This window comes from Psychrobacter sp. Marseille-P5312 (assembly GCF_900291405.1).
GTDB classification, from domain to species: Bacteria; Pseudomonadota; Gammaproteobacteria; order Pseudomonadales; family Moraxellaceae; genus Psychrobacter; species Psychrobacter celer.
In genome coordinates, this window is the sequence record NZ_OLML01000001.1 from 1,730,145 (window position 1) to 1,787,815 (window position 57,671).

The 57,671-nt window shown below is 47.1% G+C and carries 42 protein-coding genes and 1 tRNA gene (2 of these 43 cut by a window edge); 26 read left to right on the plus strand and 17 right to left on the minus strand.

Translation table 11 applies throughout. The features are described from left to right. Positions 1 to 2, minus strand: a 2-nt sliver of a protein-coding gene (gene rlmH / locus C6W44_RS07460) for a 23S rRNA (pseudouridine(1915)-N(3))-methyltransferase RlmH (RefSeq protein ID WP_105244862.1). Its footprint begins 487 nt before the window's first position; only 2 of the gene's 489 nt are visible here; only part of the start codon is in view: it crosses the left edge, with 2 bases visible at positions 1 to 2; its stop codon lies beyond the left edge, outside the window. Positions 3 to 216: 214 nt separating this feature from the next. Here rlmH and C6W44_RS07465 point away from each other — a divergent pair, with 214 nt between their 5' ends. Further along, positions 217 to 663, plus strand: coding sequence for a DUF2147 domain-containing protein (locus C6W44_RS07465; RefSeq protein WP_105244863.1), 447 nt, complete (start codon positions 217 to 219; stop codon positions 661 to 663). Positions 664 to 710: 47 nt separating this feature from the next. Here the strand turns inward: C6W44_RS07465 and C6W44_RS07470 are convergent, their stop codons facing one another. The 6 genes from C6W44_RS07470 to dapC all read right to left on the minus strand — a co-directional run bounded on the left by C6W44_RS07470 (position 711) and on the right by dapC (position 8,525). Beyond that, positions 711 to 1,244, minus strand: coding sequence for a DUF421 domain-containing protein (locus tag C6W44_RS07470; RefSeq protein WP_105244864.1), 534 nt, complete (start codon positions 1,242 to 1,244; stop codon positions 711 to 713). 297 nt (positions 1,245 to 1,541) lie between these two features. After that, on the minus strand, positions 1,542 to 2,057 hold the full coding sequence (locus C6W44_RS07475; protein ID WP_105244865.1) for an ABZJ_00895 family protein: 516 nt from the start codon (positions 2,055 to 2,057) through the stop codon (positions 1,542 to 1,544). Between the two features lie 358 nt (positions 2,058 to 2,415). Further along, entirely contained in the window at positions 2,416 to 4,437 is a 2,022-nt protein-coding gene (locus C6W44_RS07480) for a D-alanyl-D-alanine carboxypeptidase/D-alanyl-D-alanine-endopeptidase (RefSeq protein ID WP_105244866.1), read from the minus strand. A 97-nt stretch (positions 4,438 to 4,534) separates the two neighbouring features. Next, positions 4,535 to 5,140, minus strand: a complete 606-nt coding sequence (locus C6W44_RS07485) for a 3'-5' exonuclease (RefSeq protein ID WP_105244867.1) — start codon at positions 5,138 to 5,140, stop codon at positions 4,535 to 4,537. Positions 5,141 to 5,167: 27 nt separating this feature from the next. Next, positions 5,168 to 7,132, minus strand: coding sequence for a DUF294 nucleotidyltransferase-like domain-containing protein (locus C6W44_RS07490; protein WP_105244868.1), 1,965 nt, complete (start codon positions 7,130 to 7,132; stop codon positions 5,168 to 5,170). A gap of 172 nt (positions 7,133 to 7,304) precedes the next feature. After that, positions 7,305 to 8,525: a succinyldiaminopimelate transaminase gene (gene dapC, locus C6W44_RS07495; protein WP_105244869.1), complete on the minus strand. Its 1,221-nt coding sequence runs from the start codon at positions 8,523 to 8,525 to the stop codon at positions 7,305 to 7,307. Positions 8,526 to 8,714: 189 nt separating this feature from the next. Here dapC and C6W44_RS07500 point away from each other — a divergent pair, with 189 nt between their 5' ends. Beyond that, entirely contained in the window at positions 8,715 to 9,383 is a 669-nt protein-coding gene (locus C6W44_RS07500; RefSeq protein WP_105244870.1) for a hypothetical protein, read from the plus strand. A gap of 99 nt (positions 9,384 to 9,482) precedes the next feature. On the opposite strand, the gene glnD is transcribed toward C6W44_RS07500, so the two are convergent. Beyond that, on the minus strand, positions 9,483 to 12,239 hold the full coding sequence (gene glnD / locus C6W44_RS07505; protein ID WP_105244871.1) for a [protein-PII] uridylyltransferase: 2,757 nt from the start codon (positions 12,237 to 12,239) through the stop codon (positions 9,483 to 9,485). Positions 12,240 to 12,335: 96 nt separating this feature from the next. After that, positions 12,336 to 13,127 carry a type I methionyl aminopeptidase gene (gene map / locus C6W44_RS07510; RefSeq protein WP_410524051.1) on the minus strand — a complete coding sequence of 264 codons (792 nt, stop codon included), beginning with the start codon at positions 13,125 to 13,127 and terminating at the stop codon, positions 12,336 to 12,338. A gap of 299 nt (positions 13,128 to 13,426) precedes the next feature. Between map and C6W44_RS07515 the strand changes: the two genes are divergently transcribed. The 9 genes from C6W44_RS07515 (at position 13,427) to C6W44_RS07550 (ending at position 27,633) form a co-directional block, all read left to right on the plus strand. After that, positions 13,427 to 14,503, plus strand: a complete 1,077-nt coding sequence (locus C6W44_RS07515) for an esterase/lipase family protein (protein WP_105244873.1) — start codon at positions 13,427 to 13,429, stop codon at positions 14,501 to 14,503. A 59-nt stretch (positions 14,504 to 14,562) separates the two neighbouring features. Next, the gene (locus C6W44_RS07520; protein ID WP_105244874.1) at positions 14,563 to 15,663 is read left to right on the plus strand and encodes a lipase secretion chaperone; all 1,101 of its coding nucleotides are present in this window, start codon (positions 14,563 to 14,565) and stop codon (positions 15,661 to 15,663) included. Between the two features lie 170 nt (positions 15,664 to 15,833). Next, positions 15,834 to 15,965 carry a hypothetical protein gene (locus C6W44_RS13650; RefSeq protein ID WP_264755612.1) on the plus strand — a complete coding sequence of 44 codons (132 nt, stop codon included), beginning with the start codon at positions 15,834 to 15,836 and terminating at the stop codon, positions 15,963 to 15,965. 420 nt (positions 15,966 to 16,385) lie between these two features. After that, a complete protein-coding gene (locus tag C6W44_RS07525) occupies positions 16,386 to 16,874 on the plus strand; it encodes an META domain-containing protein (protein ID WP_105244875.1) in 489 nt (162 codons plus the stop codon). 155 nt (positions 16,875 to 17,029) lie between these two features. Then, entirely contained in the window at positions 17,030 to 18,025 is a 996-nt protein-coding gene (locus C6W44_RS07530) for a TolB family protein (RefSeq protein ID WP_105244876.1), read from the plus strand. A 107-nt stretch (positions 18,026 to 18,132) separates the two neighbouring features. Beyond that, positions 18,133 to 18,789, plus strand: coding sequence for a DUF1449 domain-containing protein (locus C6W44_RS07535; protein ID WP_105244877.1), 657 nt, complete (start codon positions 18,133 to 18,135; stop codon positions 18,787 to 18,789). A gap of 267 nt (positions 18,790 to 19,056) precedes the next feature. Next, a complete protein-coding gene (locus tag C6W44_RS07540) occupies positions 19,057 to 21,078 on the plus strand; it encodes a hypothetical protein (protein WP_105244878.1) in 2,022 nt (673 codons plus the stop codon). A gap of 219 nt (positions 21,079 to 21,297) precedes the next feature. Then, on the plus strand, positions 21,298 to 27,477 hold the full coding sequence (locus C6W44_RS07545) for a DNA repair ATPase (RefSeq protein ID WP_105244879.1): 6,180 nt from the start codon (positions 21,298 to 21,300) through the stop codon (positions 27,475 to 27,477). A 15-nt stretch (positions 27,478 to 27,492) separates the two neighbouring features. Further along, positions 27,493 to 27,633: a DUF2256 domain-containing protein gene (locus C6W44_RS07550; protein ID WP_105244880.1), complete on the plus strand. Its 141-nt coding sequence runs from the start codon at positions 27,493 to 27,495 to the stop codon at positions 27,631 to 27,633. 353 nt (positions 27,634 to 27,986) lie between these two features. On the opposite strand, the gene drt3b is transcribed toward C6W44_RS07550, so the two are convergent. The 3 genes from drt3b to metH form a co-directional block, all read right to left on the minus strand. Next, complete coding sequence (drt3b, locus tag C6W44_RS07555) at positions 27,987 to 29,990, minus strand: antiviral reverse transcriptase Drt3b (protein ID WP_158676705.1); 2,004 nt, start codon at positions 29,988 to 29,990, stop codon at positions 27,987 to 27,989. Next, a complete protein-coding gene (gene drt3a, locus C6W44_RS07560; protein WP_105244882.1) occupies positions 29,990 to 31,210 on the minus strand; it encodes an antiviral reverse transcriptase Drt3a in 1,221 nt (406 codons plus the stop codon). Before drt3a ends, drt3b begins: the two co-directional genes overlap by 1 nt. A gap of 455 nt (positions 31,211 to 31,665) precedes the next feature. After that, entirely contained in the window at positions 31,666 to 35,481 is a 3,816-nt protein-coding gene (metH, locus tag C6W44_RS07565; protein ID WP_105244883.1) for a methionine synthase, read from the minus strand. Positions 35,482 to 36,387: 906 nt separating this feature from the next. Here metH and C6W44_RS07570 point away from each other — a divergent pair. Next, positions 36,388 to 36,942, plus strand: coding sequence for a fasciclin domain-containing protein (locus tag C6W44_RS07570; RefSeq protein WP_105244884.1), 555 nt, complete (start codon positions 36,388 to 36,390; stop codon positions 36,940 to 36,942). A 204-nt stretch (positions 36,943 to 37,146) separates the two neighbouring features. Continuing rightward, a complete protein-coding gene (locus C6W44_RS07575; RefSeq protein WP_105246552.1) occupies positions 37,147 to 37,779 on the plus strand; it encodes a fasciclin domain-containing protein in 633 nt (210 codons plus the stop codon). Between the two features lie 182 nt (positions 37,780 to 37,961). On the opposite strand, the gene C6W44_RS07580 is transcribed toward C6W44_RS07575, so the two are convergent. Then, positions 37,962 to 39,521 carry an alanine/glycine:cation symporter family protein gene (locus C6W44_RS07580; RefSeq protein WP_105244885.1) on the minus strand — a complete coding sequence of 520 codons (1,560 nt, stop codon included), beginning with the start codon at positions 39,519 to 39,521 and terminating at the stop codon, positions 37,962 to 37,964. An 858-nt stretch (positions 39,522 to 40,379) separates the two neighbouring features. Between C6W44_RS07580 and C6W44_RS07585 the strand changes: the two genes are divergently transcribed. The 4 genes from C6W44_RS07585 to C6W44_RS07600 all read left to right on the plus strand — a co-directional run bounded on the left by C6W44_RS07585 (position 40,380) and on the right by C6W44_RS07600 (position 44,130). After that, the gene (locus tag C6W44_RS07585) at positions 40,380 to 41,012 is read left to right on the plus strand and encodes a LemA family protein (RefSeq protein ID WP_227526472.1); all 633 of its coding nucleotides are present in this window, start codon (positions 40,380 to 40,382) and stop codon (positions 41,010 to 41,012) included. Positions 41,013 to 41,168: 156 nt separating this feature from the next. Further along, complete coding sequence (locus C6W44_RS07590) at positions 41,169 to 42,323, plus strand: TPM domain-containing protein (RefSeq protein ID WP_105244886.1); 1,155 nt, start codon at positions 41,169 to 41,171, stop codon at positions 42,321 to 42,323. A 56-nt stretch (positions 42,324 to 42,379) separates the two neighbouring features. Continuing rightward, complete coding sequence (locus C6W44_RS07595; RefSeq protein WP_105244887.1) at positions 42,380 to 42,904, plus strand: TPM domain-containing protein; 525 nt, start codon at positions 42,380 to 42,382, stop codon at positions 42,902 to 42,904. Between the two features lie 227 nt (positions 42,905 to 43,131). Then, a complete protein-coding gene (locus tag C6W44_RS07600; protein WP_105244888.1) occupies positions 43,132 to 44,130 on the plus strand; it encodes an adenosine deaminase in 999 nt (332 codons plus the stop codon). A 120-nt stretch (positions 44,131 to 44,250) separates the two neighbouring features. On the opposite strand, the gene C6W44_RS07605 is transcribed toward C6W44_RS07600, so the two are convergent. Continuing rightward, positions 44,251 to 45,087, minus strand: a complete 837-nt coding sequence (locus C6W44_RS07605; RefSeq protein WP_105244889.1) for an SIR2 family NAD-dependent protein deacylase — start codon at positions 45,085 to 45,087, stop codon at positions 44,251 to 44,253. Between the two features lie 35 nt (positions 45,088 to 45,122). Here C6W44_RS07605 and C6W44_RS07610 point away from each other — a divergent pair, with 35 nt between their 5' ends. Further along, positions 45,123 to 45,485 (plus strand): hypothetical protein, encoded by a 363-nt coding sequence (locus C6W44_RS07610; protein ID WP_105244890.1) that lies wholly within the window; start codon positions 45,123 to 45,125, stop codon positions 45,483 to 45,485. A gap of 268 nt (positions 45,486 to 45,753) precedes the next feature. Here C6W44_RS07610 and C6W44_RS07615 read toward each other — a convergent pair. Continuing rightward, positions 45,754 to 45,830: transfer RNA gene (locus tag C6W44_RS07615), tRNA-Arg, on the minus strand. 301 nt (positions 45,831 to 46,131) lie between these two features. Between C6W44_RS07615 and C6W44_RS07620 the strand changes: the two genes are divergently transcribed. The 4 genes from C6W44_RS07620 (at position 46,132) to queF (ending at position 49,858) form a co-directional block, all read left to right on the plus strand. Then, a complete protein-coding gene (locus C6W44_RS07620) occupies positions 46,132 to 46,800 on the plus strand; it encodes a c-type cytochrome (protein WP_105244891.1) in 669 nt (222 codons plus the stop codon). 320 nt (positions 46,801 to 47,120) lie between these two features. Beyond that, the gene (locus tag C6W44_RS07625) at positions 47,121 to 48,083 is read left to right on the plus strand and encodes an ABC transporter ATP-binding protein (RefSeq protein ID WP_105244892.1); all 963 of its coding nucleotides are present in this window, start codon (positions 47,121 to 47,123) and stop codon (positions 48,081 to 48,083) included. 47 nt (positions 48,084 to 48,130) lie between these two features. Further along, a complete protein-coding gene (locus C6W44_RS07630) occupies positions 48,131 to 48,904 on the plus strand; it encodes an ABC transporter permease (RefSeq protein ID WP_105246556.1) in 774 nt (257 codons plus the stop codon). Between the two features lie 84 nt (positions 48,905 to 48,988). Next, the gene (gene queF, locus C6W44_RS07635; RefSeq protein ID WP_105244893.1) at positions 48,989 to 49,858 is read left to right on the plus strand and encodes an NADPH-dependent 7-cyano-7-deazaguanine reductase QueF; all 870 of its coding nucleotides are present in this window, start codon (positions 48,989 to 48,991) and stop codon (positions 49,856 to 49,858) included. Positions 49,859 to 49,953: 95 nt separating this feature from the next. On the opposite strand, the gene C6W44_RS07640 is transcribed toward queF, so the two are convergent. Then, entirely contained in the window at positions 49,954 to 51,678 is a 1,725-nt protein-coding gene (locus C6W44_RS07640) for a proline--tRNA ligase (RefSeq protein ID WP_105244894.1), read from the minus strand. 746 nt (positions 51,679 to 52,424) lie between these two features. On the opposite strand from C6W44_RS07640, the gene C6W44_RS07645 reads away from it, so the two are divergent. Beyond that, positions 52,425 to 53,204 (plus strand): DUF4230 domain-containing protein, encoded by a 780-nt coding sequence (locus tag C6W44_RS07645; RefSeq protein ID WP_105244895.1) that lies wholly within the window; start codon positions 52,425 to 52,427, stop codon positions 53,202 to 53,204. A 17-nt stretch (positions 53,205 to 53,221) separates the two neighbouring features. On the opposite strand, the gene C6W44_RS07650 is transcribed toward C6W44_RS07645, so the two are convergent. Continuing rightward, positions 53,222 to 54,826 carry a cryptochrome/photolyase family protein gene (locus tag C6W44_RS07650; protein WP_105244896.1) on the minus strand — a complete coding sequence of 535 codons (1,605 nt, stop codon included), beginning with the start codon at positions 54,824 to 54,826 and terminating at the stop codon, positions 53,222 to 53,224. A 229-nt stretch (positions 54,827 to 55,055) separates the two neighbouring features. On the opposite strand from C6W44_RS07650, the gene C6W44_RS07655 reads away from it, so the two are divergent. The 3 genes from C6W44_RS07655 to trpA form a co-directional block, all read left to right on the plus strand. Then, entirely contained in the window at positions 55,056 to 55,727 is a 672-nt protein-coding gene (locus C6W44_RS07655) for a phosphoribosylanthranilate isomerase (RefSeq protein ID WP_105244897.1), read from the plus strand. 164 nt (positions 55,728 to 55,891) lie between these two features. After that, positions 55,892 to 57,166, plus strand: a complete 1,275-nt coding sequence (trpB, locus tag C6W44_RS07660; RefSeq protein ID WP_227526387.1) for a tryptophan synthase subunit beta — start codon at positions 55,892 to 55,894, stop codon at positions 57,164 to 57,166. Positions 57,167 to 57,295: 129 nt separating this feature from the next. Next, a protein-coding gene (trpA, locus tag C6W44_RS07665; RefSeq protein ID WP_105246560.1) for a tryptophan synthase subunit alpha crosses the window boundary here: on the plus strand, positions 57,296 to 57,671 show its 5' portion. The gene runs 449 nt beyond the window's last position; only the first 376 of its 825 coding nucleotides appear in the window; its start codon is at positions 57,296 to 57,298; its stop codon lies beyond the right edge, outside the window.

Consider the following 57,671-nt stretch of genomic DNA (forward strand, 5'->3'; position numbering starts at 1 on the left):
ATATGATGTACCACTTCGATAATTAAAAAATATAACAAAACAGAATGTAACAAAAGAATTCTACGCTTAAGATATTGTAACAAACAAGCCTTTTACCTCGTATTTTTTTGTGCTTTACTAGCGTTTGATAAACAGTTGTTCTTTCTATTTGTTTTTTAGTTCTCACTTATGTGACTACACATTCAGGTAGACCGTTTTTAACGAAAGGAGTCGTTTATGAACCGTATTACAGCCAGTACGCTCACCCTTATGGCAGGAGCCTTATTGCCCCTATCTGCGCAAGCAGCCTCACTAGATGGTACACAGTGGCAAACCATCGATGATAAGACAGGGGAGAAAAAAGCCATCATTCAGCTAAACGAAAGAGGTGGTAAGGTTTCAGGTAAAATTATTAAAGTGCTTAATAAAGAAAAAGCCAAAGCCGTCTGTACTAAATGTCCTGGTAATCTTAAAAACCAGCCAGTGGAAGGCTTGCAGATTTTGACCGGTCTCAAGGCAGAGGGCAACAACCAATGGAGCGACGGTAAGCTGGTCGATCCTGAGTCTGGCAAAGTGTATTCAGGAAAAATCACCTTAAGTGACAATGGTCAAAGTCTTGATCTGCGCGGTTATGTCGGCACGCCATTGTTTGGCCGCTCACAGACGTGGCAACGCATCAAATAGAATGCTTACTGCATTAGTCATCTCAAAATCAGTCACTTCAAAACCCCTCACATCAAAGGCTTAATGGTTTGCGAGATATTGTTTTCTTTGCCGTGCGTGTCATCTGTAGGTTTGGGGATAATGGTCAGCTTGGCGTCAGACTCAAAGACCACCGCTTCGACATCATCAAAGCTGTTGATACCTTGAGAGCGCATCGCACATTCTATCTCTTGACGGGTCAGGCGCTCAGACCGCATGGCATCTGGCAAAAACTGGCCTTGATAAAAGACGATACGCGGCTCTGATAAAATAAAGTTGCTAAACTGCGGTGATACCGAGGCGTATTTGGTGACCAAAAACTGCAACAGATAAAGCACCAATATCGAGGAGACCCCTTCGATAAACGGAACGTCTTTGAGCAAGATGGTGCTGGCACCCAGAGACCCGATCATCACCGTGACGATCCAATCGAAGTTGTTGAGCTGCGAGGTGGAGCGTTTGCCTGAGACTTTGGTCACCAGTACGATTAAGACGTACACCATGACGCTCGTCAACACGATACGGCCAAGCTTGTCTATATTGTCAAAAAAAATCATGTCCATAAAGCTAGCTCCTATTGAAAATACCAAAGCAAGTCGCTTAACACTGTAGGCGTTTACCTTAGCCTAACGGATTTTGTTCAGCAATAGAAAAAAACTTTGTAGCACCGTGTATAGTCAGCGTTTTTTAAGGCACTCATATAGTCAATCCTAAATAAATTGACAGGCAGGATAGCAGGTGCCACGCCGTCATATTTTACGGGTATTTATTTTGCATAGCATCTATCGGCGTAGGCTCAGCATGTCATCGTGTTTTAAGTGAACAGAATCCTGTCGGGTCGTTTAGGGTTTTAGAGCATCTTATAGGGTTTTGGGCGCAGGATCGAGTAGGCGGTTAAATGCCCAGATGCTGATGCGCGCGCTGACCAGTGACAGCACTACGATCATCACTAGCGCAGAGAGTAAGGGTAATGGCTGCTGCTTGGCCATCGCCAGCAAAACCTCACGGCTGATATCGTCAAACAGCAAAAACCATAACGCTAAAAAATACAGCCCCGTCAATAGCCAGACGACCATGATACCGCCCAGCATCAAGCGGTTGACTTCGTCTTTGTAAAGAGCGCGCTTCTGATGTTTAACAAACTTGCTGACTGCGATATAGGCTGCAAGGATGATGGATAGGACGGTGACCAGCTGTGCATTTAATGCCAGTTTGGTCTGAATCAGCATAAATAGAGCGCTGGCCAGTACATAACCGATCGCAAAGTATCCAATGTATGGCGGCAGCTGAGGCTGAGTGCCCGCGCGTGTTGTGGCCAGTCCGTGAGGGTCGGTAGCGGGGCTGGGTTTATTGAGATTGGTGGTTTTGCGTGACATAAGCGCGCCTTATTCAGATAAAAAAGAGAGTCGCCGTATTAGGGTGTGTCTTCAATTCATTCGATAGTTATAGTCGATACACTCTAAAAATGTCATAGCGCTACTGGGATGAATTTTGTGCAGCCTCTGGGAACGCAGCACGCAAGTAAAATTTATATCAGTAGCGCGTTTAAATCCATAACAGTTTTACATTCAGCTAACTATATCTAAATGGGCTAAAAATGGCCAAATTTTGCCAAACATCGTCAAATAGCGGGTTTATATCCCGATATTAACGGCGCTATTTTCCTTGTTTGACCGCAATGTTTGACCGCAATTTATCCCATTTTTATCACCATTTTTGAAACGAAGACACACCCTAGTGCTGCGCGGTCCAGTCCAGCATCGCATCGAGTACGGGTCTTGCCGTATAAGCATTGACCGCTTGCTCGCTATTGATGATACCCACGACCACATAGTCTTGCCCCGATAGGCCTTTGACATAGCCTGCCATAGAGGTGACGTTATTGAGCGTACCTGTCTTAATCCAAGCGCGGCCAATGGCGGCTGACTCAGGCAAGCGGTCACTGTGCGCGCTAATGGTGCCACTGACACCAGCGATGCCGAGCGAGTTGACATAAGCGTCAAAACTTGGGTGATCGTAGGCATAGATTAGCAGCTCGTTTAGGTTGGCCGCGGTGATCGTGCAGTCACGGCACAACCCTGAGCCGTTGGTCAGATATGGCGCAGGCGTGTCTAGATGGTGTTGCCACCACTGGTTGATGGTCTGTAAGGCTACCGGATAGTTAGTGGTTGCAGGTTTGCCAAACTGATAGAGACTCGTCTTGTTGCCTCCTGCTTTTTCTTGTCCTTTTGGCTTGCTAACGGCAGTTTGAGTGGGTGTAGCAGTGTCAGCCGCGGTCGTCTTAGTATCAGATGGCGGGGCGTAAGCGGCAATGGATAATGCCACTTGCTCAGTCATGACGTTGTTTGAAAAATGGTTGATGTCGTGGATTTGCTGAGCCAAGTTTAACGACGGATAGCTGACCTGTGGCAGCGGTGACATCGGTAGCGCACGCAAACCTGTTTTTGGCTGTTTATGAGATGACGCATTATAGGGCGTCTCGCGGCTGAGCACATCGCCTGTCAGGGTATTGCCCAGTGCTTGCCATTTGACCTTAATGACCCGCGCGGCAAAGTCTTTGGCATCAGGATAAGCCACATAAAACGCGTGCTCTTGACAGCTATTTGGCAAGTTTTGATGAAACACCAGTTGGCTGGCTTGCCATACTGGCGCAAGGCTATATCGCGCCTGTCCACAGCTCGCTGAGCGAGTGGTTATGGTGGTGGGCAATTGATAATCGGCCAGCTGCGGTGTGTAGGTGAGTCGCGCGCGGTCAGTGTCCAGCGGATAGCTTTTGATACCGATGGTACTAAAATTGACCAAAAAACCATCAGGACTTGCGTTATAAGGACGCAACGGTGCGTTGTCAAAGGCGGCAGGGTCTTTGCCCACCTTATCAAACACTGCGCTGTCGACGATGATATCACCATCGATATGACGAATACCTGAGGCTTGCACGTGATAGAGCAGCTGCTGTAGGCGCTCATGCGTCATTTTTGGGTCGCCGCTGCCTTGTAGCACCAAGTCGCCATACAGGCGCTCGCCGATGATCACGCCAGTATGATAGACGCGGGTATGCCAGACAAAATCCGCCCCAAGTGTATCTAGCGCGATAAAGCTCGGTACCAGCTTCATGGTGCTGGCAGGGGTGCGCGCTACCTGAGCTTGATGACTCAGTAAGGGTGAAAAAACTATCTTGGTCGTTGTATGTGCGGTGCTTTTTTGCTCGACATCCGCGCCGTCATTGACGCTACTATCGTCGGTGCTACTGTCTTGGCTTGTTTGCATTTTAGCGTTTGGCCACTTGGCCTCTGACGGTAGGGTAGGAATGCTCTCTAAGCTTTGATAAGTAGAAGGGTCGTCGGTATAAGCGTGTAGCTGCCGCTCATGCTTTTGGATGGTTTGTTTTTCTATGGTCACAAGCGCGCTTTGATAACTGGCAGCGTTGTTTGAGCGCTCTGCTGGATGCTGGCTGTCGGTGATTTTGATAGGCGCTGGTAAGCGACTGGCGTTTTTGTCGCCCACTGGCGTGATGATGATACTGATGTCGGCGGCGCTCAAATCTGCACGTGACAAGGCGGTTTGGATGGCCTCTGGTAGCGCCGCTTGGGCAACAAGCGGTGCCGTCAGCGCAGTGGCCAATAATGCTTGTCTGACCAAGTGCGTGACCAAGCGCCTGCCAAGTCGATGCAGTCGTAACGGCGCAACCGCAGCGTGCGGCGGCGTATCAAAGGCAGAAGGCTTGTCATGATAATGGGGGGTAGAAGTGGATTGCATGAGTATCGTTCATCAGGTAGCAAAAATAGCCTATGGTATCATGAGTTCCGCTTGTCGCGTAGATGGGGCGTGTTGATTATCAAGGGCATGTATCAGTCTAGCGCACATGCAAAAACGCCATGGCGGTCATGGTGGCATCATTATAGGCGTCATGAGCACCCAAATCAGGAATCTGATAATGCGCTAAGATGTTGGTCAGCTGCTGCGCTTGGCTGGAGAGCCCTTGGGTTTGACCACTCATACGCCGACTGTATAAGTGCCGAATATCGATGATTTTATTGGGCAAGGTGGTGCCCATGTAGTCTTTTACCAATGGGTTTAAAAACCCCATATCGATCTGCGGACAAAACCCCACAATCGGACGGTTGCCGATAAAGGGCAGTAGCCGCGCCAGCATCTCATCATAGCTCATACCATGCTCGACATCAGCGGTACGTAGACCATGGATTACGATGGTGTCGCGGTCAGGCATGACGGGCGGGCGACAGACCAGATGGATGCCATTGCCCGTATCGATGCTAGAGCCATCGATATGAATCGCGGCCACCGATAGTAGGTGGTGCTTTTTGGGGTTTAGCCCCGTCATCTCACAGTCGAGCGCCACCCACCGCTCAGTGGCAGGTTGATCAAACATCGCCGCCAGCTCAGGCCGCTGCAGCTGCATTTTTTGCCATTTGCATGATAGTTGGGTCAGCCAGCTCATATTCTCTCTTTGCTGCTTTGCGCCGCTCTAGGCGATCTCTAATTGATAATGCTGCCGCAGCTGGTTTTTAAAGCTTTTGACAACAGCCAAACATTCTTTTAATAAATCACGCTCAAGCGCGGTCAGCGTCATGGGGTTGACCTGCCGTGCATGTTTGTCATCGGTCGAGAGCGCCACAGAGAGTCGCTGCGCCATAAAAAACTCCAGCGCTTCTAACAGCGTGTCAGCCCGCTCTTGGGTCAGTGCGCCCACCTCGACCAAGGCTTTTAGGCGGTTTTTACTGCTAGGGACGGCCAAGATGTCGTTTTCTAGAGCGAGGGCGCGAATACCATGTACTAACGGAAAAATCCCTGCTTTTTTTAGATCGATATCTTGCGAGGCGCTTTTACCTGCTAATAATGGCACAAACTTTTGCCACCATTGATGGACATCGCCAAACTGTAGCGCTGCCCGCGCAAACTGGCGCACAAACATAGGGTCTGAGCGTCTATGCGCGGCCTTGAGGTGCTGACGAACGTGCTGCAAGAGCGTCTCATCACCGCAGACGTATTCGCCATCGAGAATGGCAGACAAGTAGATGGCGTGCATGGGATCGGTGTTTTTAAACCATGAGCTGATTTGGGCATTAAACTGTTGTAATGGTTGTCGCCACATCGGGTTGGTCATCATGATATTGCCGTCGCACAGCGGATAGCCAAGTTGCGCCAGCCGCTCATTAAAGCGCGCAGCAAACTGCGGTAGATCCGGATGAGTATAGCCATCACGGATGATCAGTGCATTGTCTTGGTCGGTGCGCATGATTTGCTCGCCGCGACCCTCGGAGCCCATGACGATAAGACAGGTGTGGCTCATCACCTCATCAGGAACGAGCAGCTGCCACAGCTTGGTAAATACCTGAGCGTTTAAGGTCTGTACCATGCGGCTGATGTTACCGATTTTTACCCCGTTTTGGTGCTGGGCGCGGATATAGCGTCCTATCCTCTCGACGGCCGTGTCCAAACTGCTAAAATCTTGGGCTTGCTCGATTTGAATACTGATGAGCTGCGAGTGGTGGCTGATGTGCGCGAGCATGTCGCTTTGACCAAGCACACCTGCTACCGCACCATGGTGATCGATGACCGGCAAGCGATGAATACGGTAGCGCGTCATAGTCAGCAGCGCATCACCGATCTCATCGCTCGCCTTGATGGTACGTAGGTTAAAGTTAGTATAACGCTGGCATGGCGTGGTGGTAGGATCTCTCTGCTCACTGACCGCGCGGCAAATATCGGTATCGGTCAAGATGCCCAATGTCTCATCGATGCCATGTTGCGCGTTTGCTATGGCTAGTCGATGCGCAGGTGCTCGCACCAGTACGTGCTTTAATCCAGCATCCGTCATCGTGCGCGCCGCTTCATGTAGGCTGGTATCAGCATCGACGATATGTACAGGCAGTAAACGAACAGCGATGACCGGCTGCAGCATGATCTGCTGTACTTCTTGCTGGTCATCGTAGGCGGCATGGACAGCAGATTTACGATTGCGGCGCTGCTGCAGGGCTTTTAGCCGCTCAGGCAGTTTGTCAGAGAGCATTTGCCGCACCAGATGATTTTGTGCGCTGATTTTATCGACCGCTGCACCCTTAACTTGTAGCAGTAACGTGTCCTCGGTGGCGCGAAACTGATAACGCTGTCTGTCTTCGTCCGTCAGCTGCGCATCTGAGGCGGCTGATAGCTGCGGCGCATTAGAAGACTCAGGCAAGCGGCGGCTGTCAAACCAGTCGTTGTTATTGGGCTCATCTGAGTGATTGCTACCCAAGTAGGCCGCGACAAAATGACCTGCCAATAACTGCTCAATCTGGCCTTTGATGACCACATATAAGTATGACATCTCGTCTGCAGACAGGCTTTCGCCTTTGGCAAGGTAGCGGATTTTGGTGTGTTTTCTGATGCTTTGGCGCTCAGCCAAGCTCAGCACATCAAAAGGCGGCTGGGTAAAATCAAGATTGGGCATGGCATCATCCTTGATGGCATCGTTGCGACAGTCTATTTTACTATAGCACTATTTAACCAAAAAACCTTTAATAACCAGCATCCTATCATGGTTATTAAAGGGTGTTGATGGCTATAAAAACAGCCGCTCTGTGTATCACTCAGGCTAAGGAAAATGGGGCTGCTTGCCGGTTTTACACCTCAAGCAACGCCCGAATACGGCGGATGGCTTCGCGGCTTTCTTCTACACTGGCCACCAGCGCGATACGCACATACCCTTGCCCGGGGTTGTGCCCAGCGACCTCACGCGACAGATAGCGCCCTGCTAAGGCATGGATATTGGCCTGCTCATACAGCGCTTTGACAAAGACTTCATCATCACCATCGAACTGCTCAGGGACTTTGACCCAAAAGTAAAAGCCAGCCTCAGGCATACGTAGCGATAATACATCGCCAAGCTCTGCCATCCATAGCGCAAATTTTTCTTGATACAGCGCGCGGTTGTGCGCCACGTGTTTTTCGTCTTGCCACGCGGCGATAGAGGCCAGCTGATGCGGTATTGGCATCGCACAGCCTTGATAGGTGCGATATTGCAAATAGGCCTGCAAAATCTCAGCGTCGCCAGCGACAAACCCTGAGCGTAAGCCCGGTAGGTTGGAGCGCTTGGATAACGAATGAAAGATGATACCGTTTTTAAAGTCATGTCGACCGAGCGCGGCGCACGCTTGTAGCAGGCCTATCGGTGCTGTATCAAAATACAGCTCGCTATAGCACTCGTCGCTGGCAATGATAAACCCATACTGATCTGATAAGCGCAGCAGATATTCCCAATCTTCCATCGTCATCACCGAGCCTGTCGGGTTGTTGGGGCTACAGACAAAAAGTAGCTGCGTGCGCGCCCACACATCTGTTGGCACTGCCCGATAGTTACCCTTAAAATCATTATCCGCAGTACAAGGCACAAAGTACGGCGTCGCCTGCGCCAATATCGCCGCACCCTCATAGATCTGATAAAACGGATTGGGCATGATGACAGTCGGGGGTGCGCCAGTTGCCGGTTGTGCGTCATCACACTGATGATCGATGACCGCTTGTACAATGCTAAAAATCGCTTCACGCGTGCCCATCACAGGGAGCACTTGGGTGCGAGGATCGACATGATGCAAAAAGAACCGCCCCTCCAACCAATGCGCGATGGTCTGACGAAGCTCAAACAGACCATTGGTGGTCGGATAAAGGCTTATTTTGTCCAAGTTTTCGTGTAATGCGTCCAAGACGAAGCTCGGTGGCTGATGTTTTGGCTCACCGATGCCTAGCTTTATCGCACTGTAACGGGGGTCTGGTGTGCTATCGGCCAACAAAGCAGCCATCTTGGCAAAAGGATACGGATGCAGGTGTGTTAAGTTGTGATTCATAGGTAGGGTAACTATAATAGACAATTAATAATAAAGTTATAAAAAAAAATTACATTTGAGCAGTGTAGCACTTCTTATATTTTTTGTCTTTTGCTTCTCTTGTCTATAAAGACGCATTTATTGATAACTTTTCATAATAAAAAACAGCGGTCGGCGCGATATGTTGGCTGATAGTAAGGGTAATTTGATATGTCTAGTGTCCTAAATAATGACCAACTTCACGCTAAAGATATCAACAATGACGTTGATAATAGTGTAACGCGTGTCAAATTATACGAGCTGCTACAAGAGCGCGAGCAGTGCTGGTGGCAGACGCGTCAGAATTTGATTAACCTAAAAGAGCGACAGATGTTTTGGTATGGCGAAAACAGCCTGATGATGTGGCTGATGTGGCAGCTGGTCAGCTATGTGCTGGTGGCTATGACGCTAATGCTGCTGAGCCGATTTTTAGACCTCTCGCTACCGCTCTGGCAGTATGTGGGGTTGTTTGTCATTCAGACGGCGATATTTGTCGTCATCTTGATGAGTAAGGGGCGACTCGCCAACAAGCTGCAACAAAAAATCGATAATGATGAGCTGCTCCGCGAGCAGGCGCTCAACGAGATGGCAATACTGGCAGAAGACTGTTTGTACCCTGATGTGCATGCCAAGTCGCCTATTTCGTTAGAGCAGCTGTATGAGGCGTTAGATGGGCGCTTTCATTTAGCCAGCTTACAATGCTTGCTACAAAAAGAAGTCGATGCGGGGCGCTTGATATTGACGCAGACGCAAGTGGAGGCGGAGGTTTTGCCACTAGAACTGGCCGATGATGAGCTAAAAGAGCATGCTCGTGAGATGGTATATAAAAGCACCTTATAAGTGACGCTATAGCGATAAGCCCCATCAATGTATTATCAATGATGGGGCTTGTTTTTACGTAACAGTAGCGGGGTTTACGATGGTTTTAGGCTGGCCACTTTATCCTCTACTCGTGTCTTTTGGAGCTGTCAGGCTGGCAAGCAGCGCAGCTTTTAAGGCGCTTAGCCTATCAGCGGACAGCGGCTCATCGTTTTGATCACTGATATAAAACATATCTTCTGCGCGCTCGCCTAACGTGGTAATACGAGCAGCGTGCACTTCTATTTTTTCTTGCAAAAACACTTGTCCAACGCGCGCCAGCAGCCCCGGCTGATCTAAAGTCTCTAGGCTCATGATATGCTGATCTGAGGCGTCATTAAACTCAAAGCTAATCTCCGTTTTTACCTCAAAATGGCGCAGCTGCCTAGGGATGCGTTTATGCACCAGCTTTGGTAAGGCAGGGGCTTTGAAGGCGTCAATCAGTCGCTGCTTGAGCTCTTGCTGGCTGTCTTCATCGACCAGTAACGTACCACTCGGATCGAGCAGCACATAGGAGTCCAAGGCAAAGTCGCGAGTGGCGGTGATGATGCGCGCATCGAGCACATCTAGGTTCATCTGATCAAAGACGGCCATGGTTACAGCAAACAGATTCATCTGATCTTGGGTGTAGACAAAGACCTGAACGGCATCAAGCGCCAGCTCACGATGCTCACGCAATACCACCAGTGGCGGGCTATCGGCATTAGATGCCAGACCGATGGGCGGATGGTTTAGGATGGCTTCGGTGTGCCAAAAGATATCCTCTGGTATCTCGCGCAAAAAGTACTCATCGCCCAGATCGTCCCACAGACGTAACACTTCCTCGCGGTTCATATGCTGATTGTCGACATTGTCGAGCATCTTTAGCGCTTGTTTACGCGTGGCGCTGATCATATCTTGGCGGTTGGTCGGGGCGTCGATATCGGCGCGTAGGATACGGCGTGTCTGCGAGTAGAGCTGTTTCATCAGGGTCGCCCGCCAGCTGTTCCAGAGCTGCGGATTGGTGGCGTTCATGTCGGCGACAGTCAGGACGTATAAGTGATTGAGGTGGGTGACATTGCCGACCAAACCCGCAAACACTGTGACCACCTCTGGGTCTGAGATGTCCTTTTTTTGGGCGGTCATCGACATCAGTAAATGGTGACGGGTCAGCCAGCCGACCAGATGCGCGTCGGCTTTGCTCATACCATGTGACAGACAAAACTCAATCGCTTCTGTCTCACCCAGCAGGCTATGGTCGCCGCCGCGGCCCTTGGCGATATCATGAAACATCGCTGCCAGTACCAATATCTCTTTGCGCTCAATACGCTGAAAGATCGCACTGACCAAAGGAAAGTCCTCAAAAAACCGCGGATCGGTAAAGCGGTGCAAAATACGAATCAAAAACAACGTATGGGCATCGACCGTATAGCGGTGAAATAGATCATACTGCATCAGTCCGGTGACTTGGGCAAAGGCTGGAATGTAATTTCCCAAGACCCCATAGCGATTCATGGTGCGCAAACGATGGAACAGATAGTTTTGCTCTTTTAGATTAGATAAAAATAAAGCTTTGTGAACGGGGTTGTCCCTATAGATTTGATCGATGCCGCGTGCTGCAATTTTTAGCGCCCGTAGCGTATGGGTACGAACCTTGTCGATACCGTGCTGACCCATTAATAAGAACATCTCTAAAATAGATTCAGGATGCTGAGCAAACACCCGATGATGCGCTATAGCAATATGATCGCCAACACGGTTGAATCTTGCATTGATCGGCTGCTTTTTGGGGCGCTCATCATCGGGCAGTTGCGGCTCGATAATGGTTTCATAATAGTGGTTGGTCAACATCTCAGAGAGTGTCGATATTTGCATGGCGCAGCGGTAGTAATCGCGCATAAAGCGTTCAACAGCCGCATTTGGCTGATCATCTGGCTGGGTCTCGTAACCCATTAATTGAGCAATCTCGCGCTGATAATCAAACAACAGCTTGTTTTCGTTACGTCCGGTCAGCACATGCAGATAATGCCTTATCTGCCATAGATAGCCTTCTGCAAAGCTGAGCTCATCGAACTCTTTTTCTGTCAAAAAGTTTTGTTGCACCAAGTCATAGAGCTTGCCTACACGAAAATAGCGTTTGGTCACCCAGCCGATGATATGAATGTCACGTAATCCCCCAGGCGCCGTTTTGATATTGGGTTCCAGATTATACTCAGTTGCATTATGTTGTAGATAACGGGCCTTAGACTCTTCCATTTTTACATCAAAAAAGGCACGAGGAGACCACTGCTTGTTAACGATTTGGATGGGCATATCTCGCAGTGCTTCGTTGCCGATTAACAATCGAGCTTCGAGCTGGGCACTGGCTATCGTATGGTCAAGTGCAGCTTCTAACGCATCGTTGACGCTACGCACAGATAGCGCAGGCTCCAGCCCGATATCCCACAGCAATGCGACCAATTTATCAATCTTACCACTGGCATCAGCGCCGATTTCGTCAGGAGATAACAGCAGGATATCAATATCTGAATAAAGCGACAGCTCACCGCGTCCATAGCCACCTGTCGCAAACAGGGCCAAATCCGTCTTATCCAGCTCAAACCAATAAAACAAAGCAATCAGCAGCTCATCAATCGCCTCGCTACGCGCGCCAACCAGCTGACGAATATTGACACCGCGCTCAAGGGCACGGCTGATATCCTCATTGATTTGGCTCAGCCATTCAGGAATACCCAACAAAGCAGGCTCTGAGGTGCTATCGGCGCTGGTACTTGCTGGCAGCGCGTCGGTAGTCACTGATTGCTTGGAAAATAGGGGTAAGGGTGTCAAATCGATAGAGGCGACATCGCAATTAAACATGAGGATATCCAATTAATAGGGTAAAAAAATTGTTGATACCAAAAGTATCGCAATTATAGTCCAAAAAAAAGACCGCCTAGGCGATCTTTTCTTGTCTTACTGGGTCAAAAAGCTCAGGTCTTCTTCAGGGCGCGTGGTAAACACTTCACAGCCATTGTCGGTCACGACCATCGTATGCTCCCACTGAGCCGACAGCTTACGGTCTTTGGTAATCGCCGTCCATTCATCAGGTAAAATCTTGGTCTGCCATGTGCCTTGGTTGATCATCGGCTCAATGGTAAAGGTCATGCCCGTTTTTAGCTCAAAGCCTGTGCCTTTTTTGCCGTAGTGCATCACTTGTGGCTCGTGATGGAATTCATCACTGATGCCATGACCACAAAACTCACGGACGATACTAAAACGCTCAGGCTCGACCACTTCTTGAATCGCTGCACCAATATCACCAAGACGCGCGCCGTTTTTGACGACACTCATACCCGCATATAGCGCGTCTTGTGCGACTTTACAGATACGCTGCGCCATGATAGAGCCGTTACCGACGATCCACATCTTTGAAGTATCGCCATAGTAGCCGTCTTTGATCACGGTCACATCGATGTTGATGATATCGCCATCTTTGAGTAGCTTGCTTTCGGTTGGGATGCCGTGACAGACCACGTGGTTGACGGATGTACAAATCGATTTTGGAAAACCGTTGTAATTCAGCGGAGCAGGAATGGCTTTTTGCACATTGACTATATAGTCATGAGCGATTTGGTTGAGGGCTTCGGTACTGACGCCAACTTTGACATGCTCATCGAGCATGACAAGGACGTCGCTGGCAAGTTTGCCGGCCACACGCATTTTTTCTATGGCCTCTGGGGACTGGATAAGGGATTTTTTAGTCATCATTGTGTGTCTTATAATTATGAGGTTAATGTGGAGAGATTATACCATAAATGGACCGATGGCAGTTTTATGATAAGTAATATTAAATCTATCATTATTATTGACAATAGTTGCTTTACAGCCCCATTTGAGCCGTTATGACCCTCCAGTCACGATAATATATTCATATTTTGACAATTTAGTTGAATCTTGTAAAAGATAGAAGTAATGTAATTTTGCATGCTAAAGGGATTAGCAGCAGTCTTTGCCGACGTTATGAGGTAAAGGCACTCACCATTAATGATGACAAGGATGTTGTTATGACGCTCTCCTCGTACGTTCGTGCTGCGCTCACGCCGCGCACTTTTTTACCAATACTGGGCTCTATCAGTACTGGCGTTTTATTAATGACCATGCAAACCACTTCAGCGCAAGCGGCAGGGCAGTACTATAATTGTGCCAACGCCAATGGCTGCACGCTAGTCGATAGCAAATACTTTACCTCCAATTATACCAAGACTCAGTATCCAGTGGTCATGGCTCATGGGCTTGGCGGTTTTACCAAGATGTTTGGGGTCTTAGATTATTTCAACGGGATTCCTAGTGAGCTGATGAAAGGTGGATCAGAGGTGTACACCACCAAAACATCAGCGGTGAATAATAGTGAAGTCCGCGGCGAGCAGCTATTACAGCAAGTCAAAACCATCACTGCCATTTCAGGCGATCCAAAAGTCAATTTGTTTGGGCACAGTCAAGGCGGTATAGACATCCGCTATGTCGCTGGCGTTGCACCAAAATACGTCGCCTCGGTCACCGCCGTATCAAGCCCAGAGCAGGGCTCAAAAACAGCCGATTTTGTCAAAAACGTCCTTGAACCAAACAATGACACAGGTGAGCCATCAAACGTCACGACACAGCTGGTATCAGGGGTGTTTAATTTGATTGGCGGCTTTACAGATGTGGGATCAGGCATCAGTTTTAAAGAGATACAAGCGCAAGATGGCTGGCAATCACTCATGGCGCTATCAACCGATGGTGCGGCCAAATTCAATGCCAAATTCCCCGCAGCAATGCCAACAAGTTACTGTGGTCAGCCAACCAGTACCTCTGCAAACGGTATCAAATATTACTCATTTAGTGGGGTAGGACAAGTCGTGAGAGCCCTTGACCCTAGTGATTATCTGCTTGCAGCAACAAGCGTACCGTTTTTATCTGACGCCAATGATGGTCTGGTCTCTGCCTGCTCAAGCCGACTCGGGTATGTGATTCGTGACAACTACATCATGAACCATTTGGATTCAGCCGATCAGGTGCTGGGTTTGACCGCATGGGGCGAGTCTAAGCCCAAGTCCATTTATCGTACTCAGGTCAATCGCCTAAAAAACGCCAATCTCTAACCCCAATGACCATCTATTTAATGACGATCTATTTAATGATTACCTAAGAACTCGTATCTATGTCAAAACATCGCCGCCCCGCTTATCTACCGATTGTTATAATCGCTGTGGTCATCATAGTCATCGCGGCGGCGGTGATTGTGTGGTTTAAACCAGATAATAAACCGATGGCGACTCAGCAGTCGCTATCTGCTTCACCCACTGATAAGTCTGAGAGTACACTGTCCACAGCACAAAGCAATACTCAAGCTGAGGCACCATTTGCTCAAAGCGATGCTTTATTTGTCACTGGGTTAGAGCGTTTGCCGCGCTCATTAAGAGGCACGCAAGTGGACGGCGAAATCATCATCGATGAAAACAAGCAGTTGGTCGTCACGGAAGGCTTACGGCGTTTATTCGATTATTTTTTATCAGCAATAGGAGAGGAGGATGAAGCCGTCATTTTTGCGCGTGTTGAGCGTTATATTCGCCACCACACGCCAGAGCCTGCTGCCAGCCAAGCGGTCGCTATCTTTGGTAACTATGTGGCGTATCTCAAAGCACTGCCTGATATAGAAAAACGCTATGGCAATCTGCAATTACAAGCGAGCAAAAGCGGTGAGCTGGATTTGAATGCCATTGCTCAGCAAAGGCAAGAGGTGGCGAGTTTACGTCAGCAGTATTTTGACAAAACAACCATCGAAGCCTTCTTTGGTGCAGAAGATAACTACGATGACTATAGTATGGAGATGGTCAGAATCAACCAAAACGAGCAAATGAGTGAGGCAAAAAAACAGACTGCCAGACAAGATTATGTGAGCCGTCTACCAGATGGTGCGATCAAAACCAATATCCTGCAGCAAGCCAATCTTAATGAGCTTATGGCTCGTACTGAGCGGATGAAAGCGGCAGGTGCCAGTCCTGAAGCGCTATACAATATGCGCCGAGAGTTAGTGGGCGCACCAGCGGCCGAGAGACTGGCGCAAGTCGATCAAGAGGATGCCAATTTTGACCAGCGCTTTACTCAGTATGAAACGCAAAAGGCGCAGCTATTGAGTCAAAGTGCCAATCCAGTAGAGGCGCAAAGTCAGATCGAGCAGCTTGAGCAGCAACTGTTTGATGACGCTGAGCGCAAGCGTCTGTCTGGCTATGCTGCGCTGCAAAAAACAAAGACTCAATAGATGTATTTTATTAACATTAAATAGCTTACCGTAATGTAAGGGACAGGTATGCGAAAAGTGTGAATCAGCGATGGTGATTGGGAAAAGTACGATCCAATGGCTGTGGCTTTAATACAACGATAGTGATACTTTGCTAAAACCAACCGTTTATTAAAATTATTCTAGCTTATATGAAAAACTTAACCAAAGCATTGATGACAGGCATTGTCATGGTCACCGTACTGGTCGGTTGCCAGTCGATGTCAAGTATGACAGCGCCCGCTACTGAAGAGCCAAACATTATTGGTACAGATGTGATCTAAAATAGTGGTACATACGCTTATCAAGACTGACGTTGTATCTACCGTTTTGATAAGTGATATCAGTTATCAGATGCGATAGTTGCACGATAAAAACACCTCACTATTTAGTGGAGTGTTTTGGTTTGAGAGAAATATCACCAGCCAAAACCATCAAAAGTTATCGCGCTTTTGGTGAGTTGATGAGTTGGATGACTGGAGCTTACCCTCAATTGCCAACATTGTCGCGATTGTATCGGGCAACAAATATCTGCCAAGTAATAACTCAATTAATAATGACAGCAAGCGCTGGGTGAGACACTATATCGCGACTGCTCAAGATCATTCATAGCAATAAAAAAATTTTGATTGGGTCTTTAGCAGTTGCCCTAAGCGCAAGCTTAAGACGCGATAAACTTGTTGAATTCAATAGAAGGAATAAGTATGAAAAATATGACAAAAATGATAATGGGTGCCACCTTTGTTGCAGGTGCGCTTACTGCTGGTTGTCAAACGACGGCGACTCTCCCAGCGCCAGTCAGTCAGCCAGTGACCGAAACGGCGCTCCAAGCGCACAACTGGCAGCTGGTTGATGCCAAACGTATGAATGGTGAGCGAGTAACTGCACTATTTTTTGATCCAGCCAAGCCGCTCACTTTGAGCTTTATGAATGATAACGGTAGAAACTACGTCGCATTTATGAATACCTGCAACAACATGAGCGCAGGTTACAGTGTCGTCAATGGTGATGTGCAGATCAAAAATGGCATCAGTACAATGATGGCCTGTCCTGAACCGCAAGCCAGCTTCGATACAGCAGCAGTCGCCACAGTACAAGGCAAGTATAGCCTCAGCAAAAACGCCAAAAAAGTGCCAATCTTAACCATCAAAAATGACAATCAAGTGGCTTACTTTAAAGCTGTGTCTAAATAAGCTAACGATGTATAAGAGCAATATAAACATTCTGTTTAGATTTGATAAGGCCTCACTCATATGTGGGGCCTTTTTTATCCGAAGTTTGTCGAACTTTGCGCTACACTAGCGTAAAGCTGCTGTTATGCCTTATAGATTTCACTGGATACTACTTTATGTCTAAAACCATTATGTCGAAACCAACCACGAATAACATCATGATAAAAGGGGCTACGACGATCGCTATACTGGCAGCTCTCACTGGCTGTCAGACATTGCCTAGCACTGAAATCAAAAAGCCGAACAATATAGTAGTGGATAGTAACCCGTTAACTGCTGCTATGCCTGCCATTGATCGTCAAGGACACATTGCTTACGTAGAAGAGCAAGGGGTAGGAAGCGCCAAAGTATCGACACTTTATAGTATCCGTCCTGATGGCAGTGATCGTCAGCGCATTGATCAAATCAATGGCTATATCTATGCGCCAGCGTGGTCAGCTGATGGTCAACAGCTCGCCTATAGCAAACAAGTGCCAAACCAGCACCCAAATATCTATATCCATGACCGTAACCGCGATACGAATAACCTAGTGGTCAATGCGCAAGGGAGCAATCTGTCTGCCTCGTTTTCACCAGATGGCCATCATCTGCTATATAGCTCAACGGTCGCTGGCAATGCAGATGTTTATAAAAAGCGCCTCAGTGATGGCGACACCCGCCAGCTGACGACGTTGCCCAGTACCGAAGTGCAGCCAAGCTATGCGCCTGATGCTCAGAGCTTTGTCTATGTCAGTGACAAAGTACGTGCAGACAGTCCTCGTCTGTATCGTTATTACTTTGCCACCCAGACGGCCGTGCCTATCACCACCGCTGGCTATGCTGCCAGTCCGCAGCTGAGCATGGATGGACGGCATCTGGCGTATCTCAATGGTCGCAAGGCTGCGGTGATGACGCTGGCGACTGGGCACGTGCTCAATTTGGCAGATACGGGGCTCGATGAGCCAGCGCGTCTGTCGCCTTCGGGTACGTACGCCGTTTATCCAGCGTATGCGCCAGATGTAGACGGCTCGCAGCGCAGTCATGTGGTGATTCACTCACTGTCTGGTCATCCAAGCTATACCATCAGCAGCCAAGATGGCGGGGTGATACGCTCGCCAGTTTGGGGGCGTTGACGACAAAAGTTGTATATTGAGCCTGATAAATAGGTATAATCGGTAATAACGAAACATAAGTCGGTTGCAACAGCCTGTTTGGTTGCAGGATAAGGAGTGTGCGTTTGATGCAGGAGTCTTTTGCGGTATTTATCACTAAGATAAGTCTTTATCCGACAGTGATCTTTACGGGTTTGGTGATGTTTGTCACCTTGTATTGGCTGGTATCGTTACTTGGCATGGCCGACATGGATACGGTCGAGCTTGGCGACGCTGGCGGTGAGGCAGATATCTCCGATCTGTCATCGACGGGCTTTTTTACCGGTCTTATGCTCAAATTTGGTCTTTATGGCGTGCCGCTTATTATTATCTTAACCCTTATTAGCCTTATCGGCTGGCTGCTTAGCTATCTGTACACCAGCTTTTTGCATCAATACTTTCATTCAGGTGCGCTTTATTATGTGTTTGGTACCGGGGCGTTGGTGTTTGTCTTGGTGGTATCGATGTGGCTAACTGGTCTTATCATCTCGCCCATCCGCAAGAACATCGCCAACATTCCCAAACGCAGCGCCGCAAGCAACATCGGTAAAGTTGCCATCGTGCGGACGCTAAGCGTGACCGACAAGCATGGCGAGGCTGAGCTGGCTGATGGCGGTGCAGGACTGATTCTCAAGGTGCGCTCACAGAGCGCTGACAATCTATTGAAGCAAGGCGATAAGGTCATATTGGTTGAGTATATCGCAGACGCCAATGCCTACTATGTGACGGCGGCCGAAGACGAGTAACGGCGATATATTGTATCGATGACAGGCGATAAGCACTGAGCTTTGTCTTGATTAGGCTTTGTCTTGATTAGGCTGTGTGTTCATTAGGCTTTGCGTTTATTAGACTAAAGAGTATGGCAGTGAGACCAACTGCTAACTATCCGTCAATCAATACCCACCAATAAATACCCGCCGCTGTGGCGATACCGCAGTCAAATTTTATGAAAGAGACGATATATAGCTTTACATTATATAGTTTTACACTTGCGTTTTATTAGAGGAATAAATATGGACATACTTATCATCGTCGGCGTGGTTGTGGTGCTGGCGTTTGTTTTTATGATGGTCGCACTTTTGATGCTCAAGGCCTTTTATTTTAAGGTAGAGCAGGGCAAAGCACTGATTATCAACGGCGTGAACAAAATCGCGGTGCGTTTTGATGGTGGCTTTGTCTGGCCGGTCATCAACAAAAAAGAGCTGATGCGTATCTCGCTTATCACCTTAGAGGTCGATCGCCGCGGCAAAGAAGGGCTAATCTGCGCTGATAATATGCGTGCCGATATTACGGTGGCGTTTTATTTACGAGTCAACGAAACCGAAGAAGATGTGCTCAAAGTCGCCAAATCGGTCGGGGTGGAGCGCGCCTCTGATAAAGTGGCGGTCAATGAGCTGTTTAATGCCAAATTTTCTGAAGCACTAAAGACGGTCGGCAAACAAATCGACTTTGTCAAACTCTTCGAAAACCGTAGCGAGTTTCGTGACAGCATCGTGCAAGAAATCGGTAATGATCTCAATGGCTATGTGTTAGAAGACGTGGCGATTGACTATCTGGAGCAAACGCCAAAAGTGTCGCTGGATGCCAGTAATATCTTGGACTCTGAAGGCATCAAAAAAATCACCCAGCTGACCGCGATGCAAAACGTCATCACCAATGAGCTTGAGCGTGACGAAGAGCTGGCGGTGAAGAAGAAAAACGTCGAAACCGTCGAGGCGATGCTGGAGCTGGAGCGTCAGCAAGCAGATGCCGAAGCCAAACAAAAACGCGAAATTGCGTCAGTCATCGCTCGTGAAACAGCCGAGACGCGCAAGATTGAAGAAGAAGAGCGTAAAAAATCAGAAACCGCTATCATCATCGTCGAGCAGGATCTGGCGATTCAGCGCGAAAACCAGCAGCGCGAAATCGAGGTTGCAGAGCAAAACCGTATGCGCGCCGTCATCATCGAGCAAGAAAAAGTGACGCGAGCGCAGGATTTAGAGATCGTCTCGCGTGAGCGTGAAGTTGACTTGCAGCGCATCGAAGCTGAGCGTGCCATCGAGCTTGAGAAAAAAGAAATCGCCAACGTCATCCGTGAGCGTATCGCAGTCGATAAGACCGTGGCGCAAGAAGAAGAGCGCATCAAAGAAGTCCGCGAAGTCAGTGAGGCGGAGCGTGACAAGCAAACGCGCGTCCTTGCCGCTGAGGCAGATGCAGAAGAGCTCAAAGTGCGTCAAGTCAAAAAAGCCGAAGCTGAAGAGCTGTCAGCGAAGCATAAGGCGGTGGAGATTACCACCCTTGCCAACGCCAATTTAGAGGCGGCAGCCAGAGATGCTGAGGCCAAAGTTAAGCTGGCTGAAGGAATCAAGGCCGAAGAGTCGGCGCATGGTTTTGCCGAAGCGGCGATCCAAGAAGCCAAGGCTATATCGCTAGAAAAAGAAGGCATCGCCAAAGCCAATATCATCAAAGCAACAGGGCAGGCCGAAGCGCAATCTGAGCGCGAAAAAGGTCTGGCTGATGCCGAGGTAATCGCCGCTCGCGGTGAGTCAAACGCCAAAGCCGAGCGCGATGTCGGCATGGCTAATGCGCAAGTCGTTGCCGCTCGCGGTGAGTCGGATGCCAAGGCTGAACGCGACGTCGGTCTGGCCAAAGCCGAAGTCACGCGTGCGCACTTCCAAGCCGAAGCAGATGGTCTGGTTGAGAAGTTCAATGCCATGGGCAGCATGAGCAAAGAGGCTCGTGAGCACGAGGAGTTCCGTATGGGGCTTGAGACTGCCTTGCAAGAAGCGATGGCTTCTATCGATGCTGGTAAAGAGATTGCCAAAGAAAATGCTGACGTATTGGCAGTGGCACTCCAAAAAGCCAAAATCGATATCGTCGGCGGTGAAGCCCACTTCTTTGACAACTTTGCCAAATCACTCTCTATTGGCAAAGCCATCGATGGCCTTGCTGGTAAGTCAGATACCCTAAGCGGTATCCTCAATGGTGTGCTGGCCAATCAGGCAATGAATAAAGCCAATAAGTCAGATAACGCGCCGACTCAATATAATGATTAGTATGTTTGATAGTCAAAAATCTGCTGCTGTGGCGGCAGGTTTTTTGGTCAGCTCATGACAGTACCGAGCTGGCTGGTCTAAAAAAGCTTATCCACGTCTTTGTCGCTTAACGTTACTTTTCGTTTTTTTAGACCAGTCAAGATTTTCTTAGATTTATCTCATCTTTTCTTATTGCCCAAAATTCTCTTATTATATAAAAACAGAAGTGGACGACTCACGATGGCGGATACGCAAAACCCAACCAATCTAGATAGCACCGACAACGATAGCCAAGCCAATCAAGCCCAGCCCAGCAGTCAAGCCGATCAGGCCGTCGCTTCAGGTAACGCCTATGAGCTTATAAAAAAACGCCTTACCGAGCAAGGCAGCCGCTTAGAGCAGCAAACCGCGACTTTAAATAATGCGCGCCTACAAGAGTTTGGCAGCACACAGATGCAAGTGATTGCCCGCACGCGCATTCGTACCGAATATAACTGCGTGGCGCAAGATATGGTACAGGTCGGTGATTATTTGCTGTTTGGTTACAACGTATTTATGGGGCTTAAGCGCGCCAGTAGTATCAAGGATGTGCTATCGCTATATCGTCTGAGCAAGGCAACTGATGGTGGCGATACGGCTGAGGAGGGCGCGCAGAAAAGCCAAGCCAATCAAGAAGAGGCGTATCAATTAGAAGAAGTCGAGTTGGCAGGGACTTTTTTAGATCAGCAAGCTTTTGTGCAAGACTTCAACGAGCTATACCGCTATTACAAGCAAACGCGCCTTATGCAGCTGACGGTCAAAGACAGCAAGCTTTTGCTGGCGTTTCAGATCGGTGAGCGTATCAGCGATATTCGGGTGTTTCGCTTTGCGCTCGATTTTAGCGAAGGCACACCAAGGGCTGCGCAAGTGGCTTATGTCGACAATCGCGGTGAGCGCGATATTGAGCTACCACCTGCTTATGATTTTGAGTGGATAGAGACCACGCGTGAGCAGATGATCAATGGCAAATATCCGCACATGAATATCCTAGACACCATATTTGTGGAAACGGTCGGCGGTGACTTGACCATCAAAATCGAAAACAATACCGAGTCAGGGCAGGGCATCTATAGTGAGCCGGTCGATGACCGTACCCAGTCGCTTACCGATGCTCAGATTGATTATGCCAAGGTGGGCAGCTTGATTTTGCTCAAGATATTACCGTATCGCGAGGACAGCTATCGCTACTTTGTTTATAACACCTTGACCGAGGCTGTGCTGCGGCTGGATGCCATCGGGCAGTCGTGTGTACAGCTGCCTGAGGATCACGGCATCATCTTCCCTGGAGGCTACTATCTGCAGACAGGCGAGTATAAGCTGTTTGATGCTCATAATGGCGATGCCAATACCAGTACGGGTAGCGGCACGGGAAAAAACCTAAAGTTTAAACGTAAGATCATCTCGCCCAATGGCGAAGATGTATTGTTTTTGTTTTATGACCGAGCACTTGGCGTCACGGGGTTATTTCCTTACAACCTTATCAAAAAACAGCTGGCAAACCCCATTTATTGTAACGGCATGGCGCTGGCTGAAAACGGCCGTTTGGTGCTGTTTAGTGCGCAAAATGAGCCGTCACGCATTCATCCAATGCAGATATGGCATACGCCGTATGCGTCGCATGAGCATGTCAGCGAGTTGCCTGAAAGCACGAGCTTTTATGGCAAAATCGGTAACAAAGAGCTGGTACGTGGTATCTCAGATCTTTATAGTATCACTCGCCTCATTGACAATCAAAGCGTCTCGCAAAAGCTTTATGAAGAGCTCGCCGACAATACCAGCCGTCTCTTTGATAGCTATTATTGGTTGTCCGAGCCAGAGCTGGGCGATATTGCAGGCAGTATCAAAGACGTCACCGCCACCGCCGAGCTGGTCATTGATGAGTTTGCCAAAGTCCAAAGCATCCAAAAACAAACCCAAGCAGCACTAGCGGATGCCGACGCTCAGCAAAATGATATCCTACGGCAAATAAAAATCACAAATTTTGAGTCAGCCAGTGACTATGTGGCGCAGTTATCGGCGCTCAGGCGGCAAAAAGGTCGGCTGGTCGGCTTAGAGGACTTGCGTTATTTAGATAGTGATAAGTTACAAGCATTGCAAAAGCAATTGGAGGAAGCAGAGAGCGAGCTGGCCGAAAAAACCGTGACGTTTTTAAGCGGTGAGGAGGCATTATCCAGTTATGAGGATATCTTAGCAGATGTCAGCGAACGTCTAGACACCGCCGAAACCAATAGCGAGCTCAAACCGGTGCTTGAGCAAATCGACGATACCGCTGCAGGGCTGGACTTGTTGACCGAGCTGCTGGGCACCCTCGATGTCGCTGATGCCACCGTCCGTACGCAAATCATCGATGACATATCGTCCATTTACTCGCGCCTCAATCAAAACAAAGCCAAGCTCAATCATAAACGTAAAAGCTTAGGTTCTGCCGAAGTGATTGCGCAATTTGGGGCGCAGTTTAAGCTGTTTGGTCAGTCGATTGCCAATGCCTTGTCGATTGCCAATACGCCGGAGAAATCAGACGAGCAAATGGCCAAGCTACTGGTGCAGCTAGAGGAGCTTGAGAGTCAGTTTGCTGATCCTGAGACGGGGGGCGGCGATCAGTTTTTGGCAGATATCATCACCAAGCGCGAAGAGATTTTTGATACTTTTGAAAATCATAAACAGCAGCTGCTCGATGCCCGTAATCGCCGGGCGCAAAACCTAGGCGATGGCGCACTGCGGATGCTTGAGAGTATCAAAAAACGCACCCAAAGCACTGGTGTCACTGGGTTTGCCGAGGAAGAAGCGCTCAATACTTACTTTGCCTCTGATGGTCTGGTACAAAAAGTACGGAGCATCGCCAAAGACTTACAACAGATGGGGTTTAGCGTCAAAGCAGACGATATCGACGCACGCCTCAAAGCCATTCAGGTTGAAAGCTATAAGAGTTTCAAAGACAAGTCGGATCTGTTTGAAGACGGTGGGCAGATCATCAAGCTTGGCCGTCATCGCTTTTCGGTCAACACTCAGCCGCTGGACTTAACGCTGCTCAGTCGTCAGCAGTCCGATGGTACGCGCGTGCTTAATTTGCATCTGACGGGTACCGACTATTATGAAGTGCTCGATAATGCAGAATTAAATGCGCTGCGTCCGTATTGGGACATGAGTATCGCCTCTGAGTCTGATACGGTGTACCGCGCTGAATACTTGGCCTATCGCATCATCGAGAGCGCGAAAAACAATCAAGACGGCCTGACGCAGGCGCGTCTGTATCAGGCTTATGACGACACGGTCAGTATGGCCAATGCGGCTCATACGATAGATAGCAGCGGCGAGATTACTGCCAGCAGTCCACTGGCCGCATTGGTCAAAGCTTATGCCACGCCGCGTTATCAGCTTGGGTTTGACAAAGGCATTCATGATCATGACGCCACATTGCTATTGCTCCAAATCCTGCCCACGCTACGCGATGCCGGTTTACTTATTTATACGCCGCAAGTGCGCGCGCTGGCGCAGCTGTTTTATTGGCAACTGTCCCTTGTACAAGCGCTTGGCCTAGAGGCTTTGCGCCCCTTTGGCTATGACACTTGGCTAAATGAAAACGTGCTGATACAAGTCGGCAGCTGGCTCGATAGAGCAGTAACTGCCGAGCAGCTGCGGCGTAGCCTTGGCAGCGATCGGGCGCAGGCGCTATTAATTGCTGATATGACCATGCTCATGCGCGAGTTTGTTACGGCTTATGATGGCAGCCATACAGGCAGTAATAGTCATCATACTAGCAATAGCAATGACGCCACTATCTTTCAACACCAGTACGTACAGCAAGCCTGCGAATACTTGGTCAGTGTCATGGGGCAGGCTGGCACTGATGCAAGTGGGATGCTCGCCAGTGGTCTAGATAGTGATACTGTCGATCACAAGCTATCATTATCATGGCAAACCAGCCAGCAAGCACAAGCGCTGTGTGATCAGCTGCGCCAAGCATTGGATGCTACCCCAAGCGGCGGGCAAGCTACTCAAAGCATGACGCAGCTGCAGGCCTCTATTGGCAAGCTGACCTTGCAGCCCAAATCTGCCTATGAGCTACTAGCCACTTGGTTTTATGCTTTGCTAGATAGCATAGCTACAGATCAGACTACAGATAGTAGCAGTGCTGATGATGACGCTGATGATGCGCCTAGCGAAGATGTGCGCACTAAGCGAGCAGAAGAGGAAGCGCGGCGTCAGCAGCAGGTGGAGATCGGTCGCCATTATGTACCTGAAGCGATTGCTATCATGCTCACCCAGTTAGATGACCCCATGCGCTCATCTTTATTGCAGCGCTTGAGTACGTCGGGCGTCAGCGTTGATGCAAGGGCGCCGGAGCAGGCCTCGGCATCGACTTTATCCTTTATAGCAGCATCCTCGTCTTTATCCAATGGCAAGCACTCGCTAAATCAAGTACAAAGCTTTGCACGTAGTACAAGTAAGGTGGCGCTTGAGATACAGGTGGGCAGCTTATTGGGCGAGCATCAGCGTATTCATCAGCAGACCCTCACCTTTGCGGTCGATGATTTTTTAAGCCGTTTGCATCATCACGACAGCCAAGTCATTCCGGCCTATAGGCGCTATCTGGCGATGCGTACTGAGATATTGCATGAGGCAAAAGACGAGCTGCGGCTAAATGAGTTTATGCCGCGTCCGCTATCATCCTTTGTGCGTAACCGCCTGATTAATGAGAGCTATCTGCCATTGATTGGTGACAATCTTGCCAAGCAAATGGGTACCGTCGGTGAGGACAAGCGTACCGATCTGATGGGTATCCTTATGATGATATCACCGCCAGGGTACGGCAAAACCACCTTGATGGAATATGTGGCGAGCCGCTTAGGGCTTATTTTTATGAAGATAAACTGTCCCTCGCTCGGTCATGATGTCACCTCCCTCGACCCCGAAAAAGCGCCCAATGCCACCGCACGCGAGGAGCTAAACAAGATTAACCTTGCCTTTGAGATGGGCAATAACGTCATGCTCTATCTGGATGACATCCAGCATACGCACGCCGAGTTTTTACAAAAATTCATCTCACTGGGCGATGGCACGCGGCGCATCGATGGCGTTTGGCAAGGCAAGACCAAAACCTATGACATGCGCGGCAAAAAGTTCTGTGTGGTCATGGCGGGTAACCCCTATACTGAAAGCGGCGAAGCCTTTAAAGTCCCTGATATGCTCGCCAACCGCGCCGATATCTATAATCTTGGCGATATCATGAGCGGTATGGAGGAGGTGTTTGCGCTCAGTTATATCGAAAACGCCTTGACCTCAAACAAGGTACTCGCGCCCCTTGCCAATCGTGATTTAAGCGATGTGCATCGACTGATTAAAATGGCAAAGGCCGACAATGCAAACCTCGCGCAAGCCCAAGCTAGCGAGCTGAGCTATCCGTATAGCACCTCAGAAGTTAATGAAATTGTTGCTGTCTTGCGTCATATGTTTGCCGTACAAGCAGTCATCCTTGATGTCAATCAGGCCTACATTGCCTCTGCCTCGCAAGATGATAAATACCGCACCGAGCCGATATTTAAACTGCAAGGCAGTTATCGCAATATGAATAAGATGACCGAAAAACTATCGGCCGTCATGAATCAAGCAGAGCTGGATCAGCTAATCGATGATCACTATTTGGGCGAGTCGCAGCTACTCACCCAAGGCGCAGAGAGCAACTTGCTTAAGCTTGGTGAGATGCGTGGCGTGCTGACAGAGGATGAAAAGGCACGCTGGGCGCAAATCAAAGCCGACTTTTTGCGCAACAAAGCCATGGGCGGCGAGGATGGCGATATCGGCGCACGTATCGTCGCGCAGCTTGTCGATCTTGCTAGCGGCTTTCATGCCATTAGCAGTCAGTTTGAGAGCTATGTAACGAAAAATGATCCTGAGCAGCTGGCGCGTTTAAACGAGTCAGCTGAGCAAATAAAACGAGACGCCCAGCTTGAGTCACAAAAAATCCTTGCCGATAGCTTTATTAACAATGCTAAAGTCGTCAGCGATAGTATCGACAATGGCTTTGAGAAAAGTATGAACCAGCTAACACAGCTCTACAAGCACGACCATAAAGCCGAAGGCGAGTACCTCAAACAAAACCAAGAGATGCAAAAACAGCTGATGGTACAACTGGTGGGCGCGCTCGAGCAACTGGCACAGCAGATGGCTCAGAGTCTATCAAGCCGTACTGACGATCAAGCATCGACCACCAATGTCACAGAGCAGGCCGCGCTGATAGCACACGCTCTCAAAGATGCGCTTGCACCGCTAACGATGCGCATGGATGAGAAGCTGGCGATTGACAGCAGCACCGATCAATCAGGCAAGCTGATCGTCAATAGCCTAAACAGGTTGAATAAAATATTTGATGATTATGAGTAATCGGTAAGGGTCATCATGGCACATAAAAAAGTAAACCTACCGCAAAAAACTTGCCCCGTCTGCCAGCGTCCGTTTACGTGGCGTAAGAAGTGGGAGAAAGATTGGGACAATGTGGTGTATTGTTCGGAGCGGTGTCGAAGAAGTAAAGATAAGTAGGGTAGTGCTAGACTTGTCAAATTCTCGTAGAGAATGCAGACGAGGCGTAACCTACCTTATACAACTATTCATGTTATGACTAATGTACAGAGTATAATCCAAGGATATAAACAGGGTTAAAAGCAAAATAAAATAAGTTAATAAAGTGACACTCTACTGCTTCTGTATAGTGTGTGCATGTATTAAAGTAACTACATGCTTCCCTACTGTTGATGTACATTATAACGGATGAGTCATCACTGTATTACAAACTAACTTTCAAATGTACTCAAATTGGGTTTAAGTTATAAGAACTTCCGCTGAAAACAGCGTAAACAGACAGCAAAGTAGAGTGTCATTAACAAGTTAACAAATCAATAAGCTCGTCTCAACTGTTTTCTAAACAATTTATTTAAAATATCTACCTCCTGCCAGTCAACGAACCAATAATATTTACTGAAAAACTCTACATGATCCTTGATAGTTTGGGTTCGTCTATTTTGGCTAACACTGTGTATAACTATATTTGTAATAGATTCTTTATCGTGTTTATCTATATAGGGACAACTCATAGAGTCCATATATAAATGCATTGCTTCTGAAGACTTTTTAGGGTTGGGAAGACTTTCTAATCTAAACTTTATGTTTTCAATAATAAAATTAAGAATGTTTTTGTATTTTGATTTTCGTTTTACAATAAATAGACCGGTAATTAAAGAAAAATAGTTGAGATTTTCGTAACTTTCATTGAATAAATACTTTTTTAAATCTTGTTCATTTGGTAAGTAATATTCACCAATATCATTAAGTAATAATAATATATTCAACCTTTCAACCATGCATGTACAATCTCTAGATAGTTCATTTTCTAGCAGGTCAGTCAGACCCGTATGAATCCTATGTGCAAGTTTTTCATGGTAGTCTTTTAGTTCGACTTTACTAAGTCGGGTCATAACTAGAACTAAACGTGAGAATGTAAACGATAGATTTACCTTAGGTTCTAAAGAAAATGCATATAATGCTAGATCGAAAATAAAAATAAGATAGTTTATAATTGTATCTAAACTTATATCCTCAGGTTCAGTGTGTATTATATTAAATTTATTTACGAACATTAAAAGCTGTTCATTTAATGCCCTTAGAAGATAGTTTGAGAAGCCAGTTTCATATTCTCCTTCAACATGCCAATAACTTTTTATATCCTTTATAAAGTATGTAGAAGACCTCGTAGGATTATACATTAACGTTTTATTGGGGAAATAATAGTAATCCTTCAGACTATTATCTTCATTAAATATATTTACTTTTTCAAGTGTATCGCTCATTTTATTTTTAACGAGTCGCCTAAGTTCAGTAATATTTCTGGAGCGATTAGTTATGAAAGGTCTTGAAAAATATTTAGTTTTATTGGTATTAATATATAGCTTGTAAGAATTAAGCTCATCTGCGACTACATCAGTTACTTTATCTGCTATTTCTTTGCTCTTAGCAAATATACAAAAATCATCAACGTACCGTCTTATCGTATAATCTGAATTGTTAAATATTCCTTTGCTATTAAGTGAGTCAAGAACTTTTTGATCTATATCTTGAAGTATTATTTCAGCGAATATTCTAGCAACTTCTGAACCTATAAGAATACCATTTGTTTCCTGATGATTTGCATTTTGCATCAACTTATCAAAATCTTCATCAAAGGATTGGTTTGATCCACCTTTATTAACTTTAATGTAATCCTTGCTTCTAATTGCCCAACTTATACTGTGCGTATAAAGGCTATCAAAACACCGAGATACATCAATCATTTTTAAGTTGGAATATCTTCTTTCAAGTTTAATAAAATCGTTTGATTCATAGAACTTATAATTAAAATCATATTTTTTATAAGCAAAAAAAGTAGAAGCATATTTAAACTCTTTGTCCTCTGAAGCTAAGTCTGGATGATCCGATTTGAACTGTTTAATCAGCTTTTCATATACTTTTCCGCGCCTTAAGGTATATACGGTACTATTCTTCTTTGATGGGTAACGTAGTGAGAACTTACTTTTGCTACAGTAGTATAAAATTAGTGAATAATAATTCTTATAGAAATCAACGAAATTCAATTGTTGGTATGGATGTATTAAAGATAGCTCTCTAAGTGAGTTTGAATTTTTACTTATATAATAAAAGAAAGGAACAGTAGCGTGTCTGACTTCAAATTTTCTTAAATCCTCACTATCTAGACTTTTATTAACCTCATTAAACCTATTGTTCGACTTAACTGCTTCATAGAACCCTTTATTACTAAATATTAAAGGCATGTGATAAGGCTGTAAATCTGATAATAATACTCTGTAATAATCATCAGAAGCTAAATGATATTTCCTTTTACTCACTAGAAGCTCCAACATGATTTAATTTGCATCATTTTTCTATACCCGAACTTATGAAAAAGTTTATTATTATAACCCTTTGAAAAACTCATCTTTATAAGAATTTTGCACTGTTCATTCGAGAGACTATGATTTTGTCCTATAATGCGCTTACATAAGCTTTTATTAAATAATAAATTTCTCATGAAACTATCTAAGTCTTTAAGTCTGCATTGTAGAGGATGGCTAATAAATAGATAGTTATAGTAGATTCCACTTCGAATTTTAGTATCACGATACTTATTATGAATGTAGTAGTTATGAGTTAAAAAACTTAATCTAGATTTTAACAATATAAAGTCGCTAGTTCTCTCGAAGTCTAATAGAGCTTTAACAATCTTTGTTTTGATGCTATTGATTTTTACATTAGAAAAATCTACCCTAGTCTCAAGCTTTCTTCCTATAATTGTAATAGTAAATTCATACCCTAGGTAATTGAAGCTTAGATTTTCATTACTATTTTTATGTCCTATAGGTACTTCAATAACTGCTCTCTTATTATTTTTGCTATGAAACTTTAAACCTAATGGTAAATTATTTTCAAGAGTTGCTATTATCTCATGTTCAGGTCGTGTAGTAAAAACAATGATATCGTCTACAAACCTTGCGTAGTAGAACACACCATCAATTCTTCGCGTACTTTCATCAAATTCTCTAAGGTAATATTCTGCTAGACTGGCGCTTATACTTAAACCCCTTGGTAAACCAAAAACCTTACTTTCTTCAAAACAGTTAAACCATTTTCTAAGAATGTTTGTTGTTGATTTACTATAAGCTATATCCTGTTCAATACTTTGTAGAATAGTGTTTCTATCTATACTTTCATAGAAATCTTTAATGTCTAGTCTAATAATATTGTAGGGTCTCTTATCTTTTATTAAGGCTACAATTGAAGAGACTATTTCGTTACGATTAGCTTGCTTGAGTGAGTTGATAGTTTTAAAAGTTAAATTTAAACGTTTCAACAAATAATAAGAATATATGTCACAAACTGTATATGCTGTCTTCTTTCTAACTTTTATAACCTCTAGTGGTGGAAAAGGTTGATTTTTACTATACTCCTGAAGTAGTTTACAAACCACTGCATCATCGCCTTCACTAAAGTCATCCTTGAACTTAACCTTCTTCTCAAAGTCATTAATTATATATTTTAAACTGCTTTCATTAATTGATTGATCTAACATCAAGCACCATCTTATTGAATTGACTACTAATAAATTTAAGCCCTGAAAATATTGAAGTTTTAAGTAGTTTACGGTTCTAAACTACAGTTAGTTTACTATATCTTTAGTTACAAGGGTTCGCAATATATACCTTACGGTTGGGTGAATTTAATTTTATAGCCAAGCTTCTAATTGGAGGAGCGGTCTAGCCCCGATTGTTGCGTATATCCTGGCGGGCTAGGCGAGTTGCGGTAGCTAGGTTTTGAGGCGGTATCGAGGCAACAGGAGCGGCTTAAAACTTAGTCACAGAAAATCATAGGTTTCCTCTTGCGTCAGGGCGAAGCAGTGTTTCGCTTGATCCATCCTCACACCTAGACTGGCAGATAAAAGCAAAAAGCGGGATTAGCTACTAAAGCCAACCCCGCTCAAAATAGTCTGAATATCTCTTACCGAACCTCTTATGAACTTATAACAAGTTACAAATTCGGATTTAACCACTTCTCAGCCGTCTTTATATCCCACTCTTTACGTTTGGCATAATCCTCTAACTGGTCGCGGCCGATTTTACCGACGTTGAAGTACTCACTATCAGGATGCGAATAATAAAAGCCACTGACCGAAGATGCTGGCCACATTGCAAAGCTTTCCGTCAGTCTTGTACCGATAGCGTCCACTGTACCCAGCCAATCGAACAATTTACCTTTCTCCGTATGCTCAGGGCAAGCCGGATAGCCAGGCGCTGGGCGGATGCCAACGTATTTTTCTTTAATCAGCTCATCATTGGTGAGGGTCTCATCAGCCTGATAGCCCCAATAGTCTTTACGAATGCGCTCGTGCAAGTGCTCGGCAAAGGCTTCGGCGAGGCGATCAGACAGCGCTTGTACCATGATGGCATTATAATCATCGCCTGCCGCTTTGTACTGCTCAGCGAGGTCTTCTGTGCCGACGATGGAGACGGTAAAGCCGCCTATATAATCAGTGTGCGTGTCCGACGGTGAGATAAAGTCGGCCAAGCTAAAGTTTGGCTTGCCGCTGGCTTTGTCCGACTGTTGGCGCAGATGCTCAAAGGTATGCGTAGGTTGGCCACCATCTGTAGGCGATTTGTCATAAACGCTAATCGTATCTGCGCCAGTGCGTTTGGCTGGAGCAATTTTAAACACCCCTTTAGCGACGACTAACTTTTCATCGATCATTTTTTGCATCAGGCTCTTGGCGTTATCGAACAGATCATGCGCCGCTTCACCAACGACCTCATCTTGCAAGATTCTTGGATACTTACCTGCTAGACCCCAAGAGATAAAGAACGGCGTCCAGTCGATGTAAGGCAGCAAGGTTGCGATCGGATAGTCGTCAAGTATCACTTGGCCGAGTGTATTTGGTATAGGTGGCACATAGTTATCCCAATCATAGTCAAAACCACGCTTGATGGCGTCAGCGTATGATATCTTGGCCGCTTTAGGCTGGCGCTTGGCCAGACGTTCACGTACCTTGATATATTCTTCGCGGGTCTCATCGATCAGGCCTTGACGGTGCTCTTTCGACAGCAGCTTGGTCACCACGCCGACCGAGCGCGAGGCGTCCGAGACGTAGATGACCGCATCGTTTTGGTATTGCGGCTCGACTTTTACCGCGGTATGCGCTTTAGATGTGGTGGCACCGCCGATCATCAGTGGCAGGGTCATGCCGCGCTCTTGCATTTGCTTGGCGACATAGACCATCTCATCGAGACTCGGGGTAATCAGTCCTGATAGGCCGATGATATCGACTTTCTCTTTGATAGCGGTATCGAGAATCGTCTCGCACGGCACCATCACGCCCAGGTCAAGGATGTCGTAGCCGTTACAGCCGAGGACCACGCCGACGATGTTTTTGCCGATATCATGGACGTCGCCCTTGACCGTTGCCATCAGGACTTTACCTTTGACTTCGCCCTCGACTTTTTCTGCTTCGATATACGGGTTGAGCCAAGCAACCGATTGTTTCATGACGCGCGCCGACTTGACCACTTGCGGCAAAAACATTTTACCCGAGCCAAATAAGTCACCGACGATATTCATGCCATCCATCAAAGGCCCTTCGATAACGTCGAGCGGTTTGGGGTATTTCTCCCATGCTTCTTTGGTATCGGCTTCGATAAAGGTGGTGATGCCTTTGACCAGTGCATGGGCGATGCGCTCTTCTACCGTGCCCTCGCGCCAGCTCATATCGACGGTGCTGTCTTTTTTCTTACCGCCATCTTGATAGCTCTCAGCAATGGTCATCAAGCGTTCGGTGGCATCCTGTCCACTCTCGCCTTGATTGCGATTGAGCATCACATCTTCAATCGCCTCGCGCGCCTCGACAGGGATGTCGTCATAGACTTCAAGCATCGACGGGTTGACGATACCCATGGTCAAGCCGTTTTGGATCGCATGATAAAGAAATACTGAGTTGATGGCTTCACGAATGGGGTTACCACGGAAGCTAAATGAGACGTTGGACACACCGCCTGACACCATGGCGTTGGGTAAATTTTCGGTGATCCATTTTGTCGCATTAATAAAGTCAGCGCCGTAGTTATTGTGCTCGGTGATACCGGTTGCGACCGCAAAGATATTGGGGTCAAAGATGATGTCCTCAGACGGGAAGCCAACTTCGTTGACCAACACGTCATAGCTACGCTGACAGATCTCGATTTTGCGCTCATAAGTATCCGCTTGCCCGTCTTCATCAAAGGCCATGACGATGACTGCAGCCCCGTAACGCATACACAGCTTGGCATGCTTGACAAATTCGTCATAACCTTCTTTTAACGAGATGGAGTTGACGACTGACTTGCCTTGAATACGTTTAAGCCCTTCTTCGATGATGTCCCATTTTGACGAGTCTATCATCAGCGGCACACGGCTGATATCTGGCTCACCTGAGACCAAATTGACAAAATGAATCATCGCCTGCTTGGAGTCGAGCATGCCCTCGTCCATGTTGATATCAACGATTTGCGCACCGCCTTCGACCTGATCGCGCGCGACATCTAACGCTTCAGTATAGGCTTCGGTTTTGATTAGGCGCAGGAACTTCTTTGAGCCTGTGACGTTGGTACGCTCACCAACGTTGACAAACAGACTGTCGGCGGTGATATTGAACGGCTCAAGCCCAGACAGACGACAAGCAGGCGCAATCTCTGGGATGGTGCGCGGCGGATAGTTCGCCACCATATCTGCAATGTGGCGGATATGCTCAGGCGTCGTCCCGCAGCAGCCGCCAACGATGTTTAGGATACCCGCTTTGGCAAAGCCTTCAAGCAGGGCAGCGGTTTGCTCGGCGGTCTCATCGTACTCCCCAAACTCGTTTGGCAAGCCGGCATTAGGGTGGGCTGAGACATAAGTATCGGCGATGTTTGAGAGCGTCTGAATATGCGGGCGCAGCGCATCAGCACCGAGCGCACAGTTAAAGCCAACTGATAAAGGCTTGGCGTGACGGATAGAGTTATAAAACGCTTCCGCCGTCTGACCCGATAGCGTCCGACCTGAGGCATCAGTGATGGTGCCTGAGATCATAATCGGCAGCTCAAAACCAATATCATCAAAGACGCCGGTGATGGCAAATATCGCCGCTTTGGCGTTTAGGGTGTCAAAGATGGTCTCAATCAATAGAATATCGACGCCGCCTTCGATCAGTGCCAGTGTCGCCTCGCGGTAATTGAGCACCAATTCATCAAAGGTGATATTGCGAAAGGCAGGGTCGTTGACATCAGGAGAGATCGAACAGGTACGCGAAGTTGGGCCGATGACCCCAGCGACAAAGCGCGGCTTGTTAGGGGTTTTCGCGGTAAATTCGTCAGCTGCCGCCCGTGCTATCTGCGCTGCGGTCTTGTTCAGCTCTGGTACCAGATATTCCATCTCGTAGTCAGACATCGATAGCCGCGTACCATTAAAGCTATTGGTCTCGATAATATCAGCGCCTGCTGCGAGATGATCATGATGAATGTCGCGTATCATCTGCGGCTGCGTGAGCACGAGCAGATCATTATTGCCGCGCACGTCTTGCTCTATATCGGCAAAGCGCTCACCGCGATAGTCGGCTTCCTCGAGCTTATATGTCTGAATCTGCGTTCCCATCGCCCCATCAAGCATCAAAATACGCGACTGCATTTGCTCAGTGATACGCACGCGCGCGGTGAGCTGCTGCTCTTTATAAGGAAAGACGGCAGGTGGCGTTAGTACAAAGCCGTCGTCCGCTGACGGTACTGATTGATCGGTTTGCGAAGAAGCCTGAGAGGTTGGCTGTTGAGTCGTCGGCTGTTGATTCATAGGAGCGCTACTTATTTCGTCAATATTTTAAAAAAGGAGAAGGCAAAAAGGTGTCAGTACATAACGCGTATATAACTACCGGTTATTACCACAAAGTAGAATAGGCAAATTCGCATTATTTTAGCATGAAAAATCTATCGCACACGGGCAGGCCGATATTCCTTTGTGTCATATGATAATAAAGCGTTTAAGCATGAGTGATCAAACGCTGCACAAGAATCACGCCCTCATATAGTTAGCTGAATGTAAAACTGTTATGGATTTAAACGCGCTACTGGTATAAATTTTACTTGCGTGCTGCGTTCCCAGAGGCTGCGCAACCTACGTTTAAAAATAGCATCCCAGTAGCGCTATGACATTTTTAGAGTGTATCGACTATAACACTTATCAGCTGAGCGGTGATGTTTGAGCTGATAGCAGTTTAGGCCATTTGATAAGGCGGTACAAATGAATATCATTTCGCTTAAAGATTACATAAAGCTTTGATTTTGACCATGGAAACTTAAAAACCTGCCCAAAAAACTGACAAAACTTACATCCATCGCACAAAAAATAGCGTAAATATGGATAGATGAATGATTGCCATATGTTAATTTGTATACATAAGGATTTGCATTTTATAAGTAATACTAACAAGCCTTTTGACAATGTGGTTTATCAAAATGCGGTTTGTCAATCAGTTGTCATATCAGTAGATATCGTAAAGAGTGGATAAACAAAGTAGCGTGTTATGTTATCCAATAGGTATTGTGCAGCACACCGTCATTTTTATTTATTGCTATACATTCATTGCTATATAAGTATCTGACGTTGGTAATATCAATAAAGGGTAGTAGTGGCTTATGGATTAGCAGGCCTTATGAGTAAATCACCAATCTGACAAAATTCATAATCAAGGATGTTTATATGAAATTCTCTAAAATCGCTACGATAGGTACATTGGCCGTTTCAATCGCTGGTCTTAGTGCCTGTAATAACATGATGCCGACCAAAAGCGCGCAGATGAAAGCGCCGATGCACAGCCAATCTATGAAAAAAATGAACGTCGTGCAAATCGCACAAAGCAATTCTGATTTTTCGTTATTGGTAGAAGCGGTCGTAGCAGCAGATTTGGCCGGTGCTTTATCTAATCCCAATGCTCACTATACGGTATTTGCGCCAACCAATGCCGCCTTTATGCAGGCATTAAAAGAAACTGGCATGACAAAAGAGCAGCTATTTGCCAACAAGCCATTACTGACCAAAATCTTAGGCTATCACGTAATCAATGGCAATATGGCCATGTACGCCAAAGATGTCAAACCAGGCAATGTCACGACCGTGAGTAAGGATACGCTGATGGTGACGCCAAAAGGGCAGCTGATGGATGAAATGGGTCGTACCATCAATATCATCAAAACCGATATTGCGGCGAGCAATGGGGTAATACATGTGGTGGATCGTGTGTTGATGCCCAAATAACCATAAACATTGATGGCCGTCACGACCATGTGCGCTGTGCTTATACGCGACAAACGTTATCAGCGCAGTGATGGTCTGGACTCTCGCATCCCGCCCAATCCTATTATTCAGCTTATATTTATCCAGCTTTTATTGAGACTGCTATTTATAAAGTTGCTATTAATCAAACAACCAAAACTCTACCCGTTAAATAAAGGAAGCATCATGTTAAAAAGGAATCTATTATCTATCGCTGTCGTTACCGCCGCAGTATCACTGGCTGCTTGTAATGATACTGAAACTGTGACCGAGCCGGTGGTCGAGCCTGATACCACTACAGAAACAACAGAAACCATGAGCGAGCCTGTAGAGATGACAGAGCCAATGGCTGATACTGAGACGATGGCCGAAACGGACGCTATGGGTGAGATGGCCGCGACGCAAACCATTGGAGAGATGGCTGCCAGCAATGAAAACCTGACAGTCTTGACCGCAGCGCTGCAAGCGGCTGGGCTCGACTCTATGCTAATGGCTGAGGATAAGTACACCGTATTTGCACCGACAGATGAGGCATTTGGGGCATTGCTGACCAAGCTGGGCATCACAAAAGAGGAGCTACTGGCGGATCAAGAAACACTCAAAAGTGTACTGCCATACCATGTGGTTCCAACGGTCGTAAAAGCCGCTGATATCCCGTATGGTACAGACATCGAAACCGCCAATGGTGCGACGATTTCTATCAGTGAAGCCAATGTTATCACTGATGAAAATGGTAATACGGCTAATATCGTCGGTACGGATATGATGGCGACTAATGGGGTCGTACATGTGATTGATACCGTTTTATTGCCCAAGTAATCGCAGCGTTATATCATTTTTAAGTGTATTAAAGGCGGCTTTTTAAGTAGCTGCCAGCTCTTTTAGCCTAAAGCGTTTTTATGGATAAGTATTAAAGATAATGCAGTCAAATAACGGCTAAAAAAACCCGAGACACTGGTCTCGGGTTTTTTTTATTGTTAAGACTCAATACAATCGAGCGATTATTTAGGCTCTTTATGTAATGGGTCCGCATTCACTCTTTGTTGCCCTTTTAGATGGCGCTCTTCCCAATAAGTGGCGTTTTTGATACCAAATTTCTTAGGATCAAAGGTAAACCTATTAGAAGTAGTACCGCCGCCTGCTTTGAGCTGGGCTTCATAGTCTCGCAAAATATCGATAGCAGGACGTGCCACAAAGAAGATAACGATGATACCAACGATGTTGAGCCATGCCATAAGACCAACACCAACATCGCCGAGGCCCCAGATGTAGCCTGAGCTGTTGAGCGCGCCGTAAGCTACCATAAACATGATAACGAGCTTCACGATAAACTGACCTGTCTTACTCGCGCCTTTACCCATTGAGCGGGTTAGGTATGAGATATTGACTTCCGCGATATAGTAGTACGCCAAGATAGTGGTGAAGGCAAAGAAGAATACCGCGACAGCAATAAAGGTGTCACCAAAGTTGCCGTAGACAGACTCCATCGCCATTTGGGTGAATGATGGAGAGTTGATCTCAACATCAGCGGCGACGTTTTGGACGATAAACTGCCCTTCAGCCAGCTCGCCTTGGATGTTGTACATGCCAGTTGATAAGATCATAAAAGCAGTGGCAGAACAAACAAGCAAGGTATCTACATAGACTGAAAACGCTTGTACCAAACCTTGCTGAGCTGGGTGATCGACCGCAGCGGCAGAGGCGGCGTGAGGACCTGTACCTTGACCTGCTTCGTTTGAGTAAATACCACGTTTTACGCCCCAACCAATGGCAGCACCAAAGCCTGCTTGAGCAGTAAAGGCATCACCAATGATTGCGCCAAATACTTGCGGGATCATGCTGAAATTGGTCAACATGATAAGTAGAGCTAGGATAATGTAGCCTAGTGCCATAAATGGTACCGCATACTCAGTAAAGGTTGCGATACGCTTGATACCACCAAAGATGATAAAGCCTAAAACCACCAAAATGATAGCAAGAGCGATCAGGCGCGTGGTACCCGTCTCTATGCCAGCTAGAGTCATCGCCGAGCCTTCACCTGCGACCTGCGCGACAGCGTTGATGACACCGTTGGCCTGTACGCCAGGTAAGAACACACCACAAGCGACGATAGAGGCTATGGCGAATAAGATACCATACCATTTTTGGCCAAGGGCACGTTCGAAGTAATATGCAGGGCCACCGCGATATTCGCCAGTAACGACGTCGCGCTCTTTATAGATTTGACCCAAAGTCGATTCGACATACGCGGTAGATGCGCCCAAGAATGCCACGATCCACATCCAAAATACCGCACCTGGGCCACCGAAGCCGATCGCGGCTGCCACCCCAGCGATGTTACCCATACCAACGCGGCCTGCGAGTGAGACGGCAAGTGCCTGAAATGATGAGATACCATCATTGTCTGGTTTGCCTTTAAACAACAGTCTTAACATCTCGCCGAATAAACGCACTTGCACAAAGCGCGTCATTATAGAATAAAAAAGCCCGGCGCCTAGGCATAAATATACCAGCGCTGGGCTCCAAATAATTCCATTTGCTAAACTGACTAAACCTTCCATACCATGTATTCCTAGTACTGTCTCAAAGTGGCGCTGTATGCTAGGCGTAAACTAACTGGTTAACTTACTTATTCAAGTTAAGCAGTTAAATTATCAGCATCGACTTACCTGTGCTAGCGCAGTCTCATACGTTGTGTCACCACTAAGAATGGACTGTAGTTGTCTGTATTTGTCCGTAGGGCTGATCAGCAAATCATTCTACTGCTCGCCGCTATCTGTATCACATCAGTCACGGCTACGATTTATTGCTGTCTGAGCATAAGGCACGGCATAAATGACCAAGCGCTCAGATACGTTATAAGTAGACCCACAAACAAAACAGGCGGTTATATAATTAAATAGCCATCAAACTGATAGCGGGACTTGCTATGAGCAGCACGGTGCAATGACAGGGTATTGAACCAATAACAAACAAATCTGTTTAGTAAGTATTACGCAGTTTGTCAACGTTTTTATCAAGCTATCGATGGGCTGCTAATACTAAAAGAACCATATGTCCACTACCAAATGTATTCAAACCGTACGGCTACGTAACTGCAATTTGCCATATTTTTCTATTAATTACTAGAATTTTCTTTATATATAAGCGTATATATCCATATTTAAGAAAGCTGCTTTTTCTAGGGTGGCAAGGGAGTAGACCTATGTTTGTGTTTATCCTAGCAGAAGCTTTTTGTTAAAAAACGATACAGGCGTCTGCTTACCAGCGGCATCGCGGTTGTGTTTTGGTAACGATGAATTGTAAAAGCAGTACGATAGCGCCATTATTACTACCATATCTTATAAGCTATAATGATAAAAATAGACGCGGAATAGACGTGAACAGGTAGCGCAAAAAATGAAATTAGGAGAGAAATGATGACACGTAAATCTATGGTAAAACCCATGCTGATAGCAGCGGTACTAGCGACGTCTAGTGCCGGCCTCAGCGGCTGTGGCTATAATAATTTGCAAGCGCAAGATGAGCAGGTGACTGCATCGTGGTCAGAGGTGGTCAACCAGTATCAGCGCCGCGCAGATTTGGTGCCAAACTTAGTCAAAGTGGTACAGCAGTATGCTGAGCAAGAGCAAGAAGTGTTTACTCAAGTGGCCGAAGCGCGCGCGCGTGCCGGCAGCATTGCCGTTACGCCAGAGGTGCTAAACGACCCAGAAGCGATGGAGCGTTACGCCGCCGCCCAAGAGCAGATGACAGGGGCGCTGTCGCGTTTGATGGCAGTGTCTGAGCGCTATCCTGAGCTCAAGTCAGATGCGTTATTTCAAGATTTACAAGCTCAGCTAGAAGGCACAGAAAACCGTATCGCCGTCGCGCGCAACCGTTATATCCAAGAAGTGCAGGGTTATAACACCACCGTGCGTCAGTTCCCGACCAATATCACTGCCAAAGTATTTGGAATGGATACTAAGCCAAACTTTAGCGTGACCGACGAAGAAGCCATTTCGACTGCGCCAAGCGTCGATTTTGGTGACTCGGCGAACACGAGCGTTGAGTAGCTTCTAAGTCGCCATAAAATAAAGCGGTGTTGACCGCTTTATTTGTTTTAGGGGTTGTGGCACTGGTGTTTATGACCCAGAATTTTACGAGCCTAAATTTTAGTGTTTTATAATTTTACAATAAGTACAGCGGTCACTTAAGGTGGTATAGATTAGATGAATCATTCAAAAGCAATCTTATCAGTATTACTATTTACACTGAGTCTGGGCGGTGCACCGATGCTGCACGCCGCGCCCAACGACGCTGCTGATAGTGCGGTCGCTGTAGATAATGGCTCAAACGTGCAGAGCCGCAGTGTCGAAGAATTGGTGGCAATTGCCAAAGCAGGCGAATCCAATGAAACCATTAATGAGGCAGTATTGGGGAATGAGGCGATCAACGAAACCATTCTTAGCAATGACGCTATCAATTCTAATGCAGCGCAAACGACTGCTGCGCCAATACAATCAAGCGCCAAAAGCGTCGATGCTGACAAACTGATCCTAAACTCGCCTGTGGTGGATCAAGCTAATATCTTAAACCCGCAAGAAAAACAGCGCTTAGAGGCGCAGCTTAAGAGCATCTATCAGCAAGGTCTGGCGCAGGCGGCGGTTGTGATTGTACCGACGACCAACGGGCTGCCGATATTTGACTATGCGTTACAAGTGGCAGAAAAATGGCAGCTGGGCGACGAAGATATCGATGATGGTTTGCTGATGGTTGTCGCGGTCAATGACCGTAATATGTATATTTTGACCGGTTATGGGCTTGAGGGCGTGTTGCCTGATGCTGCGGTCAATCGCATCATTCGAGAAGACATCACCCCTTTGTTTAAACAAAACAATTATGGCGCTGGTATATTGGCAGGGGTAGACGCGCTAAAGACACGCCTGAGCGCTGATCCTGAGGTGCTGGCGCGTGCCGATGCCCAAGCAGCAGAGCGTAGTGCGCAGCAGGGAGGTGATGAGGTACCATCGCCGATCTTTTTGTTTATCATGGCGATGATTTTCGGTAGTTTTATCACCAACATATTTGGCCGTGTGTTTGGCTCTATCCTGACGGCTGGCGGCTTTTTTGCAGGCTCACTGGCGCTGGGTGGCGGGTTTTTTATGACCGTCATTATGGCGATATTTTTGTGGATGTTCCTTATCTCACGTGGCTCAGGCGGTGGCCGTGGTGGCCGTGGTGGCCGCGGCGGCGGTGGTGGCATGATTTTCTTACCGGGCATGGGCGGTGGTAGTGGCGGCAGCTTCGGTGGTGGTGGTTTTGGTGGCGGCGGCTTCGGCGGCGGTGGTGGCTTTGGCGGCGGCGGTGCCGGTGGCTCTTGGTAGCCTTATACAATGAAAAAAACAATCGTGAGCAACGACGTATTTGAGGAAGTAATATAATGGCAGAAAACAATACTGCACATCCCAGCTTTGCCCGCTGGTGGCGCCAAGTCTTGTTTGTGCCTTTGATGCACAGCAAGTGGCTGACAGCGGCTGCCAAAGCGCGCTTGACAGCAAAAGTAACCAGCGCGGAGCGTGGCCATCGCGGCGAGGTATTTTTGATTATCGAAAACCACCTTCCTATTCAGCAGGCTTATCATATAGGCTGCCGTGAGCGCGCCATTGATTTGTTTAGTGAGTACCGTGTGTGGGATACCGAAGAAAACACAGGCGTGCTGGTCTATGTCAATATCTGTGAGCACAGTTTAGAGATTGTGGCAGATCGTGGCATCAGCGCCCATGTCAGCCCGACAGTGTGGCGCGCCATGTGTGACAAAGCTGTCGCTGGTATTGCCAACCAAAAAACAGAAGAAAGCTTGCTTGAGCTGTTAGATGAGGTGGGGCAAGTGCTGCGGCAGTATTATCATCTCGAGCATGACCCTGCAGGCAACGAGCTGTCTGATACAGTGGTGTATTTGAAGTAAGTTTGCTATTTTTTACTTGCTAGTTTTTAAAAAAGGCCTGATCAACACGCCCTAAGCATTTTTACTAAATGTTTTCACTTAGGAGCTTTTACTGAGCAGGCTTTTGTTAAATTCTTAAAGCGCTGTGCTGCTCACCTATTCACCTGTAGGGTTTGTCTATAGGGTTTTTGCGTCAATTCAAATATAATATCGTCTGTCCTAAGACAAACCGCCCTTACTGAGATATTATGATTGAATTAATAAAAAAACTGCCAAAAGCTGAGCTACATTTGCACATCGAAGGCTCGCTCGAGCCTGAGCTGATGTTTCGATTGGCGCAAAAAAACGACATCCAAATACCTTATAAAGACATAGACGACGTCCGCCGCGCCTATAACTTTACCAACCTACAAACCTTTTTAGATATCTATTATGCTGGTGCCAACGTCCTTATCACCCAACAGGACTTTTATGATTTGACGTGGGCCTATATCCTAAAGTGTGTCGAAGACAACGTCATTCATACCGAGATATTTTTTGACCCGCAGACCCATACCGAAAGAGGTGTTGAGTTTGCAACCGTCATTAATGGTATCAAATCAGCGCTGGCAGATGCCAAGGCTGAGTACGGTATCAGCTCTTGTATCATCATGTGTTTTTTACGGCATTTGTCGCAAGACGCAGCATTTGAAACTCTAGAGGCGGCCATGGCATTCAAAGATGATATCGTCGGAGTGGGGCTTGACTCATTCGAGCTGGGCAATCCGCCGTCTAAGTTTACAGAAGTGTTTAGACAGGCCAAAGCCGCTGGCTTCAAAGTGGTCGCCCATGCTGGCGAAGAGGCAGATTTTTCTTATATTTATGAGGCGTTAGACGTTTTGCGCAGTGACAGGATCGATCACGGCGTGCAGGCGATACATAGCGCGGCGCTGATGCAGCGCCTAAAAGCGGAGCAAATGCCGCTGACCGTATGCCCGAATTCAAATATCGAGCTTAAGGTGTTTGAGAGCTATCAAGATCACAATATAAAAACGCTGTTAGACTATGGGCTAAATGTCAGCGTTAACTCTGACGACCCTGCGTATTTTAAAGGCTATATCAATCAAAACTTTATCAATCTGGTAGAAAACTTGCCGCTGACAGAAGACAATATCGTCACTTTGGTAAAAAACTCCTTTAGAGCGTCATTCATAGACGATGATCTAAAACGAGCGTATTTGGCACGAGTGGATCTTGCGCTGCAATAAGCACGGCTCACGATGTCAAAAAAGGGGGAGCGCTTTATATAACGCGCTCCCCCTTTTTATTGCGCGACTTGATAGCGACGTATCTGATTTATTTGGACTCAACGATATCACTGGCCGCACTTATAAATCAGTAATCGCTTCTATCAGCGGCGGCAGTATCACGCCTGCTTTTTCTGCAAATGTGATATCGACGATGGTGTTTGGTGTGGGATTGGGATTTATCTCCATAACTTGCGCGCCGTTTTGTTTGGCTAACTGCGCCAATCCCGCAGCAGGATAGACGAGGCTTGAGGTACCGATACTGATAAACACCTCGCAATTAGCCGCAGCTTCTTCGGCAGTCTGCCAAGCCTGTACAGGTAGGGCTTCGCCAAACCAAACGATATCTGGTCTGATATAACCACCGCAATGCGGACAGGTGAGTAGGGTATTGTCAAAGCTCATATCGAGACGCGTATTAACGCTCATAGTGTTTTGCATAGTGTCTTGATGGTCGGATGCGGCGCTTGATTGCTCCTGATAGGGCGCATTACACTGACCACAGCGGTTGCGCCACAGATGCCCATGTAGATGAGTCACCGAGCTACCCGCTTGTTCATGCAAGTCATCGACATTTTGGGTGATGAGTGTCACTGTTTGATCGGAGGTTTGCGCATGATACTGCCATTGAGCCAATGCATGATGAGCTGGGTTTGGTGCTTTATCAGCTACCAACTGCCTGCGCCACTGATACCACGACCATACAAGCTTTGGATCACGAGTAAAGGCCTCAGGGGTTGCCAAATCCTCGACGCCGTAGTTTTCCCATAACCCTGTTTGCTTATCTCGAAACGTTGGGATGCCGCTTTCTGCAGAAATACCAGCCCCAGTCAAAATGCAAATACGTGATTTCGATTTCAACAGTTGTGCTGCACGCTGTACTTCTGTTATGAGTGCGGGTGTTAATTCTGCTAACATGAGCCAACCCTTATTAATGATGGATATGTTTTCTTATGATAGACGGAATGTGGTGGCTTGTCATACTCTTCACTGTGATTGCCGCCTTGTGGCTATTGGCAAAATCACGTGGCGCAAAGACGAACACAGGGCGCAGTGGTAAGCAGTCAAACCAGCTGCCCTCTAATGACGCGCTACAAAAAACCTCAGTGCTGTTTAAGCAGTTTTTTCCTGATTATCAAGTCACGCGTAAAGCCAAGCATTTGCTCATCTGTAAACAAGGCAAAAAAATCGCGATGATTACCATTGATAAAAAAATTGCTGAAGGTAAGCGTCGTTTGGGTGAAGTACCTGTGATTAATTATCACCGCGTGCCCAGCCGCGCCCAGCTCGCTACTCATTTGCAAGAGGCAGAGTAGGCGGCGCTTGTATCAGTGGATAAAGAGCAAGTGGGTATTCTAAAAGAAAGTTTCTTAGAGCTGGCCGTTTAACAAGTTGACCGTTTAAAAGAGGCGGCTTAATTAAATAGTCACGTGACGAATAACAAGCGAGAGGCTGCGAGTAAATTTAACAACACTTGATAGAGGCTACTAGGTCATGATAAATAACATCAAAAGACTTGAAGTTTTGATATTAAAGGGCTTTAGAGGTTTTAGGTAATGCTGAGGAAGGGTGAAACATAGTGATTGGTGCGCTCGGCGGGAATCGAACCCACGACCCTCGGCTTCGGAAACCGATACTCTATCCAACTGAGCTACGAGCGCATAAAACAGACTTAAAAATCAAGACCGCTTAGTCTAACAAATAAAAGTCAGAAAGCCAATAAACGAAGGCAGAGATTGAGGTTTTTTAAGAAAAAACAGGATAGTCATCAAACAAGCATGGCAATCTACCCGCCTTTTCCCTTATAATGTCAGGGAGAATTCATATTTATAATCACCGATTGCAAGTGTGCTGGCACGCGGGATGGCTGTTTGCTATTGATGACGAGCGGTCGTCAAAGGAGGACAGACAGAATGTCCAAGCCCTGCCAGCCTTTGTATACGTAATAAGAGAACGTGACGAATGAGAAAAGTAGTTATGTTATCGGCAGCTGCCATTCTAGGAATCGCTAGTATCGCGGTGAGCCAAGCTGAAAGTGTTGTCGACACGCCTGTGACTGTCTCTGATGTAGCAGAAGCGCAGGAAGTGGTAGAAAACGCACCTGAGCAGTTGGGCGATGACCCACAAGCTGCTGCAGATACCACTGATGGCGATGCTGCGACTGATGCTGCGGCCTCAGAAGATGGTCAAGCAGATGACGCAGTAGAAACTGCCGCTGCCGCACCTGCCGCCGAAGAAGAGATTCCACAAGATACGCCGCAAGTGCAAAAGCTGATCGCGCTATATCCAAACTTGATTGCTCGTATTCAGCCAGTTGCCAAAGTCTGTTTCGAAGACGACGAAGTGTGTGACGTGACCCCGCGCGCCGCTGGCCCAGCCGCTGGCGATGGTCCTCGCGACGGCAAAGCTGTGTATAATGCGGTATGTCAGACATGTCACGGTGCAGGCCTGCTTGGCTCACCTGTGTTAGGCGATGTTGGCGCATGGGGTCCACGTATCTCAAAAGGTAAAGACACCCTATATACCCATGCCATCAATGGCTTTAACGCCATGCCTGCCAAAGGCGGTGCGGATATCCCTGATGAAGAAGTCCAAAACGCTGTCGATTATATGGTTGATGAAGCAAGCTAAGCATTTGCTTTTATCGGCTTGGGGTGTCTGATGTAGATTAAATAGGCACCCGTAACCTGTCACGGTCTATTGACTTGTCGTGAGCGACTTGCCGCAAACTATATGTATCTGTAAGCTATATGTATAAAGCCCATAACTCGCCTATTTCATTTTATGAGGTAGGCGTTTTTTTTATGATGAGTATTATCAAACGGATGGTTCTGGTATAGCACCGTTGAAATCCGACCCTAGTAGCCTCATTTTATGAGATTACATCGTCTCATTTAGCTGTTTTTCTCTTCTCAAACGCTTTTACATCGATAATCAATAAAGAGGTATTCATGTCTGAGGTACCAGCACTTGCTATCCAGAATTTATCCAAAACCTATGGTAATGGGTTTTCGGCACTCAAAGATGTCAGTTTAACCGTCCCGCAGGGTGGTTTTTTTGCGCTGCTGGGGCCAAACGGTGCTGGTAAGTCAACGATGATTGGCATTATTAGCTCACTTTTTAAACCCACCACTGGTAGTGTCAAAATCTTTGGCACCGATTTGCTCGAAAACCCAGCGCTGGCCAAGCAGTATCTTGGCGTGGTGCCGCAAGAGTTTAATTTTAATCAATTTGAAAAAGTCCAAGATATCTTGATTACGCAAGCAGGGTATTTTGGTATCCCGGCCAAAGAAGCTCGTCCAAGAGCCAAGCGTTTGTTGACCGCGCTTGGGCTGTGGGATAAGCGCAACAGTAAATCACGCGAGCTATCTGGCGGGATGAAACGTCGTCTGATGATTGCTCGTGCTTTGATTCACAAACCAAAACTATTGATTTTGGATGAGCCGACGGCTGGGGTCGATATCGAGCTGCGCCGATCTATGTGGGAGTTTATGCAGCAGATCAATATCGAAGAAAAAACCACCATTATCTTGACCACTCACTATCTTGAAGAAGCAGAGCAGTTGTGTAAACGCATTGCGATTTTGGATCATGGTGAGATACGCATCAATACCGAAATGAAAGATTTGCTCGCTCAATTATCGGTGGAGACATTTGTTTTTGATCTTGAAACCCCGTTGATCCAGCCGCTAGAGCTGAATGGGGTGACAGGGTTGTCGCAGCCAGATGAGCAGACCCTAGAGGTAACCTTAACAGAAGGCGAGTCGTTAAATGGTGTGTTTAACCAATTATCTGCTCAAGGCATTACGGTGGCCAGTATGCGCAACAAAGCCAACCGCTTAGAAGAGCTATTTATGCGCTTGGTAGAAAAAAACATTCAAAGTGCAGACAGTATGAAGGAGGCGGGATTATGAGTCAAAAGGCCGTTGATCGAGATCAGAGTATCGACTATCACAAAACCATGTCGTGGAATAAAAGATGGATCTCTTTTCGTACCATCTGGCTAAAAGAGGTGCGCCGAATCCTACGTATCTGGCCGCAGACCCTACTGCCACCTGTCATTACCATGAGCCTGTATTTTGTCATCTTTGGTAAGATGATCGGCTCACGTGTCGGTGAGATGGGCGGGGTGCCGTATATGCAGTTTATCGTGCCTGGTCTAATCATGATGGCGATTATCACCAACAGTTACTCCAACGTTGTCTCAAGCTTTTTTAGCGCCAAGTTTACCGCCAGTATTGAGGAGCTTTTGGTCTCACCGGTCTCCAAGCATGCGATTTTGATGGGGTATATCAGTGGTGGTATTTTCCGCGGGCTGGCGATCGGTTTGATTGTCTCGATTGTGGCGTTGTTTTTTACCGATTTGGGTATCGAGCACTTGTTTGTCACGGTGTTTACCGTCCTTGGCACCTCGACTTTGTTTTCATTAGGCGGTTTTATCAACGCGGTATTCGCTCGCTCGTTTGATGACATCTCTATCATTCCAAGCTTTGTATTGACGCCGCTTACTTATCTGGGCGGGGTGTTTTATTCGATGGAAAACCTCTCACCGTTTTGGCAAAACGTCTCGTTATTGAACCCGATTGTCTATATGGTGAATTCGTTCCGTTATGGGATCTTAGGGTATTCTGATGTCAACGTTTGGTACTCGATGGCGGCGATTTTTGTATTCTGTGCGATATTTTATACCATCGCTTATCGTTTGTTGAATAATGGCTCACGCGTGCGCTTGTGATGGTCAGCGTGTGAAGCGATAGCGATGCTCAAAGCGCTGTCGGTTGAGCAGTTAGGGTTTAACGATTAAATAGTAGGAAAGTAAATGAGCATACATGGCATCTTAGGTGAGCAAACCACCGATTATCCGACGCAGTATAGTCCAGAGACGCTATATCCGATTGCGCGCAGTCTGGGTCGTGACGCGATTGGTTGGCAAGACGATAAATTAGCGGTGGGGGTGGACTGGTGGCAAGCCTTTGAGATGTCTTGGTTAAATAAGCAAGGCGTCTCGCAAGTTGCCATTGCGCGCTTTGGTATTCCTGCCAGCTCGCCATTTATTGTCGAGTCAAAATCGTTGAAGCTTTACTTAAACAGCCTAAATTTTACCGAGTTTGCCAGCTGGGACGAGGTGCAAGCGCTGATAGCCAAAGACTTATCAGCCTGTGTGCAAGCTCAGGTAACCGTTGAGTTGTTTCGCTTAGATGATGAAACATCAGGGCTACATATTGCTCAGCCTGATGGCGTCTGTATTGATGATGCCTTGTTAAATAGTAGCGAGAAGGTAACACTGTGTGCGCATCCCGATGCGTCATTGCTGCGTGATAAAGCAGAGGCGCGTGGTGAGAGTGTGATAAGTGATGGCACTCAGCCTTATTGTTTTTATTCTAATTTGCTGCGTAGTAACTGTCCGGTGACCAACCAGCCAGATTGGGGTACATTAGTTGTGTCAATCACAACGGAGCAGCCCATTCATACGGCCAATCTGCTGCGCTACCTCTTAAGCTTCCGTCAGCACAATGGTTTTCATGAGCAGTGCGTCGAGCAGATATTTGCTGACTTGAGCCAACACTATCAGCCACGCGCATTGATGGTTCGCGCGTGGTACACCCGCCGCGGCGGTATCGATATCAATCCTTGCCGCGTCAGTGATATGAGTTTGTTGCCGACGCCGAGTCGTTTGCTGCGTCAATAGAGCCATCGTTTAAAATAGCTTGGCTGATACAAAAAAAGCGCCTATCTTATTGAATAAGACAGGCGCTTTTTATTGCATAAGTTTTACTAATAAAACTATTTGCTACTTACTTTTGCCATGACTTCTTCGCGGCTGAGCATTTGTTTTTCTGATTCACGGCGATTGACGTACTCAAATTTGCCTTCGGCCAAGTTACGGTCAGAGACCACGATGCGATGCGGGATACCAATCAGCTCAAGATCGGCAAACTTGACCCCTGGACGCTCGTTACGGTCGTCTAGCAATACGTTGACGCCCTGCGCTTTTAGCTCTTCGTATAACGCAGTGGCCGTTTGCATGACGGTTTCTTCTTTAGATTTCATCGGAATGATAGCAACTTCAAAAGGCGCAATCGAGTCCTCAACGGTCGGCGTTTGTGGCCACATGATGCCGTTTTCGTCGTTATTTTGCTCGATGGCTGCTGCGATGATACGGCTGACGCCGATACCATAACAGCCCATCATCATGGTCACAGGCTTGCCATCTTCACCAGAGACGGTTGCGTTCATCGCTTGTGAGTATTTATCGCCCAACTGGAAGATATGACCGACTTCGATGCCGCGTTTGATTTTGAGCGTGCCTTTACCATCAGGAGAAGGGTCGCCTTCTTGCACATTTCGCACATCAACGATACGCGTAATGCTCGCATCACGTGCCCAGTTCATGCCGATGGTATGTTTATTCACTTTATTCGCGCCTGCCACAAAGTCTGACAAGGTCGCCGCTGAGCGATCGACAAATACCGGCATATCCAAATCCACACCGATATAGCCTTTATGCAGGCCAGCGGCTTTTAGCTCTTCATCAGAGGCCAGGGTCAATGGTACGTTGGCTTCTTCGATTTTCTCAGCTTTGATGGTATTAAGCTGATGGTCTCCGCGTAGTACCACCGCAATCAGCTGCGGTGTGCCATCTTCTTTATGACCATGGACGATCAAGGTTTTGACGGTATTGGCAAGCGGAATATCTAAGTGTTCCGCCACCATCTTACAAGTGGTCATGCCTTCGGTGAGCACGTCTTCGCGCTCTTGCTTTGGCGGTTGGCGTTCAGCCATATTAAATGAGATAGATTCGGCAAGCTCGACGTTGGCCGCATAGTCTGAGGAGTCAGAAAAAGCGATATCATCTTCACCGCTGTCAGCCAACACATGAAACTCATGCGAGGCAAAGCCGCCGATAGAGCCGGTATCCGCTTGTACCGCACGGAAGTCTAAGCCTAAGCGGGTGAAGATACGCGTATAAGCCTCATACATATCATGATAAGTCTTTGCGAGCGAAACTTGATCGACATGGAACGAGTAGGCGTCTTTCATGGTGAACTCACGCGCGCGCATCACACCAAAGCGGGGACGAATCTCGTCGCGGAATTTCCCTTGGATCTGAAAGAAGGTAATCGGTAGCTGCTTATAGCTGCGGAGCTCGCCTTGGGCCAGATTGGTGATGACCTCTTCGTGCGTCGGGCCTAGCACAAAATCCCGATCGTGACGGTCTTTAAAGCGCAATAGCTCAGGACCATAGTCATCAAAACGCCCGGTGGTCTGCCACAGCTCAGCGGGCTGCGTCATCGGCATCAGGACCTCTTGAGCGCCTACATTTTGCATCTCTTCACGAACAATACGTTCGACCTTTTGCAAGACGCGTAGCCCCATGGGCAACCAGATATAAAGCCCCGAGGCGATTTTGCGAATAAGACCGGCGCGCACCATCAACTGGCTTGAGACGATGTCGGCGTCGCTTGGGGTTTCTTTTAGAGTGGCAAATAAAAATTGACTGGCTTTCATAAATAAAGCGTAACCTTATCAACGATAAAAAAATAAGAAATAGTGGGGTGTTGAGCATAGGGCTATCGTTTCATGGACGCCGTAAGCTTACCTTTATCACTTAGCAATGAACTAGGGGCTTCCTAGTAGATAATGTGTCGCAACTGGTCTCTAACCACTAATCGCGGGCAACTACGCTTTTGCGGCAAAGACACTGGTAAAGCAGTATCGTCACAAAACCGCTCTCACAATAAAAGGGCAGATTTGGATTGACGTATCGATAGAGTAGACGGCGACATATCGGAATTGAAAAAGTCACCAAACGTGTGATGAAAACCTATCCTGCAAAAAACCTGACCAATAAATCTGTGCCGACATTTTATCAATACAATCTGTCTATGTTAGGTAAAGTTCGCCCAAGACGCAATGACTTTTTGTTTTTTCAGCCGTAACTTCGGTCAAAGAATGGCAGATGATTATTGAGACTCGATTATTTACCAGTGTTAAGCTGATTTATGGCAAATGGCGCGCGTGTTTTTACTCATAATCTGGTTGCAGGTTATGTTGCGTCTTGGTAGCTATTACTTGAAGTAATAGGTGATTAGTAGCATTTATAGACAGACAGGCGGATGAGATAGGCATGTGGTATTACGCAGCGAGATAAAAGTACGATTTGATAATAGCGAGGCAATAAAAAGCGCTGTTAAGTCGCTGTCGCTAAGGGACTCATCTGCTCTATATAACTGATAATACTGAAGGTGGTGTCAATGAATCATCCTGATAATAAAACGCCTGCGGATAACGCGCGCGACAACAAATATCCAGCGCCAAATCCACCAACAAAAAAGCCCATTGCCTTTATGTCGTGGCTGATATTGCTGATTGGTTTGGCCGCGCTGGCGTTTGCTATCTATAGTATGCAGCCGGCAAGTGAAGAAGCGCCTATCGAAACCATCAGCCGTGAGGGCGTGGTGACGCAGATTCAGCAGTTAAACCGCCTACAAACGGTGGCTTTTAGCGTGGATACAGTGATTACCAGCGAGCGGCAAGGCAGCTGGATGAAGCTGTGGCAAGATGAACAAAAGGGGCTGTTTATCGCGCGCGGGCGAGTCGATGCGGGCATAGATTTGAGTGCGCTGACGCCTGAGATGGTGCAAGTCATCCAGCCCGATCCAGCGACTGACAGTGAAGCGCTGCGCAAAGCTGCTCAAAATGACACGCAGGCCACAATCGCCAATACCGCCGCCATGATGCCGCAAATCAATATCACCTTACCGCCGTCAGAGATATTTTCAGTATATCTGGATGATATTGAGATTTATGACTGGCAGACGGGCGCATTTGGGTTGATGCAGGTCGATCCAAAGATACTTGCGCAAGCACAGACCATGGCAAAAAAAGAAGTGCTAGAGCGTGCCTGCCGCGGTGATGTGATGAATATTGCCTTGCAAAACGCTCAGACGCAGCTGCAGCAGTTATTTGCCATGACGGGCGCGGTGGTGACGGTGACCACCCAAGGCGCGGGCGCGTGTCAGTTGCCCTCGTAGCACGTCAGTCGACTGTATTACGATTTTTTAAACTCAGCAATGGCCAACTGACGAGCCGCTTTATGCTCGACCATCGGCACAGGGTAGTCGATATCAGCAAACTTGCCGCCCTTTGCCAGCTCTTTACGCATCTTGTCTTCACTATGCAAGATGCTGGCAGGAATGTCTTTTAATTCAGGCAGCCAAGTTTTGATAAACACGCCATCCTTGTCATGTGTTTTGCCTTGGCTAAAGGGATTCATGATCCGAAAGTAAGGCGCAGAGTCTGTACCGGTTGAGGCGCTCCACTGCCAGCCGCCATTATTAGAGGCAAAGTCGCCATCGATGAGCTGCTGCATAAAATAGCGCTCGCCTAAGCGCCAATCAATCAGCAAGTCTTTGGTCAAAAACATCGCGGTGGCCATACGCAGGCGATTGTGCATAAAGCCAGTCGCATTTAGGCTGCGCATCGCCGCATCAACGAGTGGCACGCCTGTCTTGCCAGTACACCATGCCTCAAGGTCATCCTTGTCATACGACCAATCAATCTTCTTATCTGTCTCTTCTTTATAGGCCTTGTGGCGGATAAGAGCCGGCTTGTCCACTAGCACATGGCGATAAAAGTCGCGCCAGGCCAGCTCACTTATCCAGCGATTGATGTCTTCATTGTCGCCATCGTTGCCGTGTAGCTTTTCTTGCGCTAGGCTTGCCTGTAGATAGCATAATCTAGGACTGATGACGCCAATGGTCAGGTAGGCGGATAGCTGACTGGTGGCCTCGAGGCTAGGTGTATCACGGCTGATATCATAGTCGTCGATGTCGTCGGCAATAAAGTCGTTTAGACGCTGACAGGCAGCTGTTTCGCCTGCAGGGTAGGCGGCGCGGGCTTTTGTTAATTGAGCATCCATATCGAGATGCTGCGATAAATCAGCCTTTTGTCGTGCGTTTTGATAAGTGCTGACCACCTTGTTACTCAATGCTTCGATGTCTTGTAGTGTGGTGGCGCTGTCTTTTGATAATTTTAGCTTGGTTTTATTATTATTTATGGCGGTGGCTTCATGCATTTGTATGCTGCTGATATCCAAAGTATGCCGCCATTTTTTATAAAACGGGGTAAACACTTGATACATGCTATCGCCATCATTGGTGGTGATACTTTGTGGTGGCAAGATACATTGGTCATGCCAGCGTACAAACTCGATATTGTCTTTTGCTAGCTGCTTTGCTAATTTTTCATCACGGTCGATCTCATTGCCTTCGTACTCATGATTGGCCATGATACAGCGGATGTTATTGTCCTGACATAGTGTGCTGAGCGCGTCGATACAGTCGACAAAGCTGGGGCAAAGTTGTACAGTCAATGTGATGTTTAGCTGCGCTTGTAGCGCCTTGGCAAGTATGGGCAAGGTGCGGGCGATATGATCCACCTGTATTAAGGAAGTATCGTGCGCATGCCACTGCTCTGGCGTCAAAAAAAACACCGCACTGACGCGCGCATGATCTGCCTGCGCGCGCTCGCAAAGTGCCGTCAGCGCTGTATTGTCATGCAGTCGTAAATCTCGGCGAAACCACATTAGATAATGCGGCATATTCATATCCGTATTATCATCGTTATCGCCATTAGCAGACGCAGTCTTAGACATGCAAGTACCCTTATACCAATCAATCGTAATCATAAACAAAACTATGAATAAAAGTATGCTAGGATAAGTTTTTTGATGCAATGGGTCTGGCAGACAAGTAACAAAACAGCATCATAGCGTCAGGTCGATATAAAAGGGATACAACGAGATTGGGAGCACCAGGCTCTCAGTACAATGGTAGATATTGAACCTATTAAATCTTTTAAGCGTTTCAAATTAAGGTCAGACAATGCAGGTGAAGTTTTGCGGGTTTACCCAGCTCAGTGATGTTCAGACCGCTGTGCAGTTGGGTGTGGATGCGGTTGGTTTGGTGTTTTACCCACCAAGCCCGCGTGCTGTCACGCCCAAACAGGCGCAGTCATTGAGTGCCGCTGTACCGGCGTTTGTCAGTGTCGTGGCACTGGTGGTCAATATGACTCACGATGAGCTGCTGGCGCTGGCAAACCATGTATCTTTTGACATCATTCAATTCCACGGCGACGAAACGCCTGAGCAGTGCCAGCAGCTGGCAAGCGCGGTCAATAAACGCTGGATCAAGGCGCTACGTATCGATGCCGAGCAAGACACGGCAGCTAGCGTGCGCGCGCGTATCGATAGCTTTGCCGTGATGGGCGCCAGTAGTATCTTGCTCGATGCTTATCATCCGCAAAAATACGGCGGTACGGGCGCGCGCTTTGATTGGAGTTTGATACCACAGGGCAGCGCGTTACCGATTGTTTTAGCCGGCGGCCTCGCTGCTGATAATGTCGCAGGCACACTTGATTTACCTATCTATGGCGTCGATGTCAGCGGTGGTATCGAATCTGCTAAAGGCAAAAAAGACGCTGCCAAAATGCGCGCCTTTATGAAGGCAGTCAAACGTGACCGATGGCAAAACGAGACGGTCACTGACGGGCTTTAAGATAATTGCTATATTGGTGTCTATGTGATGTCTATATATTGTTATTTGCTCGTTATTCCGAATTTTTGCTTGTCGCCTAGTTATATGACGATATGGCGGCAAGCGTAGACGCTTTATCTCCTTCATCTTTATATTAAAAGCCCCCACTTATCGTAGGAATTATCATGAGTCATGCCTCAAACAAAGCGCTATCTGATGCTGCAAAATCTATCAATACTTTTACCAATCCAGCAGATGTGCAAGACTTTAATCAATACCCTGATGCACGCGGACACTTTGGTGTCCATGGCGGTCGTTTTGTTTCTGAAACGCTGATGGCGGCATTAGAAGAGCTTGAAACCTTATACACCAAAGTCAAAGCTGATCCGGCTTTTTGGGAAGAATATCACAATGATTTGGTCAATTATGTCGGTCGCCCAACCCCGCTTTATCATGCCAAACGCCTGAGTGATGAGATCGGCGGCGCGCAGATTTATTTTAAACGTGAAGACCTCAATCACACAGGCGCACACAAGGTCAATAATACCATCGGGCAGGCACTACTTGCCAAGATGTGCGGCAAAAAACGCATCATCGCCGAGACGGGCGCAGGACAGCATGGCGTGGCGACAGCGACAATTGCCGCGCGCCTAGGCTTAGAGTGCATCGTCTATATGGGCGCTGATGACGTCGAGCGCCAAAAGATGAACGTCTATCGTATGCGCCTGCTTGGTGCGACAGTGGTGCCAGTGACGTCTGGCTCGCGCACTCTCAAGGACGCGATGAACGAAGCGATGCGCGACTGGGTGACCAACGTTGACACCACTTATTATATCATCGGCACCGTTGCAGGGCCGCATCCTTATCCGCTACTGGTACGTGATTTCCAAGCGATTATCGGTAAAGAAGCCCGTATTCAACATTTAGAAAAAACCGGCAAATTGCCTGATGCGTTGGTTGCCTGTGTTGGTGGTGGCTCCAACGCGATTGGGCTGTTTTTTGATTTCTTAAATGATACTGACGTCAAAATGTATGGCGTCGAAGCAACGGGCGACGGTATTGAATCAGGTCGCCATTCAGCGCCATTGGCCGCTGGTCGCATCGGCGTGCTGCATGGCAACCGCACTTACCTGATGGCAGACGATGAAGGTCAAATCCAAGAGACGCACTCTATCTCAGCGGGTCTTGATTACCCTGGCGTCGGTCCTGAGCATAGCTTCTTAAAAGACATGAAACGCGTCGAATATGTCGGCTGCACTGATAAAGAGTCGTTGCACGCCTTTCATGAAGTCACGCGCAAAGAAGGCATCATACCTGCATTAGAGTCTGCGCATGCTGTCGCCTATGCATTGAAACTGGCGAAAACCATGACCCCTGAGCAGAGCATTGTCGTCAATATGTCGGGTCGCGGTGATAAAGACTTGCATTCAGTGATGAAGGCAGAAGGGATTGCGTTGTAGTGGTGAGCCTTGTTTTGCGACAAACCCACGTTGATGACATACATTGAGTGGCTCTTTGATTGAATGATAAAGCGCCACTGTAGCCAGTTTTTATTAATTTTAGAGACGATTATGACCCGAGTTAAAAGTATGACCAGAATTGAAAGCACTTTTGAAACTTTAAAATCACAAAACAAGAAAGCCCTGATTCCTTATGTGATGGCAGGTGATCCAAATCCTGCGACGACTGTAGGTCTATTGCATGACTTAGTCAAGCATGGCGCGGATATGATCGAAGTGGGTTTGCCGTTTTCTGACCCCATGGCTGATGGTCCAACCGTATCGCTAGCGGGTGAGCGTGCATTAGCTGCAGGTACTAGTACGCGTGATGCGCTAAATATGGTGGCAGAGTTTCGCAAGCAAGACACGCAAACGCCAATTATCCTGATGGGTTATCTAAACCCTGTCGAGATCATCGGTTATGATAATTTTGTCACCTTATGCGAGCAGGCAGGCGTCGATGGTA

What these genes read in the sequence shown, in the direction of transcription:
- glnD (WP_105244871.1), bottom strand. Translation starts at nt 12,239, where the DNA reads ATGTTTAATTGCGATGTCGCCTCTATCGATTTGACACCCTTACCCCTA.
- C6W44_RS07535 (WP_105244877.1), top strand. Translation starts at nt 18,133, where the DNA reads ATGCAGGAGTCTTTTGCGGTATTTATCACTAAGATAAGTCTTTATCCG.
- trpB (WP_227526387.1), top strand. Translation starts at nt 55,892, where the DNA reads ATGAGTCATGCCTCAAACAAAGCGCTATCTGATGCTGCAAAATCTATC.
- C6W44_RS07575 (WP_105246552.1), top strand. Translation starts at nt 37,147, where the DNA reads ATGTTAAAAAGGAATCTATTATCTATCGCTGTCGTTACCGCCGCAGTA.
- C6W44_RS07490 (WP_105244868.1), bottom strand. Translation starts at nt 7,132, where the DNA reads ATGCCCAATCTTGATTTTACCCAGCCGCCTTTTGATGTGCTGAGCTTG.
- C6W44_RS07540 (WP_105244878.1), top strand. Translation starts at nt 19,057, where the DNA reads ATGGACATACTTATCATCGTCGGCGTGGTTGTGGTGCTGGCGTTTGTT.
- C6W44_RS07620 (WP_105244891.1), top strand. Translation starts at nt 46,132, where the DNA reads ATGAGAAAAGTAGTTATGTTATCGGCAGCTGCCATTCTAGGAATCGCT.
- C6W44_RS07500 (WP_105244870.1), top strand. Translation starts at nt 8,715, where the DNA reads ATGTCTAGTGTCCTAAATAATGACCAACTTCACGCTAAAGATATCAAC.
- metH (WP_105244883.1), bottom strand. Translation starts at nt 35,481, where the DNA reads ATGAATCAACAGCCGACGACTCAACAGCCAACCTCTCAGGCTTCTTCG.
- C6W44_RS07480 (WP_105244866.1), bottom strand. Translation starts at nt 4,437, where the DNA reads ATGCAATCCACTTCTACCCCCCATTATCATGACAAGCCTTCTGCCTTT.
- C6W44_RS07645 (WP_105244895.1), top strand. Translation starts at nt 52,425, where the DNA reads ATGAATCATCCTGATAATAAAACGCCTGCGGATAACGCGCGCGACAAC.
- C6W44_RS07545 (WP_105244879.1), top strand. Translation starts at nt 21,298, where the DNA reads ATGGCGGATACGCAAAACCCAACCAATCTAGATAGCACCGACAACGAT.
- C6W44_RS07470 (WP_105244864.1), bottom strand. Translation starts at nt 1,244, where the DNA reads ATGGACATGATTTTTTTTGACAATATAGACAAGCTTGGCCGTATCGTG.
- C6W44_RS07655 (WP_105244897.1), top strand. Translation starts at nt 55,056, where the DNA reads ATGCAGGTGAAGTTTTGCGGGTTTACCCAGCTCAGTGATGTTCAGACC.
- C6W44_RS07475 (WP_105244865.1), bottom strand. Translation starts at nt 2,057, where the DNA reads ATGTCACGCAAAACCACCAATCTCAATAAACCCAGCCCCGCTACCGAC.
- C6W44_RS07595 (WP_105244887.1), top strand. Translation starts at nt 42,380, where the DNA reads ATGGCAGAAAACAATACTGCACATCCCAGCTTTGCCCGCTGGTGGCGC.
- queF (WP_105244893.1), top strand. Translation starts at nt 48,989, where the DNA reads ATGAGCATACATGGCATCTTAGGTGAGCAAACCACCGATTATCCGACG.
- C6W44_RS07610 (WP_105244890.1), top strand. Translation starts at nt 45,123, where the DNA reads ATGATAGACGGAATGTGGTGGCTTGTCATACTCTTCACTGTGATTGCC.
- drt3a (WP_105244882.1), bottom strand. Translation starts at nt 31,210, where the DNA reads ATGTTAGATCAATCAATTAATGAAAGCAGTTTAAAATATATAATTAAT.
- C6W44_RS07650 (WP_105244896.1), bottom strand. Translation starts at nt 54,826, where the DNA reads ATGTCTAAGACTGCGTCTGCTAATGGCGATAACGATGATAATACGGAT.
- C6W44_RS07570 (WP_105244884.1), top strand. Translation starts at nt 36,388, where the DNA reads ATGAAATTCTCTAAAATCGCTACGATAGGTACATTGGCCGTTTCAATC.
- C6W44_RS07485 (WP_105244867.1), bottom strand. Translation starts at nt 5,140, where the DNA reads ATGAGCTGGCTGACCCAACTATCATGCAAATGGCAAAAAATGCAGCTG.
- C6W44_RS07630 (WP_105246556.1), top strand. Translation starts at nt 48,131, where the DNA reads ATGTCGTGGAATAAAAGATGGATCTCTTTTCGTACCATCTGGCTAAAA.
- C6W44_RS07590 (WP_105244886.1), top strand. Translation starts at nt 41,169, where the DNA reads ATGAATCATTCAAAAGCAATCTTATCAGTATTACTATTTACACTGAGT.
- C6W44_RS07605 (WP_105244889.1), bottom strand. Translation starts at nt 45,087, where the DNA reads ATGTTAGCAGAATTAACACCCGCACTCATAACAGAAGTACAGCGTGCA.
- C6W44_RS07530 (WP_105244876.1), top strand. Translation starts at nt 17,030, where the DNA reads ATGTCTAAAACCATTATGTCGAAACCAACCACGAATAACATCATGATA.
- C6W44_RS07515 (WP_105244873.1), top strand. Translation starts at nt 13,427, where the DNA reads ATGACGCTCTCCTCGTACGTTCGTGCTGCGCTCACGCCGCGCACTTTT.
- C6W44_RS07525 (WP_105244875.1), top strand. Translation starts at nt 16,386, where the DNA reads ATGAAAAATATGACAAAAATGATAATGGGTGCCACCTTTGTTGCAGGT.
- C6W44_RS07640 (WP_105244894.1), bottom strand. Translation starts at nt 51,678, where the DNA reads ATGAAAGCCAGTCAATTTTTATTTGCCACTCTAAAAGAAACCCCAAGC.
- C6W44_RS07625 (WP_105244892.1), top strand. Translation starts at nt 47,121, where the DNA reads ATGTCTGAGGTACCAGCACTTGCTATCCAGAATTTATCCAAAACCTAT.
- C6W44_RS13650 (WP_264755612.1), top strand. Translation starts at nt 15,834, where the DNA reads ATGAAAAACTTAACCAAAGCATTGATGACAGGCATTGTCATGGTCACC.
- C6W44_RS07600 (WP_105244888.1), top strand. Translation starts at nt 43,132, where the DNA reads ATGATTGAATTAATAAAAAAACTGCCAAAAGCTGAGCTACATTTGCAC.
- dapC (WP_105244869.1), bottom strand. Translation starts at nt 8,525, where the DNA reads ATGAATCACAACTTAACACACCTGCATCCGTATCCTTTTGCCAAGATG.
- C6W44_RS07550 (WP_105244880.1), top strand. Translation starts at nt 27,493, where the DNA reads ATGGCACATAAAAAAGTAAACCTACCGCAAAAAACTTGCCCCGTCTGC.
- C6W44_RS07585 (WP_227526472.1), top strand. Translation starts at nt 40,380, where the DNA reads ATGACACGTAAATCTATGGTAAAACCCATGCTGATAGCAGCGGTACTA.
- C6W44_RS07580 (WP_105244885.1), bottom strand. Translation starts at nt 39,521, where the DNA reads ATGGAAGGTTTAGTCAGTTTAGCAAATGGAATTATTTGGAGCCCAGCG.
- map (WP_410524051.1), bottom strand. Translation starts at nt 13,127, where the DNA reads ATGACTAAAAAATCCCTTATCCAGTCCCCAGAGGCCATAGAAAAAATG.
- C6W44_RS07465 (WP_105244863.1), top strand. Translation starts at nt 217, where the DNA reads ATGAACCGTATTACAGCCAGTACGCTCACCCTTATGGCAGGAGCCTTA.
- C6W44_RS07520 (WP_105244874.1), top strand. Translation starts at nt 14,563, where the DNA reads ATGTCAAAACATCGCCGCCCCGCTTATCTACCGATTGTTATAATCGCT.